Origin of the sequence: Scandinavium sp. M-37, assembly GCF_043558715.1 — a bacterium.
Classification (GTDB): Bacteria; Pseudomonadota; Gammaproteobacteria; order Enterobacterales; family Enterobacteriaceae; genus Scandinavium; species Scandinavium vulneris_A.
In genome coordinates this window covers 1-48,969 of sequence record NZ_JBIGIN010000033.1, presented here as the reverse complement: position 1 = coordinate 48,969, position 48,969 = coordinate 1, and the positions used below count along the sequence as shown (strand labels likewise).

The window sequence follows — 48,969 nt, the reverse complement described above, 5'->3', positions numbered from 1 at the left end:
GTTCCATTTAAAAAGGGTCCATGATAAGCATGAACCCTTTTTACACCAGCCACCGGATCGGTCAACCGATCCTTAAACGATCGGCATTAGGCAATGTCCGGCTCTTTTATACCCGCAGTTCCTCAATAGGCTGTGGTTTACCTATCAAATACCCCTGCAAATAATCGACGCCCATTTTGTACAGCAGCGCCCTTTGTTCCTCGGTTTCAACAAACTCTGCCACCAGGGTCAGATTTTTCACCCTTGCCAGGTCGCAGATAGATTTGACGATCATCTCATCTACCGGGTCAGTGAGTATATCCCGCACAAAACAGCCATCGATTTTAACGATATCCGCTTCCAGCCGTTTCAGGCGTTCGTAGTTCGCGTAGCCAGTACCGAAATCATCAATCGCGATTTGGCACCCGTATTCCTGAAGGCGGCGAATATTCAACACGCTGATTTCCGAACCGGAAAATGCCTGCTGCTCGGTTATCTCAATCGTCACAAGCTTCGGCGAAATGTCATATTGGCTGAACAGATCCAGAATTTTATTGGCGCTCTCTTTTTGCATCAGAGTGAACGGCATCAGATTCACCGAGAAACGCTCACCGGGTAACGTTTTCATCTCCCGGAATAATGTCTCTACCACCAGCAGGTCAAAACGCTTGCTGAGGTTGAATTGGGCGATAACCGGGATGAATTGATCAGGTGTGATAATCTCGCCATCCCAGACCATCCTGGCGAGGATCTCGTGATAACGGTCACCGGACTGGCTGACTATTGGCTGGGCATACAGCCGCACCTCTCCTTCTGTCAGCGCCTTTTTCACCCGGTTGAGCTGCATTACGCGCTCGGTCGTATTGTCAGACACCGTCGCCAGGCTGTTATCGAGCGCCAGGACGCGCCGGGCACCGCAGGCCTGCTCTGAAAGCCAGCTCAACTGCCCCAGCGTATGGTGCAGCGCCTCGCCCTCACCTTCTATCACGCCCCATGCGGCACCGAATTCCAAATCCACAGCATCGCCCTGCCAGCAGAATGGCTGACTATTAAGGTAATCAACCATATACGCCAACCGCGCCGCCGATTCCGAGCCGTGCAGCACCAGCAGCAGTTCGCTGCCCGGCAGCTGGAAAAGCTTCTCCTCCGGGCCAAGCAACGGTTGCAGGCTACGCGTGACCATCCGCTTGCAGTGAACGCGCATCATCATGCCGTAATGGCGGCTTAAAAATTCCAGATTATCCATGCGCAGACAGCACACGCTGACCTGAGGGTATTGCTCCAGATAGTTTTCGAACGCCCGCAGATTGGGTAAACCGGTCAGCGGATCCTGCCAGGCCTGATTATGCCATTTAAGCCTGATCGCATTACTCCGCGCCTGAAGGTTGCCCATGTACAGCAGACAAATAGTGATGGAAATCAGCACCGACAGCACAAATGCCAGCGCGAAGGCGTTGCTGACACCCTGTAAGAAATTGCGGTTATACGCCACGAGGAAAAAAGCGCTGACGCCCCACATCAGACTCATGAGGGGGTAGCTAAAACGATTGATAACAATAAAAAACAGAATAAAAATCAGCGGCACCAGGTAACCGGCAATGTAACTCGACTGAAACGGCGCGCAAAGCAGGATTAATAAAACCGCCACCGCCAGCAGCCAGTTCACGGTGAACAGCCATCTGCCCTTGGCAAATACGGGCACAATATGACGCAGCCAGAAACGGCGAGCATAACGAGGATTAAGCCCCATCCGGAGCAGGTAATAACATGGCAAGGTGAAAATCAGCGCCGCACAAATCAGGCTCTGGATATCCACAATGCTGTAGAGCACCGATCCTGCGTCGAAAAAGCCAGAAACTGAAACCGGGAAATGAAAACAGTGCCCGACCAGATACATCGTGCCCTTCAGCATCAGCGGGGCAAAAAAACCCGCCCAAAAAATTCTCGCGCCCATATGACGATTGGACAATCCGAAGCGCCAGCGCTTACCCAACGTCCAGCGGAGAATGCCGCATGCCAGCACCGGGGCAAACAGCTGGCAAAACAGCAGCATCGCAGACTGAAGCACCGGGAGCGGCTGCATCCACGCATTGGTCAACGTAAAGGCAATCAGCAGCGGCAGGATGGCCTGACGGCCTAACAGGAGCAACATCGCCAGGGTAACGCTCAACGGCAGCCAGGCCAGATAGATGGCATTACCATCAATCACGGTTGCAGGAGAGAGAAAACGAGCAAAAGGAATGGAGAAAAGGCTAAAGGTTAGTGCCAGCAGAAAGAGTTTGGCTGAGGCATTTATTTTCGACTTCATTATGATTGGAGGAACGTTCCGGCTGAGCACATGATGGCAACAGGGAAATATTATGTTTATTAATTGAGCGAAGCAAGTTCCCGAGAGAGAAAAGTCGCAGTGTTTATAAGGTATTTAACAAACTGTAACGCATTGGCGTAAATAAGAGGCTTATTTACAAAATTGTGGGCCTGGAAAAGCAAAAACCCCCGCCGAAGCGAGGGTCTGAATTTTGGTGGAGCTAAGCGGGATCGAACCGCTGACCTCTTGCATGCCATGCAAGCGCTCTCCCAGCTGAGCTATAGCCCCACAATGTTACATCCTGTAACGTTACTTCACGTACCAAATCTGATGGGAGCAGAATTTGGTGGAGCTAAGCGGGATCGAACCGCTGACCTCTTGCATGCCATGCAAGCGCTCTCCCAGCTGAGCTATAGCCCCGTTACGTAAAGCGTGTCGTGTTGACGGGCGGCATAATATGAATTCCCTTGCCAGGTGTCAACGGCAAAATGTTCTCCCTTCTTTCAATCGATGAAAAAGCACACAACCAAATGAGATTGCGAGCGTTCTCGCAATCAGTAGTTAAACGCATCACGTTTTCAACTAAAAGGATGCTATAACATGAACCACTAATTCCCACACTGGCACTCAGGATATAGCATGCTCAAGGAACGAATGACGCCGGAGGAGCTCGCCGATCTGACCGGATATAGCCGACAAACCATCAATAAATGGGTACGTAAAGAGGGATGGCAAACCTCACCTCGTCCAGGTGTTCAGGGCGGCAAAGCGCGCCTGGTACACGTCAACGACGAGGTTCGCGAATTTATCCGCAGCGCCCAGCGCGCGGCAGATGTTCCCGCCCACAATCCTCATTCCCTCGATGACAGTTTTGATTCACTGCTGCTGTCGCTGGCCAAAGAAATGTCCGATCACGAACAGAAGCAGCTGACCAGTCTGCTTCTGCGCGAAGGCATCACCGGTTTGCTCCACCGGTTGGGTATCCGGACGCAAGAATCCGTATGAAAATACTCCATAGCAAAATGACCACGCAGGAACTGGCGAACTGCGTTGGGATGGCTAAACAGACGATCAATCGCTGGATCCGGGAACAACACTGGATAACCGAACCGATTCCCGGCGTTAAAGGGGGGCGCGCCCGGCTGATTCATATCACGCCGGAGGTGAGAGATTTTTTATCCTCAACGCCCAAACTTCGCCATCTCTCGCTGACGTTGCAGGCAGCGGAAAACGAGTTTCCTTATCACGCTCAGGATAGCTGCCCGGTGTGGCGGCAAATTCAGGATGTGTTAGCGATGATGACGGATGAAGAGAAGCAGCGTTTGCACGTTTTGCTGGTGCGTGAAGGATTGAGTGGTTTTCTCCAGCGGCTCAAGATAGCCGACGAAAGCGCATAAAGAAACGGCAGGCATAAGCCTGCCGTTTCTTATTCGAGCCAGTTATTGCTGATTTTCACGTTCTGCAATAAATGCCAGCGCTTTGTTGATGCGCGCAACGCTGCGGCTTTTGCCAATTGCGTGGACCGTGACATCCAGGCCCGGTGACTGACCGGCGCCGGTAACGGCCACACGCAGTGGCATCCCAACTTTACCCATACCGACTTCCAGCTCATCTGCCGTCGCCTGAATGGCGTGATGGACATTTTCTGCCGTCCAGTCGGTGATGGTGTTCAGTTTGTCGCGAACCACTTCCAGCGGCTGACGCGCAACCGGACGCAGGTGTTTTTTCGCCGCGTCGGCATCGAACTCATCAAACTCTTCATAGAAGTAACGGCAGCTCGCCGCCATTTCTTTCAGGGTCTTACACCGCTCACCCAGCAGTTTCACCAGCTCAGACAGCTGCGGGCCATTGCGGGTGTCGATATTTTCCTGCTCGATGTGCCACTGCAGATGCGTCGCCACATATTCAGGTGCCAGAGTATTAATGTAATGATGGTTCAGCCACTGCAGTTTTTCAGTGTTGAACGCACTCGCGGATTTGCTCACCGCATTCAGGGAGAACAGCGAGATCATCTCTTCACGGGTGAAGATTTCCTGGTCACCGCTGGACCAACCCAGGCGCACCAGGTAGTTCAGCAATGCTTCCGGCAGGTAGCCATCATCACGATACTGCATCACGCTGACCGCACCATGACGCTTAGACAGCTTTTTACCGTCGTCACCGTTGATCATAGAAACGTGGGCATACACCGGCACCGGTGCATTCAGCGCTTTCAGGATGTTGATCTGACGCGGGGTGTTGTTGATATGGTCTTCACCACGGATAACGTGGGTGATTTCCATATCCCAGTCGTCGACGACAACGCAGAAGTTGTAGGTCGGGGAGCCATCGGTACGACGGATGATCAGGTCGTCGAGTTCCTGATTACTGAATTCAATCGGGCCACGGATCTGGTCGTCAAAAATAACGGAACCGTCCTGCGGGTTGGCGAAACGCACAACGCATGGCTCATCAGCGGCATGATGTTCATGACCATGGCGGCAACGGCCGTCATAGCGCGGCTTCTCGCCGTTCGCCATTTGCTCTTCACGTAAAGCTTCGAGACGTTCTTTTGAGCAGTAACATTTATACGCCGTACCGGCCACCAACATGTCGTCAATCACCGCGTTATAGCGATCGAAACGTTTTGTCTGGAAGTAAGGGCCTTCATCCCACTCCAGGCTCAGCCAGTTCATGCCATCCATAATTGCTTCGATGGCTTCTGGCGTTGAGCGCTCAAGATCGGTGTCTTCAATACGCAGCACGAACTCACCGCCGTGGTTGCGAGCAAACAGCCAGGAATAAAGAGCAGTACGAGCACCGCCGACGTGCAGATAGCCGGTTGGGCTAGGCGCGAAGCGAGTTTTGATTTTCATGAAATGGCCTTACGTTTAGGTAGTTGCCGACAGCCGGCAAATCCTCAATAAAAATTATCGGGATATTCTATCACTACCGCCTGAATCCTCAATGTCGATCCCTGCGAATCGCTGCGCTTAGCCGATTTTGTTTATAAATCATGCATCACGGAATGATTTGCGATCGTTTTGTTTAATTTTACGACGAACGAATAAAATCTTTAGAAAAGGCGTTGACTCATTTTCAACTCTCCCTATAATGCGACTCCACACAGCGGGGGTGATTAGCTCAGCTGGGAGAGCACCTCCCTTACAAGGAGGGGGTCGGCGGTTCGAACCCGTCATCACCCACCACTACTTAACGTAGTCTCCGCCGTGTAAAGCAGTAAAAGTAAGAAATTGAGAAGTGGGTGATTAGCTCAGCTGGGAGAGCACCTCCCTTACAAGGAGGGGGTCGGCGGTTCGATCCCGTCATCACCCACCACTTTCTCACCAGCGAAATTTCTTACAGTGAAGTACCGAAGTGGGTGATTAGCTCAGCTGGGAGAGCACCTCCCTTACAAGGAGGGGGTCGGCGGTTCGATCCCGTCATCACCCACCACTTCGGGTCGTTAGCTCAGTTGGTAGAGCAGTTGACTTTTAATCAATTGGTCGCAGGTTCGAATCCTGCACGACCCACCAATGTAGAAAGGCGCCCTAAAGGCGCCTTTTTGCTATGCGTCATTCGTCAGGATGAGAACCTGCTGCAGGTTCGAGCCGAACGAAGTGAGACCACGGAGCCGCTTGCGGCGACGACCCGAAGGGCGAGCGAAGCGAGTCATCCTGCACCTCTCTCCAGACCTCCCCTCTCATTTCTTTTTCCTCAAGCCCAACGCTATTCTGCCGATAACACTGTTTTCCGTATTGAAAGGAACGCACGATGACGGCAATTTCTTTACCCTCTTCCTCTGCCCCTGGCCTGCAAACAACGACCAGTTCTGCGACACCGCAGGGCAACGACATTTCATCGCAGATGACCCGCATTACTCAGCAAATCACCAAACTGACGCAGCAACTGAAAACCATTGCTGACGGTAGCGGCGATGCTGAAGAGAAACAGAAACAAGCGGAGATGATTCAGGAGCAAATTACGATGCTCGAAGCGCAACTGGCTCAGCTCCAGCGCCAGCAGGCCGAGAAAGAACAGGCCCAGCAGACATCTGCTCCGCCGACGACCGGGGTTAATCATCCCTCTGACGACCATCAAATTGATATTTACGTCTGATAGAGCGCGTCGTGAGCGCGGGCGGCGGTAAGCGCCTGCGCCTGCTGGCCCACCACGTCCCATAAGGCCTGAGCGGCGGTGGAAAGCGAGCGGTTTTTACGACGTGCCAGCATCAACTGACGTTCGACCACCGGCGTCAGCCGCTTCACCATCAGCTGGCTTCCCTGCGGTAACGGCAGCGCCAGCGCCGGCAAAATGCTGATCCCAATTCCGGCTTCGACCATCGGGAATAAGGTCGCCGGATGGCCTATCTCCTGCACAATCTCGGCGGTGATTGCGTGATGCATCAGCGCGGCATCAATCAACGGGCGACTCCCCGAGGCATAATCCTGCAACACCAAACGCGTGCCCTGCAATTCTTGCCAACTGACGCTCGGTAGGCTGGCAAAAAGATGATCGGTTCGGCACAACACAAAGAATGGCTCCGACAGCACTGGCTCACATTGCAGATCACCGACCGCACCAGGGTCGATAACAATACCGAAATCCACTTCCCCCTGACGAATACTCTCCAGCACCCACTGCTGCGGGCGATCGTGCAGGACAAAATCAATCTCCGGGTAGCGCTGATTACTGGCGGCGATACACTGCGGAATAAGATGCGCTGAAATGGTCTGGCTGGCGGCCACGCGCACAGTGCCGGTCAGCTGTTGGCCGACGCGCCCGGCTTCACGCAGAGTGCTGTTCAGTTCGTCAAGCAGACGCTCGAGCCGGGCTGCAAGCTGCTGCCCCGCTTCGGTCAACACAACTTCGCGGGTAGTGCGGTCCAGTAACTTCACACCGGTTTGATGCTCCAGCTCTTTCACGCTATGACTTACCGCCGACTGGCTAAGGCCAATCATCTCCCCTGCCCGACTAAAGCTTTTAGCCTGGGCGACGGTAATAAAGACTTTCAGCTGACGCAGGGAATAATTCATCTGTTAAATTCATCAATGGATGCAATAAATCAATTTTATTTCTCAAAGCAGAATAAGCACAATAGCGACATCGACTTTCAGGAGCGTTTATGAAACTTTTCCGCATTCTCGACCCCTTTACGCTGACGCTGATCTGCGTTGTGTTGCTGGCTTCGCTGTTCCCTGCCCGCGGCGGCTTTGTCCCGTTTTTTGAAGGCCTGACCACCGCCGCCATTGCGCTGCTGTTCTTTATGCACGGCGCGAAGCTTTCTCGTGAAGCCATTATCGCCGGGGGGAGCCACTGGCGATTGCACCTGTGGGTAATGTGCAGCACCTTCGTGCTGTTCCCGGTTCTGGGGGTATTGTTCGCCCGATGGGCTCCGGTTGACGTCGATCCCGCGTTGTACAATGGATTCCTGTATCTGTGCATTCTGCCCGCCACCGTGCAATCGGCCATTGCCTTCACGTCGATGGCGGGTGGGAACGTCGCGGCCGCAGTGTGCTCGGCATCGGCGTCAAGCCTGTTGGGGATCTTCGTTTCGCCGCTGCTGGTCGGTCTGCTGATGAATCTGCACGGCGCTGAAGGTAGTCTGGAACAGGTCGGTAAAATTATGCTGCAACTGTTGCTGCCATTCGTGCTGGGTCATTTATCGCGTCCGTGGACCGCAGCCTGGGTGACGCGCAATAAGAAATGGATCAGCAAAACCGACCAGACATCCATTCTGCTGGTGGTCTATTCGGCGTTCAGTGAAGCCGTGGTGAACGGTATCTGGCACAAAGTCGGCCTGGGTTCATTGCTGTTTATCGTGGTGGTGAGCATTGTGCTGCTGGCGATTGTTATCGTGGTAAACACGGTAGTCGCGCGCAAGTGCGGCTTCAATAAAGCGGATGAGATTACGATTGTCTTCTGCGGCTCGAAAAAGAGTCTCGCCAACGGTATCCCGATGGCCAACATTCTTTTCCCAACGGCCATGATTGGCATGATGGTACTGCCGCTGATGATCTTCCACCAAATCCAGCTGATGGTGTGTGCGGTGCTGGCGCGTCGCTACAAGCGCCAGACCGAACAACTTCAGGCAAAAAATGCCGTTGATGAGGCGAAAGCTTAACGACTGCGCTTCAGGGGCTGCACCAGATGGGTCAGCCCCTCCGTTTTAATCAGCAGCGTGATGGCCATCAATTCCCCGAGACGCCCGGCAGGAAATTCATCCTTACGGGCAAACCACAGTAGATACTCCTCGGGCACATCAATTAACATCCGGCCTTTGTACTTACCAAACGGCATTTCGGTATTGGCAATTTCAATCAGTTGCTCTTTTTCCACGTCAGACTCCTAACAGGCGCAGCATTTCAGCTTCGTCGATAACCTCAATGCCCAGCTCCTGCGCTTTCGCAAGCTTCGAACCCGCCGCTTCACCCGCTATTACCAGGTCGGTTTTCTTCGATACGCTGCCCGCCACTTTCGCGCCCAGCGCAATCAGCTGCGCTTTGGCGTCGTCACGTGACATTTGGCTCAGGCTGCCGGTCAGCACCACGGTTTTACCGGCAAACGGGCTGTCTATCTCTTCGGCGTTTATAATCACCGGCGCAGGCCAGTGTACGCCTTCGTTTTGCAACTGCTGAATCACATCGCGGTTGCTGTCTTCGGCAAAGAAGTTGAAGACGTGCGTCGCGACCACAATGCCGACATCCGGCACTTTTTGCAGATCGTCAACGGAGGCGGCAATCAGCGCATCCAGGGTGCCGAAATGGGCTGCCAGTCCGGCGGCTGTTGCCTCACCCACTTCGCGAATGCCAAGCGCATACAGGAAGCGGGCAAAGGTGGTTTCTTTCGCTTTTTCGAGCGCATTCACCACATTTTGTGCCGACTTTGGCCCCATCCGGTCGAGTCCGGTCAACTTGCCCGCCGTCAAGCGGAACAGATCTGCCGGGGTGTGGACGTACTCTTTCTCCACCAGCTGATCGATGATTTTGTCACCCATCCCGTCAACGTCCAGTGCCCGACGGGAAACGAAGTGTTTCAGGGCTTCTTTACGCTGTGCGCCACAAATCAGACCGCCGGTACAGCGCGTGACCACTTCACCTTCCACGCGTTCCACGTCTGACCCGCAAACTGGACACTGGGCCGGGAACTCAACGGGGCGAGTGTCAGCCGGGCGTTCAGACAGCACCACGTTCACCACCTGCGGGATAACATCCCCGGCACGGCGAATCACCACTTTGTCACCAATTCGCAGGCCAAGGCGTTCAATCTCATCGGCGTTATGCAAGGTGGCATTGCTTACCAGCACACCCGCTACCTGCACCGGCTCGAGGCGTGCGACAGGGGTGATCGCCCCGGTGCGTCCTACCTGGAACTCGACATCGCGCACAAAGGTCATTTGTTCCTGCGCGGGGAATTTAAACGCCACCGCCCAGCGCGGGGCACGCGCCACAAAGCCCAGTTGTTCCTGCAACGCCAGCGAGTCAACCTTCACTACTACCCCGTCGATATCAAACCCGAGCGTCGGGCGGTCTTCTTCCACCTTGTGATAGTAAGCGAGTACTTCCTCTGGCGAGCTGCACAGCTTCACCCGATTGCTGACTGGCAGCCCCCAGGCTTTGAACTGCTGCAGACGCCCCAAATGGCTGCCCGGCAGTTCCCCGCCTTCCAGCACACCCACCCCGTAACAGAAGAAAGTGAGCGGTCGCTTCGCGGTCACGCGCGGATCGAGCTGGCGCAGCGATCCCGCCGCCGCGTTACGCGGGTTAGCAAACAGTTTGCCACCGGTACGACGCGCCTCTTCGTTGATTTTCTCGAAGCCCGCCTGTGGGAGAAACACCTCGCCACGCACTTCCAGACGAGCCGGAATATTGTCGCCGCGCAGCTTCAGCGGGATGGCGCGAATGGTCCGCACGTTGGCGGTAATATCTTCGCCGGTGGTGCCGTCGCCACGCGTCGCGGCCTGAATCAGCACGCCGTTCTCATAGAGAATGCTGACCGCGAGACCATCGAGCTTTAGTTCACAGCAATAGGTCAGGGCATCGGTACTTTTGAGGCGATCCTGCACGCGCTTGTTGAAGGCAACAAAGCTCTCTTCATCAAACACGTTATCGAGCGACAGCATCGGCACTTCATGACGAATCTGGCTAAACGACGCCAGCGGTGCGGCACCGACACGCTGCGTAGGGGAATCCGGGGTAATCAGTTCTGGATGTTGTTGTTCAAGTTCGCGCAGTTCGCGCATCAAGCGGTCATATTCCGCGTCCGGCACTTCCGGCGCATCCATGACATGGTAGAGGTATTCGTGATGGCGAAGCGTGGTTCGCAGTTCAGTCAGTTGTTGTTCGATTGGTTCCATATCCCACCATCAATGATAAAAAACCCCCGACAGGCGGGGGTTCAGGAAGGGTGTGATACGCCGGGCGGTTACGCGTTGGCGTCTTTCACTTCGCGGATGCGGGCCTGGTACTCACGTACCTTTTGCGGGGTGATCATCCGGCGCTGGTCATCGAGCACCACGCCGCCCACTTCGTCCGCAATAAACTGCGCTGATTGCAGCATCAGTTTGAAGTTCTGCAGTTCGTCACCGTAGGACGGCACCTGCATGAAGATGGTCACGCCAGGCGTTTGCATATCGGCCATGTTTTCCGGATCGAATGTGCCAGGCTTCACCATATTGGCGAGGCTGAACAACGCCGGGCCACCACCACCAGGATTCAGATGGCGATGGTAAATATTCATATCACCGAACACAAAACCGGTTTGCTCTACGCTGTTACGCAGCAGTTCGCCGTTAATCTGCGACCCTTGATGCGCAGCAACGCTCAGAACGATCACCGTTTCTTTGCGCTCCTGCTTCACCGGCTGCGGTTCTGGCTGCGGTTCAGCCACAGGTTGCTGAGGCTGTGCAACTGGCTGCGGGGCAACAGGTTGCGGCGCTGTTGCGGCAGGCTGATGCGGCTGGGGTGCTGGTTGTGCGGCCTGAGGCTGTACCGGCTGCTGATACTGCGGCGCGACAGGTTGCTGTGGGGCCACAGGCTGCTGTTCAGGTGCCTGGTGAACCGGTGCCTGATGTGCGGGCTGCGGCTGGTGCACCGGAGGCTGTTGCGGCTGAGGCTGAGGCTGAGAATGACGCACAGGCTCCTCCTGGCGAACAGGCGGTTGCACCTGACGCTCATACGGCGGCTGGTACTGGTGCTGCGGCGCCTGACGGGCAGCATCGTGCTCCCCGACATTCACATTTTGGGCAGGGTTAGCCCGGTGAACACGAACTTCACCTACGCCTTCAACCTCGTCATCGAAGTCGTCATCCGACTCATCGTCGTTACGCGATTTCATGCGTTTCATTGGGCGATCGCGGAACATCGAAGAACGTTCTTTGCGGCTGGTCCAGAAACCGTGAACCAGCAATGCGATTATGGCGATCGCGCCAACAATGATTAATATCAGACGCAAATCCTGCATCATTATATTCTCTGTTGTTCTAACACCTTGCCACCACGGCAAACATTTACTCACTAAGAGTATTTGCCGATTACGTCAAGTGCAAGTGCGTACCAGGAAATCGGAGCATAAAGATGAACCAAATCGTGCTTTTTGCTGTTTTTTCGAACATTTCTTAACTGGATCTCGTTCAGCATGTCGATAATATACTCGCGCAACGACCTGGACTTTATTAAAAGGAGCATCACCTGACCATGGTTTCCTCATCTTCTCCCCGCAGTGGGGCTTACTACTTTTCTCAGGGCTGGAAGCTGATAAGCCTGCCGGGGATACGTCGTTATGTCTTCCTGCCGCTTCTGGTGAATATCATCCTGATGGGTGGCGCATTCTGGTGGCTGTTCAGCGAACTCGGCGGCTGGATCCCCGCGCTGATGAGTCACGTTCCCGACTGGCTGCAATGGCTGAGCTACTTGCTGTGGCCTATTGTGGTGATTTCAGTACTGCTGGTGTTCGGCTATTTCTTCTCGACCGTCACCAACTGGATTGCCGCGCCATTCAGCGGTCTGCTGGCGGAACAGCTCGAAGCCCGATTAACCGGGGCGACACCGCCCGATACCGGTATGCTGGGCGTCATGAAAGACGTGCCGCGCATAATGAAACGTGAATGGCAGAAGCTGGCGTGGTATTTACCGCGCGCCCTCGTTTTGCTGATGCTCTATTTCATTCCGGGTATCGGCCAGACCATTGCGCCGGTGCTGTGGTTCCTGTTCAGCGCGTGGATGATGGCGATTCAGTATTGTGATTATCCATTCGATAACCATAAGGTGCCGTTCAAAACCATGCGTGAAGCGCTGCGCGCCCGTAAAGCCACCAATATGCAGTTTGGCGCGTTAACCAGCCTGTTTACGATGATCCCGGTACTCAACCTGGTGATTCTGCCGGTCGCCATTTGTGGCGCAACCGCCATGTGGGTCGACTGCTATCGCGACAAGCATGCCGTCTGGAAGTGACTGTCTTCTGTATAAAAAGGTAAAAATGGGGTGGTGAATACCGCCCCTTATTCCATACTGGTAACCGTTATTTCACATCAGAATAACCATATGCGAAAACTTTACTTCCGCATCAGGACCATCCGCGTATGCTGGTGTCGTTCCCAAATTTCATACAGTTAAGGACGGGCTATGAGTAAGATTTTTGAAGATAACTCGCTGACAATCGGTCATACGCCGCTGGTTCGTCTGAACCGAATCGGTAATGGACGCATCCTCGCGAAGGTGGAATCACGCAACCCGAGCTTCAGCGTCAAATGCCGTATCGGTGCCAACATGATTTGGGATGCCGAAAAACGTGGTGTGCTGAAACCGGGTATCGAACTGGTTGAACCGACCAGTGGTAACACCGGGATAGCGCTCGCCTATGTGGCTGCCGCGCGGGGCTACAAGCTGACGCTGACCATGCCAGAAACCATGAGTATTGAACGTCGCAAACTGCTGAAAGCGCTGGGCGCGAATCTGGTGCTGACCGAAGGCGCGAAAGGCATGAAAGGTGCTATTCAGAAAGCCGAAGAAATTGTGGCGGACAACCCGGAAAAATTCCTGCTGCTGCAGCAGTTCAGCAACCCGGCCAACCCGGAAATCCACGAGAAAACCACAGGCCCGGAAATCTGGGAAGACACTGACGGTCAGGTTGACGTGTTTATCGCGGGCGTCGGCACCGGTGGGACCCTCACCGGGGTGTCTCGCTATATTAAAGGTACAAAAGGCAAAACCGACTTGATTAGCGTCGCGGTTGAACCGACCGACTCCCCGGTCATCACCCAGGCACTGGCAGGCGATGAAATCAAACCTGGCCCACATAAAATCCAGGGTATCGGCGCGGGCTTCATCCCAGGCAACCTCGACCTGAAGCTTATCGACAAAGTGGTGACTATCACCAACGAAGAAGCCATCTCCACCGCACGTCGTCTGATGGAAGAAGAAGGTATTCTGGCCGGGATTTCGTCAGGCGCAGCCGTTGCTGCCGCGCTGAAACTGCAGGAAGATGAAACCTTTACCAATAAGAATATTGTGGTTATCCTACCGTCGTCGGGTGAGCGTTACTTGAGCACTGCGTTGTTTGCCGATCTCTTCACTGAGAAAGAATTGCAACAGTAATGCCAAATGTAAAAAGTTGACCAAAAAAGCACCCGGCAGGGTGCTTTTTTGTGGCACAGGTCATACTTTTGGTCCACCTGGCATTGCTTCCCCCCGTCGGGTCTGGTATTTAACCGTCATATTTATTTTGAAGCGCGAAATTATTCATTTGAGCATTTACGCTGGCTGAATCGATTTTATGATTTGGTTCAAATCTTGCTTTCGCGGCATAATGTTTAATGACGAGCTAAACGTCATCGGCCAGAAGTGCCTGCCAGGATTGCGTCAGACCTTCTGTTTCGCTTTCGTATCCGCCGGCGCTAATCAATCCAGGCTAAAGTGTAGCCGCCAGGCTAGACTTTAGTTCCACAACACTAAACCTATAAGTTGGGGAAATATAATGTTCCAGCAAGAAGTTACCATTACCGCTCCGAACGGTCTGCATACCCGCCCTGCCGCTCAGTTTGTTAAAGAAGCTAAAGGCTTCGCTTCTGAGATCACAGTAACCTCCAACGGCAAAAGCGCCAGCGCTAAAAGCCTGTTCAAACTGCAGACTTTGGGTCTGACTCAGGGCACCGTGGTGACCATTTCTGCTGAAGGCGAAGACGAGCAGAAAGCAGTTGAACATCTGGTTAAGCTGATGGCTGAACTCGAGTAAGTTCACGAGTTCTTTTTAAAATCAGTCACAAGTAAGGTAGGGTTATGATTTCAGGCATTTTAGCATCCCCGGGTATCGCTTTCGGCAAAGCATTGCTGCTGAAAGAAGATGAAATTGTCATCGACCGGAAGAAAATTTCTGCCGACAGCGTCGACCAGGAAGTTGAACGCTTTCTGAGTGGTCGCGCGAAGGCGTCCGCACAGCTGGAAGCAATCAAAACGAAAGCTGGCGAAACGTTCGGCGAAGAAAAAGAAGCCATCTTCGAAGGCCACATCATGTTGCTGGAAGATGAGGAGCTGGAGCAGGAAATCATAGCCCTGATTAAAGATAAGCACATGACTGCTGATGCAGCAGCCAATGAGATTATCGAAGGTCAGGCGACTGCTCTGGAAGAACTGGACGACGAATACCTGAAAGAACGTGCAGCTGACGTACGTGATATCGGTAAACGCCTGATGCGCAACATTTTGGGTCTGGCTATCATCGACCTGAGCGCTATTCAGGACGAAGTTATCCTGGTTGCCAAAGACCTGACACCGTCCGAAACCGCACAGCTGAACCTGAACAAGGTGCTGGGTTTCATCACTGACATCGGTGGCCGTACCTCCCACACCTCTATCATGGCCCGTTCCCTTGAACTGCCAGCGATCGTGGGCACCGGTAGCGTGACTTCCGAAGTTAAAAACGACGACTATCTGATCCTCGATGCGGTTAACAACAAAGTTTACGTTAACCCGACTAACGAAGAGATCGACGCCCTGCGTAAGATTCAGACCCAGGTTGCGGAAGAGAAAGCCGAACTGGCAAAACTGAAAGACCTGCCAGCGATTACTCTCGACGGTCATCAGGTAGAAGTCTGTGCCAACATCGGTACCGTGCGTGATATCGACGGTGCAGAGCGCAATGGCGCTGAAGGTGTCGGCCTGTATCGTACAGAATTCCTGTTCATGGACCGTGATGCGCTGCCAACTGAAGAAGAACAGTTTGCCGCATACAAAGCCGTTGCTGAAGCCTGTGGCTCTCAGGCGGTTATTGTCCGTACCATGGACATCGGTGGCGACAAAGAGCTGCCGTACATGAACTTCCCGAAAGAAGAGAACCCGTTCCTGGGCTGGCGCGCAGTGCGTATCGCCATGGATCGCAAAGAGATCCTGCGTGACCAGGTTCGCGCCATCCTGCGTGCTTCCGCTTTCGGTAAGCTGCGCATCATGTTCCCGATGATCATCTCTGTTGAAGAAGTGCGTGCACTCAAGAAAGAGATCGAAATCTACAAGCAGGAACTGCGTGACGAAGGTAAAGCGTTTGACGAATCAATCGAAGTGGGCGTGATGGTGGAAACACCGGCTGCGGCAACGATTGCGCGTCATTTAGCCAAAGAAGTTGACTTCTTTAGTATCGGAACCAATGATTTAACGCAGTATACCCTGGCAGTTGACCGTGGTAATGATATGATCTCGCATCTCTACCAGCCGATGTCACCGTCTGTTCTCACCCTGATCAAGCAAGTTATTGATGCTTCTCATGCTGAAGGCAAGTGGACTGGCATGTGTGGTGAGCTTGCAGGCGATGAACGTGCTACACTTCTGTTGCTGGGTATGGGTCTGGACGAATTCTCTATGAGTGCCATTTCCATCCCGCGCATTAAGAAGATTATCCGTAACACGAACTTCGAAGATGCGAAGGTTTTAGCAGAGCAGGCTCTTGCTCAACCGACAACGGACGAGTTAATGACGCTGGTTAACAAGTTCATTGAAGAAAAAACAATCTGCTAATCCACGAGATGCGGCCCAAATTACTGCTTAGGAGAAGATCATGGGTTTGTTCGATAAACTGAAATCTCTGGTTTCTGATGATAAGAAAGACACCGGAACTATTGAGATTGTTGCTCCGCTCTCTGGCGAGATCGTCAACATCGAAGACGTGCCGGATGTTGTTTTTGCTGAGAAAATCGTGGGCGATGGCATTGCTATCAAACCGACCGGCAACAAAATGGTTGCGCCGGTAGACGGTACCATCGGTAAAATCTTTGAAACCAACCACGCGTTCTCAATCGAGTCCGACAGTGGCATTGAGCTGTTCGTTCACTTCGGTATCGATACCGTTGAACTGAAAGGTGAAGGTTTCAAACGTATTGCGGAAGAAGGCCAGCGCGTTAAAGTTGGCGATCCGGTGATCGAGTTCGATCTGGCCCTGCTGGAAGAGAAAGCCAAGTCTACCCTGACTCCGGTTGTTATCTCCAACATGGACGAGATCAAAGAGCTGATCAAACTGTCCGGTAGCGTGACCGTTGGTGAAACTCCGGTTATCCGCATCAAGAAGTAATTGATGCCGCTCGGATAGACAAATGGCGCCTTCGGGCGCCATTTTTGTTTCTGCGGTTCGCGGTTATCGTGGTGGCAGAATCAGCTCGTCATAGCCTTTTTCCAGCGTATAACGCATCACCTCGACTACCCGGTTTCCGGCCGCATGTACGCAATCCTGCAACGTTTTCCCCTGTACTACACCGCTAATCAGCTCAGAACAGAACAGGTCGCCAGTGCCTTTCAAATCGGTCGCCACGCGGGGCCAGCCGCTGACATCCACACTCTCTTTCGTCACCAGCACCACATGAATGTCATTGTCATCCGCCACCGGCGCACTGGTGATCGCCACCCACTTTAGGGTGTCCGAAAGCAAACTTTTCGCCGCGATAATCGCGTTATCCAGCGTGTCGCACGGCTTACCACTGAGCACGCCCAGCTCAAACACGTTCGGCGTAATGCCCTGCGCCAACGGCAGCAGATGTTCGCAATAGGCCGCCGGAATTTCCGGTTTCACGTAAACGCCGCTGTCGGTGTCGCCAATTACCGGGTCCACCAGAATCATCATCTGCGGATGTTTTTCCCGCATCGCCTTCAGCCACCGCGCCAGAATGGCAATCTGGCTGGCGCTGCCCATATAGCCAGTAGTGACCGCTTTAAGCTCACGCAGCGCATCACGCTCTTCGAGCGCGCGCAGATAGCCACTGAACCACTCGTCCGGAATCACACCCCCATAAAAGGTGTCGTAATGCGGCGTATTGCTGAACAGCACCGTCGGCACCGCCAGCACGTTGAGGTTATGCTGCTTAATGTTCGGCACCGCCACGCTGTTACCGACGCTGCCGTAAACCACCTGAGACTGCACGGCCACAATATCGGCCTGTTGCGCCCGGGTTTTATCCCGGAAAAGAATCATCTCCATGACCGTTAAATCCCCGCCCCCTGACTGTAACTCTCTTCACCAAACACGCCGGTCGACAAATACCGATCGCCGCGATCGCAGATAATCGCCACCACCACGGCCCCCGGATTGGCTCTCGCCACCCGCAGCGCACCGGCAACGGCGCCACCAGAACTCACGCCGCAGAAAATACCTTCCCGCACCGCCAGTTCACGCATGGTATTTTCCGCGTCGCGCTGATGAATATCCATGACCTCATCCACCAGAGAGGCATTAAAAATGCCCGGCATATAGGCCGCAGGCCAGCGGCGAATGCCCGGGATGCTGCTGCCCTCTTCCGGTTGCAGGCCGACGATCGACACCTTTTTCGCCTGCTCACGCAGAAAGCGCGACACGCCGGTAATCGTCCCGGTGGTGCCCATGCTGGAGACAAAATGGGTGATCCGTTGGTTCGTCTGCTGCCAGATTTCCGGCCCGGTGGTGGTGTAGTGGGCGTAAGGATTATCAGGATTGTTAAACTGATCGAGCAGTTTACCTTCCCCGCGCTCGGCCATTTCCAGCGCCAAATCACGGGCGCCTTCCATTCCCTGCTCTTTGCTGACCAGGATCAGTTCTGCGCCATACGCCCGCATCGCCGCGCGGCGTTCCTGACTCATGTTGTCGGGCATCAGCAGCTTCATGCGATAGCCTTTTAACGCGGCAATCATCGCCAGCGCGATGCCGGTGTTGCCACTGGTGGCTTCAATCAGCACATCGCCCGGTTTGATTTCGCCGCGTTTTTCCGCCTGAACAATCATCGACAGCGCGGCCCGGTCTTTCACCGACCCCGCAGGATTATTGCCTTCCAGCTTGACCCAAATTTCGCTGCCGTTATCCGGCCCCATACGCTGCAGTTTGACTAACGGTGTGTTGCCGATGGTTTGTTCTAATGTGTTCACGTTCCGGTCCAGACTTTCATAGAAAAAGCGGCCACGAGGGCCGCTTGCTCAGTGTGATAACGTTAAGCTATCAGTCTGTGTAAGTCAGGTCTACCGATTCATCAGGCAAATACTCAATCCGGTATTCCCCCGATCCGCAGCGCGCGGACCATTGCTCCCCGGCGCGAACAAAATTCAGTTCACCGCAGGCTACCACTTCTTTCGCACCCGGCAGTTTTACGGTCGCGGTTGTGTTCGCTGGAATGCTGAACGTCAGCACCACGCGTCCCTGTTGCGCCTGCCACTTCACCGCGATGTCGCCATAAATAGAGCGATAGTGAGCGTTCATCCAACTCAGGCCGCCACCGGGCAGCGGGGCAATCACTATATGTTTGAATCCTGGTGCCGTTTCATCTGCCTCAATGCCTGCCACGGTGCGATACAGCCACTCCCCCACCGCGCCGTAAGCATAGTGGTTGAAGGAGTTCATGTCCGGGCTCCACATCGAACCATCCGGCTTGATGCCGTCCCAGTGCTCCCAGATAGTGGTCGCCCCGGCCTTAACCTGATACAGCCAGGATGGGAAATCCTCTTTCAGCAGCAGAGCCCAGGCCTCCTTCGGATACTGGTTTTGACTCAAGGCATGGCAGAAATACGGCGTTCCGAGGAAACCGGTCACCAAATGCCCGCCGTGCTCGTGCAGCAATTCCACCAGCGTATCGGCGGTGCGCTCGCGCCAGACGTCAGGCACCAGATTGAAACACAGAGCAAGGATATGCGCCGTCTGGGTACGCGCCGTCATCTCGCCGTCGGCAGTAAAGAAGCGTTCGCGGAAGCGGGCCACAATCCGCGCCTGCAGCGCGCGGTAATAGTCGTAATCCTCACTCTGACCGAGCACCTGAGCGGTTTTCGCCAACAGCAGCGTCGAATGGGCGTACCAGGCGGTGCAGATCAAGTCTTCCGGCGTAGCACCAAAATAGCTGCCCTCCTGCGCATCCAGCGCGACCCAGTCACCAAACTGGAGCTTGTAGCGCCAGATGTCGTTATCCGCATGTGCCTGCATGAAATCGACCCAGCCTTTCATACTCGCATACTGGTTTTCCAGCACCCGCTTATCGCCGTACATCAGGTACATCGTCCAGGGATTAACCACAGCCGCATCCGCCCAGCCCGTTGCCGAATGCGTCCCCCCTTCCGCCAGAAACTTATCCTGACAGCAGTGACCGGTAAGGATATCGGGGATCACGTGCGGGACGCCGCCTTCCGGAGTTTGATCGTATTTCAGGTCAGCCAGCCATTTCGCAAAGAAGGTCTGGGTTTGCATCAGGTAGCTGGCGGTGCGACAGAAAATCTGTGCATCGCCGGTCCAGCCCAGGCGTTCATCACGCTGCGGGCAATCGGTCGGTACGTCAACAAAGTTGCTTTTCAGCCCCCACAAAATGTTGTGATGCAACTGATTAAGGTCGGGGTTTGAACAGGAAAACTGCCCGGTCGGTGCCATCGCGGAATGAATCACAATCGCGCTGAAGTGATTCAGACTCAGTACCCCGGGAAACGCCTCGACCTTCACATAGCGGAAACCCTGCCAGCTAAAGCGCGGGTGCCATACTTCTTCCGCCTCGCCGCTTAAGTGATACTCGATGGTCTGCTGGGCGGTGCGCAGGTTGTCGAGATAGACGTTGCCGTTGGCATCCAGCGTTTCGAAATGCCGTAACGCCACCTTGTCTCCGGCCTGGCCGCGTACCCGAAACTCGACCCAGCCACTCATGTTCTGGCCAAAATCGAGCACCTTATCGCCCTGCGGAGTGACGATCAGCGCTTTGACCGGTAGACGCTCAATTTGCTGGACGGTGCCTGCCCCCTGGGCGGTGAGGGTATGTTTATCCCAGTCGACGCGGTTAACCGCTCGCCATGAGCCCTCGTTAAAGCCTGGCCGATTCCAGCCCTGCTGCACCCGCCGGGCATCGAAGCGCTCTCCATCATAAATTTCCGCAAATGTGCAGGCAGAATCACTCCCGCGCCAGCTGTTGTCCGACGCCAGTATCTGTTGGGTGCCGTCCTCATACTGCACCACCAGCTGGCACAGCAGCGCGGTTTGTTCTCCGTAGTAGTTACGGTGGCGGGCAAAGCCCATATCGCCTTTAAACCAGCCTGCACCCAGCTCTGCGCCTATCACGTTTTCGCCCTGCGCCAGTAACCCGGTGACATCATAGGTTTGATACAGCAGATGATGGCGATAGCTGGTCCAGCCAGGGGTTAGCTCATCGTTACCCACGCGCTCGCCGTTGAGAAACAGCTGATAGATACCCAGCGCCGTGGCATGAACCCACGCTGCGGTAATCGCTTTGCGCGGCGACAGGGCAAAAGCTTTACGCAGCAGTGTCACTTTCGACTCCGCTTTATCAGCGGGGAGTTCCGCAGAGATAAACGCGCCCTGCCACGGGGTGCCGAGCATGCCGGTGACGAACTCCGCCGACGGACTCCAGGCGCTGCGTTCCCCGTAATTGTCGGTGACGCGCACCCGCAGGTAGTAACGGGTCGACGGGGAGAGCACGGCATCGCCCAACTCAATATTGTTGGACTGCTCGCTCACGACTTCGCCACTGTCAAAAATCAGTGACGAAAAGTCTGCTCTGGTACTGCACTGGAGATGCCACGCGCGCTGGAGCACATTGTGGTTATCGCTTTCGATTTTCCAGCCCACCAGGGGTAACGCATCTACCCCCATCAGGCGCGGCTCTCCATTCAACAGCATTTGACTGACTGACAGCATAATCTTTGACTCCACTTGATTTCAGGATTAATGGGGGGTGGTGGTGTGCGCAGCAACCGGCACATGCCCGGTGGCGTTATCGAGCACAATCTCCGCTTCACTACTGAACTCGCTGCGCCGCTTGCCGTGAAAGCACAGCCAGCCGATAAACATGCCTGAGGCCACCAGACCAGACAGCAACATGTAGAGCACCACCGGCCCGGCATCGAGCAGCACCGGCGTAACAAAGGCGAGGATGCCGCAGGTCAGGCGTGCCAGGCCGACAATCGCCCCCTGTGCGGTGGCGCGCAGCATGGTCGGAAAAGATTCCTGCGACCAGACTTTCATGATCCCTTCAAACGCCATCCCGCTGCCAATCGCGGTGAACAGTAAGAAACACAGCCAGGAGACAGGGGAGAAATTCAGCAGAACCGGGGTGAGGAAGCCGCCAGCAAAGAAGCAGGCCCCGATGATGAACACCAGCATACGTTTTTCGGTATCCACCATTTTCATAAACAGTAATCCGGACAGCACACCGACCGGCATCGCTATCAAGTTCCACAATGCATTTTTTTCGACCGTGATACCGACCACATTCACTGCGACATAAGACCCGAACTGCCCGCCGGTATTGGCTGCCAGATTGGTAAACATGTAAAACAGACACAGCGCGATAAAGGGCCAGAGGTATTTCCCATGCAGTAAATCCCTGACCGACGTTTTTTGCGCCCGGACGGTGGATCTCCCCGCCTTCCGTTCTTTATGCGCGGTCAGCCACATCGGGGATTCCGGCAACGACCAGCGCAGCACCAGCAGAATGAGCGCCACGCAGCCGACGTGCAGATATAAGATTTGCGCCCCGGTTCGGCCCCATCCGCCGACCAGCGCTGAAATCGCCATGGTGGTACAAATACCCGCAAACCACAGCAAATTAGACAGGCCGATAATTTTGCCGCGATTCTTATCACTCGCCGCTTCCGAAATGGTTGCCAGCGAGACGGGCAGGTCGGCCCCGGTTGCCAGCCCGACGAGGACAGTTCCCAACAGCAACAAATAAAATCCGCCGGAAAAAGCCAGCAGCAGCGTGCCGATAAATACCATTACCATGGTGATAATAAAAACGTTGCGCCTGCCGTAACAATCGCCCAGACGACCGCCGGTAAATGCGCCCAGAGCAATACATAACGTTAAAACCCCAGAAAGAATGCCAATTTCCGTTGAGGTGGTTCCGATGGCCTTTTGATAAATCACCAGCGCCGTGCCATTGGACACAATCGCCGCTGAATCAATATATGAGGCCATACCGGAAACAACGCCAACGTACCACGGATTGGGCTGTTTAATATTGAGCATAATAAATACTCCAGCTAGGTTGTAAGAATAATAAATCCACTCCTGATGAATAAACTTAATGCGTAACGGGTATATCCGGGCAATACTTAGCCGGGCGGTTATCATATGAACCGCCAAATGTGTAGAATAAATATGTCCGTAAAACGTATTACTGTTTTTGTTTAATTGAGGTGCTTAATTGTCGCTCCTGCGAAGGGGTGTGTTGAAAATACCGGCGATAGGCCTCGCTCATACGCGGCGGATTGAGAAATCCACACAGTAAGGCAATTCGGCTAACCGGAATATCAGTGGTGCGCAATAATTCCTGCGCCTTCAGTAAACGATACAGTTGCTGAAATTTTTCCGGCGTACTGCCGGTCATTTCACGGAAGAAACGGTAAAGCGTACGCAGCGCAATGCCGCCCTCCTCACACACGCTTTTCCAGTTGATATCCTGCGCGTAGTGCTGGCGAATATGGTCGAGCAAATAAATCTTACGCCGCTCGTCAACGGCGGCGTTTTTGCTGACCGGTTGGCCCTCGCACAGCAGGGTCAGGATTTGCAAAAAAGCGGATTCGGTAGCAGAAAAATAGAGCGGATCAAACGCATCATCGCGTCGACGGCTGATCCCTTCTGCCAGCGTAAGAATGCTATTAAGCGCCTGTTCCGTCAGCGGCTGATAGCGGTCATTATACGGCCGGGTCTTTTCAGCGATCGATGCAATCAGGGGTTCGATGTTTTTAATATATTGAAACGCGCGTTGGCGATGAATAAGAATATTAATCAGTGACAGTTCACTGGTGGCTTCATAATAATGAACATCATTGGCAGTCACGAAAAAGAAATCACCCGGGCGGATCATTTCGGCATGATCGTTAACAATATGAAACCCGCTGCCGCTGCGCACAACCACCAGTTCATCGAATTCATGTCCGTGCAGATCGGCCATCGCCTGATTGCTTAACATAAACACGCAAAACGCATGGTCTTCAGAGGGAAAGAAATCTTCGCATTGTTTAATATCTACCAAAATGACCTCACGTATTACGTTAATATCCTTACACATAGTAAGACTGATATTTGTCACGGCATGTCAACATTAAACAGTAAGAGCAGTGACAAGTCATTATGCGCCAATGGCATTCAGGCGTAACTCTCTGTGACGGTCACGCCATTTTTCGCCATTACTGTGCGAATATCCTCTTTGTTTAAGCGAAATAAAAAAAGGCCCATGTTTCCATGGGCCCTCTCTGGGATATGCGTGAAAACCGTCAGGCGGTTTCGGCCAGCATCAGAGGATTAATTTCCTCACGGTTTTCAATCCGCTCTTTGCCGGAGTACAGGCGAGCGTGTTGCAGGCCGACGAACAGACGTTCGCTCCGCTGCGGGGCATCGTCCCCGCGCATCACCACGGTGAGCGTTTCGTCATACCAGCCCAGCGGCTGAACCACCAACTGGGTGTAGTGGCCTTTCGGGCTGGCTTCCAGCACCTGCACCGGCAGCGGCGAATCGAGGCTGGTGCGACGGCTAACGTCGACTTCCCACGGGCGCAAGAACAAATCTACCGGCCCCTGATGTGCAGGCGTATAGCCCAGCGGCCAGCGGTGCGCACCCACGTGGAATTGCCCCCCGCGCACAATGCCTTTCAGGCGATTCACCTCACCCATAAATTCCAGCACGAAACGGGTAGCCGGTTCGCGCCACACCTGCTCTGGGGCATCGACCTGTTCGATGTTGCCCTGGCTCATCACCACCACCCGGTCCGCGACTTCCATCGCCTCTTCCTGATCGTGGGTAACGAACACGCTGGTAAATTTCAACTCTTCATGCAGCTGACGCAGCCAGCGGCGCAGTTCTTTACGCACCTGTGCATCCAGCGCGCCGAAGGGTTCGTCGAGCAGCAGGATTTGCGGCTCTACCGCCAGCGCACGCGCCAGGGCGACACGCTGTTTCTGCCCGCCAGAGAGTTGGGCCGGGTAGCGGTCCGCTAAATGCGCCAGCTGGACCATTTCCAGAAGCCGGGTCACTTTGGCTTTAATTTGCGCCGCGTTTGGACGCTCACGACGCGGCAGCACCGTCAGGCCAAAGGCGATATTCTCGAACACCGTCATGTGGCGGAACAGGGCGTAATGCTGGAACACAAAACCGACTTTACGATCGCGGGCGTGCAGACGACTGACGTCGGTGCCCTGGAAGCGGATCTGGCCGCTGGTCTGGTGCTCCAGCCCGGCGATAATCCGCAGCAGCGTGGTTTTACCGGAGCCGGACGGCCCGAGCAGCGCCACCATCTGCCCGGACGGAATGTCCAGGGAGATATCATTCAGCACCTGGGTGCGACCAAACGATTTCTTAATGCTGGCAATCTCAATGCTCATGATGCGTCTCCTGATGCGCGCGTTTTTCCTGATTTTCCAGGCGCCACTGCACCACACTCTTCAAAAACAGGGTCAAAATAGCCATTAACGTCAGCAGGGCTGCGGCGGTAAACGAACCGACGGTGTTGTAATCTTGCTGAAGTAATTCAATCTGCAACGGCAGCGACAGCGTTTCACCGCGAATCGAACCGGACACCACCGATACCGCGCCAAACTCGCCGATCGCTCGGGCGTTGGTCAGTACCACGCCATACAGCAGCGCCCAGCGAATGTTCGGCAGCGTGACGCGACGGAACATTTGCCAGCCGGATGCGCCCAGCAGGATCGCTGCCTCGTCTTCATTACTGCCCTGGCTCAGCATCACCGGTACCAGCTCGCGCACCACAAACGGACAGGTCACGAAAATAGTCGCCAGAACCATGCCCGGCCAGGCAAACATAATTTGCAGGTTATGCTCATCAAGCCAGCCACCCAGCGGGCCGTTGGAGCCGTAGAACAGCAAATAGACCAGCCCCGCCACCACCGGCGAGACCGCAAACGGAATATCCAGCAGCGTGAGCAACAGCTGGCGACCGGGGAAGGTAAAGCGCGTCACCAGCCAGGCCAGCAGTGTGCCGAATACCAGGTTCACCGGGACGGTTATCAGTGCAATCATCACCGTCAGCCAGATGGCGTGCAGCATGTCCGGATCGGCCAGATTGTGCAGCACCGGCATCAGCCCTTTGCTGAACGCCTCGACGAAGATATAAATCATCGGCACCAGCAGAATGAAGGCTGACACCAGCATCCCGGTGCCAATCAAAAACCATTTGCCCCAGTTGATGCGGGGCGCATCGTAGCGCTTCAATTGAGTGACTTCCGCCATTAGTGACCTACCACGCGTCGACCAAAGCGACTCTGCAAGGTGTTGATGGAAAAGAGCAGCAACAGCGACGCCCCAAGGATCACCGAGGCAATCGCACTCGCCGCCGGATAGTCAAACTCCTGCAAACGCACGAAAATCATCAGCGAGGTGACTTCGGTTTTCCAGGCGATGTTCCCGGCAATAAAAATAACCGCGCCGAATTCACCGAGGCTGCGGGTGAACGACAACGCCACGCCCGCCAGCAAGGCCGGGGAAAGCTCCGGCAGCACCACTTTGCGGAAGCTCTGTATCCGGGTAGCACCGAGGGTTTCCGCCGCTTCTTCGTATTCCGGGCCAAGTTCTTCGAGCACTGGCTGTACGGTACGCACCACAAACGGAATGCTGGTGAACGCCATCGCCACGGCGATCCCAAGCCAGGTGTAAGTCACTTTGATATCGAACTTCGCCAGCCATTCGCCGTAGAAACCGTTCACCGAAAACAGTGAGGCAAGGGTTAAACCCGCTACCGCGGTCGGCAGCGCGAAGGGTAAATCCATCAGCGCATCAAGGAGCGTGCGGCCCGGAAAACGATAACGGGTGAGGATCCATGCCATCAGCAGGCCGAACACGCCGTTAAAAATCGAGGCCACAAACGCCGACAACAGTGTCACCTTGTAAGCCGCCACCACCTGAGGATTAGTGATAACCTCCCAGTACTGCGCCCAGCTCATCTGCGCCAGCTGCATTACCAGCGCACTGAGCGGCAGCAATAAAATCAGGCACACGAACAGCAGACTGGTGCCGAGGCTTAAGGTAAAGCCCGGCAGCACGCGTCTGGAAGAAACAGCAAACATCACTTATGCCCCGCCGCTAACAGCTTATCCAGCTCGCCACCGCTGGCGAAATGGGTCTTCATCACGTCCGGCCATGAGCCAAACTTATCTTCCACACGGAACAGTTCAGTCTGTGGGAACTTGTCTTTCAGTTTGTCCATCACCGCCGGGTTATTCACGCGATAGTAATAATCGGTGATGATGGTTTGCGCCTGCGGGCTGTACAGCCAGGTCAGGTACGCTTTAGCTGCTTTCTCGGTGCCGTTGGCTTTGACGTTTTTGTCGACCCAGGTCACCGGGAACTCGGCCAGAATGTTGGTTTTCGGCACGATGACCTCAAAACCCTGGTCTTCGTACTGCTTGCGAATATTGTTCACTTCGGATTCAAAGCTTATCAGCACATCGCCCAGGCCACGCTCCACGTAGGTGGTGGTTGCGCCACGTCCGCCGGTATCGAATACCTGAACGTTTTTCAGGAACTGAGTCATGAACTGTTCGGTTTTGGCTTTATCGCCGCCGTCAGCTTTGTCCGCCGCACCCCAGGCTGCAAGATAGGTATAACGGGCGTTACCGGACGTTTTCGGGTTCGGGAACACCAGTTTCACATCGCTGCGTACCAGGTCGTTCCAGTCGTGGATATTCTTCGGATTACCCTTGCGCACCAGGAACGCCATAGTGGAATAGAACGGCGAGCTGTTATTAGGCAAACGACTCTGCCAGTTGGCCGGGATAAGCTTGCCCCGGTCATGCAGGATTTGCACATCCGTCACCTGGTTATAGGTCACTACATCGGCCTTCAGCCCCTGCAAAATCGCCAGTGCCTGTTTGGATGAACCGGCATGAGATTGCTTAATGGTCAGCTTATCGCCACCGTTATCCTTCGCCCACTGCTGTTCAAACGGCGGATTAAGGGCAGCAAATAGCTCGCGGGAGACATCATAGGAACTGTTCAGCAGTTCAGTCGCCTGTGCCTGAGCCGCCAGCAGCAAGGCTCCCAGCACCAGTGTTCCTTTTTTCAGTGATTTAACGGCCATTGCGCACCCTTATAAATGTGATGACTATCTACAGTCATAATATTTATAACGAGGATGAAAGCTGTAACGGTTTTATATACCGTTTGGTGATTTGGAAGTTGAAAAGAGAATAAGGGCTATCCGGCAGTTTTCACCCCGCCCGTTTGATACACTTGGCCAAAACCTAACGAGGAAGAAATGATGCGCCAAAGGACGATTGTCTGCCCGATTATTCAGAACGACGGAGCGTATTTACTGTGCAAAATGGCCGACGATCGCGGCGTGTTTCCCGGCCAGTGGGCGCTGTCCGGCGGCGGTATGGAACCCGGCGAAACCCTGGAACAGGCGCTGCGGCGCGAAATCAGCGAAGAGCTGGGCGATAAGCTGCACATTGAGAAAATTACGCCCTGGCATTTCCGCGATGACACCCGCATCAAAACCTACGCCGACGGCAGCCAGGAAGAGATTTACATGATTTATCTGATGTTCGACTGCGTGAGTGCTAATCGCGAAGTGACATTTAATGAAGAGTTTCAGGCCGTGGCGTGGGTCAGCCCTGAGCGGCTTGGCGAGTACGATTTAAACGTCGCCACCCGCCAGACGTTTATCGATAAAGGATTGTTGTCGTCATTCAGACCTGATTAACCGTGTTCCTGAGTCCAGCCAGTCATCTCACGAAGAGCGGTGGCTGACCTCAGGATATCTTCCTCAGAACGCGTTATCCCTGATACGGAAAGAACGGGTTATTCGGTCCCATATTTCCACCAGTTCAGCATCGCTGTAAGTCGGGGGTGGCAGGGCATAGTTACTCAGAGTCAGGTCAAGATTAGGATGTCTGAAATCTGCCGTTTTCTCGTTGGCTACAGCGTAAAACAATAGCTGTGCAGACGGATTATCGGGTGACTTATCTGACGGGGCGGTATTAAGCCATTCGCTGGTATCAAAGCCAGCTATCTGTGTTTTGTCTTTGCGTAATGTTCGTGCATTTATTCCCGTCAGGTAAGCCTGAATCTCATGACTGCGCTCCAGCATAGTCGTGCTCTCTTTTAAGCTGTTATTGCTCCAGACAACAAAAGAAAAGACCTGATTGTGTGAATAGACAAAGGTAATATCTTCCTTTGGCTTCCCCTTCCCGTCGCGGATAAATCCCTGCGGAATGCAGGTCCCCGGTTCCGTCGGTATTTCATCATCCTTTCTCCCGCTCAGGCGCGACATTAAATCCTGTAGCTCTGCCAGTTTTTGAGGTTTAGTGTTCGCCATCCAAGCGGGTCTTTTGGCCTCATCCCGCAAATAAAACGCGCGTTCCTTGGCATAATGTGGGTCAGAGTAATCGGTGATCTCCTGAGTGAGGATAAACGCCACTCCGTCAACATACAGATGCCCTTCCAGAATCCGTCCAAATCCAGCAACACTCTCATTTTCATTACGATCAAATATCACCGCATTCTCATTCAACCGGTACACTTGCTTGAGAAAAGGCCGATCAACCGGATCCACGGTAGCGCTGTTTTTCAGTTCCAGCTCCCGCCGCTGGATACGCTGCTCAAACGCCGGACGATAGAGTCGCTTGCTGCTGATGCGCACCTCATTAATCTGAACCCGGTCCGGCAGCGTATTTTCAAAGGAGCCCGGAACCTCAAACACATAGCGCCCCACACACTGGGCTTTGGGGGTGGCAAACAGCGTATCGACCATACGTTTTTCCTTGTCCGTTAACGCCGTCGGCGTATGCACAAATGTCACATAGTGATGAATATAATATCCTGCCGCCAGCAGCAGCAGCAGCAGTACCGGGGTGATGAGCAGGGAAAGAGGACGTTTTTTCATGGGGCCGGTACCTGCTGCACAATTTTCACCACCGAACGGACCGTGAACACCAGTGCGTCCGACAGGTCACTGTAAACCGAACGGCCACGGTCCACGGGGTCAACGGCATAGGCCCCTTCATGATCAACATTGGTCGCCAGCACACCCTGAAAGCAGGGGGATGAAGTCCGGACTGCCGTCACCGGCACCGTGCCGTCGCCAGGGCTTGCGGATGAGATAAGCTCCGAAGTTCTTAATGGAGACAACTCAATGGGTTCGCCTGCCCTCTCCCGCAGCCTCTGTGCCTCCCTCACGCTCTGAGGGACCCGCTCTTTCCATGTCAGGAATGCATCAGACTGATTGCGCGCACTCGCACCGTAAAACAACCAGGTCTGTGGGTGGTATTTGCCATTCAACCTCTCGATAAACTTTTGGACTACTTTACTTACCCTTTCTTCGTATTTATTCCACTCATCCTCGGTGTTATCCAGCAGCAAATCCTGTTCACATAACCGCCACCAGTCCGTCCTGTTCAGGTAAATTTCCTCATACGGGTCGGCCACCGGCAGGGACAACCGGGTATTGTCGCCCTCTATTCTCAGCCAGCCCGGGCCATAAGCCTTCCCCGGCAGCAGCTGTAACGGCCCGGGCGACTGAGCCAGCACCGGCATCAGCTTTTCAGCATTATCCCCGATAATCATCCCGATAATGCCTCTCTCTCCGATTTTCATGCGCCTGTACGCCGCCGGTGAGCCCAGGTCCGGCATCACGCCATGTACCATCCCCAGTATATTTTCCTGTCCGCCCATGTTTTCTGAGTAATGCCGGGCTACCAGTCCCCCCATCGAGTGCGTGACCAGGATAACCTTGTTCACCGCCAGACGACCGTGATAGTCCGCCAGCACCCTGCTGATATACTGTCCCAGCGACGCCGCTGAGTCAGCATTGGACTGTAGCCAGTTATAACCAAAAACGTGCAGCGGAAACAAAAAACGGTGGCTGTGCTCCGTTTCGTCTTCGGTCTGCACCTGCTCTGCCGGCTCGTCACCTATCCTGACACCGGTAAAACGCTGTCGCGCCGTCTGCAGTTGCGCTTCCCGGAAATAATTATCCATCAGGATGTCGTCATCACTGAGCAGATACTGCAGCCGGTCGAGCGCCTCCCCGTAGCTCTTGTAAAATGCGCTTCCCCACCCGCGCGCCCGCCGGGAGGGAAATTTTTTACCATCCGCCCCGTCGTTAAAAATGTCCCCGCGGTCATCGACCGTTGTGGTCTTCGGAGCAAGGAGAAACTTCCTTTTCTCCGGGCTCGCCAGAGGCCACTTTTTAAGCGATGCGGCGCTGAACTGCCAGACTTCACTCCCCTGGTTTTTAAGATTGGACCCCATCACGCCCGGAATAAAAATCACCGGGATCACTTTTTCTGGCGGCTTGAGACAAACGGCCACGTAATTTTTTTCTTTCAGTTGAGGAATAATGTCGTAGTGAAACTGCCCGTGGTCATCCCAGATGGGGCGGTGATAGGTATGATTTTCGTTGCCGTCCATGCGTCAAGCTCCTGGAATCCTTTGCTGTAAAAAGCATCAGGCCCATAATACGCCGAAGCAAACTTAACTCAAATCAGTTAGCTCACTCCCGGCGAGTGGTCGTGACACCCGCATCAAAACCTACGCGGACGGCAGCCAGGAAGAGATTTACATGATTTATCTGATGTTCGACTGCGTGAGTGCTAATCGCGAAGTGACATTTAATGAAGAGTTCCAGGCCGTGGCGTGGGTCAGCCCTGAGCGGCTTGGCGAGTACGATTTAAACGTCGCCACCCCACCCGCCAGACGTTTATCGATAAAGGGCTGCTGTACCGAAACGCGAAACGCCCGGCGGCGCTTCGCTGGCCAGGCCTAGAAAACACCGGGCTCGTAGGCCCGATAAGCGAAGCGCCATCGGGCATGTAAACATTACAGTGCCAGCAATTTATCCAACGACGGCGCGAAGTAATAGCCCCCGGTCACCGGCCGGGTGAAACGTAACATCGCGTCACGCTTGCCGTCGGTATCACCGAACATACTCAGCAGCTGCTGTTCGATGTTGTACAGGCGCGCGCAATAGGCGCAGAAGTACAGGCCGTGCGTACCGCTGGCGGTGCCGTACGGCAGGCTCTGGCGAACAATTTTCAGTCCTTTGCCGTTCTCTTTCAGATCGACGCGGGTCAGGTGTGAGGTTTCCGGGCGTTCGTCGCCATCGATCTCTTCGTTGGCTTCTTTGGTGCGTCCAATCATCATTTCCTGATCGGCAACGCTCATACGGTTCAGCTGCTTGAGATTGTGTTCCCAGCGCTGGACGAACACGTAGCTGCCGCCCGCATCGATGCCATCAGCAATCACCGCCACGTCGCGACGGGTCTCTTCTCCCGCCGGGTTTTCGGTGCCGTCAACGAAGCCGCTGAGGTCACGTTCTTCCACCCAGCGGAAACCGTGGATCTCTTCTTTGACGTCAACTGCTCCGGCAAACGCTTCCAGCGCGGCCTGAGCGACGGAGAAATTGACGTCATGGCGCAGGGACAGTATGTGGATTAGCACATCGTATTGCGTCGCCGGCGCCAGACCTTTGCCGTAAGGAATGAAGTCTTTCAGCTCTGACGCGCCTACCCCGCCGCTCAAACTGCGCCAGGTGTCGTGCCCGAAAGCAACCACGGCACCAAGATGCGCGTCGGGGAATTTCGCCTGAAAGGTTGCCAGCTTATCGGCAAACACTTTGCTGCACTCACGCAGGGCGTTAACGTCCCCTGTAACGTTGGCTTCAATCCAAATCGCCGCACGGCAATGTTCCGGCAAAATGCCGCTCTGAACCTGAGACATCGCTGCTTCTCCTGAAAAGCGAAAAAAAGATGCCACGACCCCGTGGCATTATTGATAGAGCGGATTATACCCGCTTTTTCATGGAGACAGCTTGCTCGTGCGCAAATTAACGGCGCCAGATAATCTTGCTGACTTTCCAGAATTTAAGGGAGTCGTCCGGCGGCATCAGTTCCTGCGGGCCGCCCCAACTGCCGCTAAACAGGTAGCTGATATGCTGGCTGTCCTTGGCCTTACACATGACGCTGGTACTGTCATCACCGCTGGCTTTCTCGCAGTTGCCGAAGGCTTTGCTGTAAACGTCACTGAACGGGGTCCCGATTTTGGTGCCATCGGCGGCGGCGATATCGTTATCCAGCACCTCAATCTGGCTGACGGTGCCCGCGTCGCCGTTCACCACCAGCGCCACCTTATCGTCTTTCAGCGCTTCAACGTATTTGACGATCTGGCCGTGGTCAGTTTTCATCCCCGTGCGCAGACGATAGTCGCCGTCCAGCGCATCGTCGATGGCCTTCTCATCCATTGGCGTTGAGGCGGTCAGTTTGCCCACGCCCAGCTCGGTGATTTCCATTGAGGAACCAAACCAGTTCCACGGATAGGCTGCCGACCAGTTTACCGAGCTGAAGCCTGAGCTAACGGTGGCACAGCCGGTTAAAGCCAGAGGCAGCGCGCAGAGCAATAAACGCAATGATTTCATTCCAGGATCCTTGTATGTAAAACAACGCCTGTTGGAGTCCAGAATGGCAGAAAAGTGCCATTAATCCTCGGGTGGGGCAAAACAGGCGCGTAAACGGCGGTTGCTGAACAGCCACCAGAGAGCAAAACCGTCAACAATCACCAGCGCCAGTCCGACGCCGGACAGCGGCTCGCCCTGCCACCATAACAGCGGCTGCCAGACCAACAGCGAGAGCTGAGCCACCATCAGTAGCCAGCGCATTCCTGCCCACAGGCGTGGAATCTGATGACGTCGCCCACTGATTAAAAAGGCGACCACCGCGGGCAAGCCCGGCAGCAGACCCAGCCAGAAATTGTCGTGATCGGGATAGAACAGATTCAGCAGCGTATCGCCCTGCTGGCGTGACGCTCCGGCCATCACAAATAGCACCCAGGTTCGCGCCTGCAATAACAACACGCCCCAGAACACAAAAGGCAGCCGAAGCCGCCCGTGACCATCGTATGCCGACGGCAAAAAATCAATATTCTTCATCTTCAATCAGGCGCTTACCGAGCACAACCACATCAGCATGTTCATAGCCGAGGCGCTCATACATGCCCTGAACCATATCATTATCTTCCCGCACCATGATCTGAAGTTTTGGACACCCGCGTGCAATCAGTTTTTTCTCAAGACGACTGAGCAACGCATTGGCGATGCCGCGACCACGGTATTCCGGATGAACGCCGAGGTAATAGGCCGAGCCGCGATGACCATCGTAGCCGCCCATCACCGTCCCGACCACTTCCCCGTTCACCTCCGCGACCAGGAAAAGGCTCACGTCGTGGTTGAGCTTACGTTCGATATCCATTTCCGGGTCGTTCCATGGGCGTAACAGCTCGCAACGCTCCCAGAGCGTAATAACCTCTTCGAAATCGGACTGGCGAAAAACGCGAATCTCCATGGTATTGCCCATCTTCTTAGGTATAAAAACAGTGATTATGGCGTGAACGTCCTAATATTCCAATATCTGCGCAATCAAGCTCAAAAAAATGGCATAATGTCGCATTGTCACGTATTGAAATGAAAAGTAAAACAATTCTCATCCCGGACTGTCGTAACGGAAAACACGATACGATATAACACATGGATTAATCATTATTACAACTCGGGCCGCATGAGCACTTTCAAACCCTTAAAAATACTCGCTTCGCGCCGCCAGGTGCTGAAAGCCGGACTGGCTGCATTGACCCTGTCCGGCATGTCAAACGCCATTGCCAAAGAAGAAACGCTGAAAACCAGCAACGGTCACAGTAAACCTGCCGCGAAAAAAAGCAGGGCCAAACGAATTGTGGTGCTCGATCCGGGTCACGGCGGCATTGATACCGGGGCCATAGGCCACGGCGGTTCTAAAGAGAAACATGTGGTACTGGCGATCGCCAAAAACGTGCGTTCGATTCTGCGCGGTCACGGCATTGATGCCCGCTTGACCCGCACCGGCGACACGTTTATTCCGCTATATGATCGGGTTGAAATCGCGCACAAGCACGGCGCCGACCTGTTTATGTCCATCCACGCCGACGGGTTTACCAACCCGAGTGCCGCTGGCGCATCGGTGTTTGCGCTCTCTAACCGTGGGGCGAGTAGCGCCATGGCGAAATACCTTTCCGATAAGGAAAACGCCGTCGATGAGCTGGCGGGTAAGAAGGCGTTGGATAAAGATCACCTGTTACAGCAGGTGCTGTTCGATCTGGTGCAAACGGACACTATCAAGAACAGCCTGACCCTCGGGTCGCATATCCTGAAACAGATTAAACCGGTGCATCGCCTGCACAGCCGTAATACTGAACAGGCGGCGTTTGTGGTGCTGAAGTCGCCGTCGATCCCGTCGGTGCTGGTGGAAACCTCGTTTATCACCAACCCGGGCGAAGAAAAGCTGCTGGGCACCGCCGCCTTCCGGCAGAAAATTGCCAACGCGATTGCCTCCGGCATCGTCAGTTATTTCAACTGGTTTGATAACCAGAAAGCGCATGTGAAGAGACGTTAATGAAACCGGATGCCGCACAGGTAAAAACCTTTCTACTGAGTCTTCAGGATCGAATCTGCCAGCAGCTCGCCGCAGTCGACGGGCATGATTTTGTCGAAGATAGCTGGCAGCGCGACGCAGGCGGTGGTGGGCGTAGCCGCGTACTGCGCGACGGCGGCGTGTTTGAACAGGCGGGCGTCAACTTCAGCCACGTTTACGGTGATGCAATGCCCGCCTCGGCTACCGCCCATCGCCCGGAACTGGCAGGCCGTCGCTTCGAAGCGATGGGCGTGTCGCTGGTAGTGCATCCGCGCAACCCGTTCGTGCCCACCAGCCATGCCAACGTGCGGTTCTTCATCGCCGAAAAAGAGGGCGCAGATCCGGTTTGGTGGTTTGGTGGCGGCTTCGATTTAACGCCCTATTACGGTTTTGAAGACGATGCGGTGCACTGGCACAGCGTTGCCCGCAGTCTCTGCCTGCCATTTGGGGAGGATGTCTATCCGCGCTACAAAAAATGGTGCGACGACTACTTCGTCCTCAAGCATCGCAACGAACAGCGCGGCATTGGCGGCCTGTTCTTTGATGATTTAAACACCCCTGATTTCGACCAGTGCTTCGCCTTTATGCAGGCGGTGGGTGACGGCTATACCGAGGCCTATCTGCCGATTGTTGAACGCCGAAAAGCGCTGGCATGGGGCGAACGCGAGCGCGACTTCCAGCTTTATCGCCGGGGCCGTTACGTGGAGTTCAATCTGGTGTGGGATCGCGGCACGCTGTTTGGTTTGCAGACCGGTGGCCGCACGGAGTCGATTCTGATGTCGATGCCGCCGCTGGTGCGCTGGGAGTATAACTATCAGCCAGAAGAAGGCAGCCCGGAGGCTGCCTTGAGTGAGTTTATTCAGGTTCGGGACTGGGTTTAAATCCCCTCACCCCGGCCCTCTCCCCAGAGGGGCGAGGGAGAAAAGAAGATCCCCTCTCCCTTTTAGGGAGAGGGTTAGGGTGAGGGTAATGGCTTTTACAGCGGTTCAGTCTGTGCTTCAACCACCGCCAGCGCGACCATATTCACGATTCGACGCACCGAGGCAATCGGGGTCAGAATATGCACCGGTTTCGCCACGCCCATCAGCACCGGCCCGACGGTCACCCCTTCTGAACTCGACACCCGCAGCAGGTTATAGCTGATTCGCGCGGCTTCCATATTTGGCATCACCAGAATATTCGCCGCCCCTTTCAGCGGGCTGTCCGGCATACGTTCGTGACGAATGCTTTCCACCAGCGCGGCATCGCCGTGCATCTCTCCGTCAATCATCAGCTCCGGATCGCGCTCGCGCACCAAATCGAGCGTGTTACGCATTTTGGTCGCGGCCGCACAGTTAGACGAACCAAAGTTAGAGTGCGACAACAGCGCCACACGCGGCTCAATCCCGAAGCGACGCACGGTTTCTGCCGCCATCAGCGTAATCTCCGCTAACTGCTCCGGGGTCGGATCGTCGTTAACGTAGGTATCCGCGATAAAGGTGTTGCCGCTCGGCAGCAGCAGCGCGTTCATCGCCCCCGCCGTATGCACGCCGTCGCGGTAGCCAAACAGCTGCTGAATGACGTTGAAATGCTCGTGATAATCACCAATCGTGCCGCAAATCAGCGCATCCGCTTCACCACGCTGAACCATGATCGCGCCGATCACCGTAGTGTTGCTGATCACATGCCGCTGCGCCTGTTCCTGGGTTATCCCCCGGCGCTTCATGATGTTGTAGTACTCCATCCAGTACTCTTTAAAGCGCGGATCGGATTCGTTATTCACGATGTCGAAATCGACGCCCGGCTTCATCTGTAGCCCCAGTTTTTGCAGGCGCATTTCGATGACATTCGGACGACCAATCAGGATAGGTTTGGCAAGGCCAAGAGTGATCAGCTCCTGGGTGGCATGCAGGACGCGGGTGTCTTCGCCTTCCGCCAGCACCACGCGCTTCGGCTCTTTGCGCGCCTGAGAGAAAATCGGTTTCATGAACAGGTTGGTTTTGTAGACGAACTCGCTCAGCTTCTCTTCGTACGCCGCAAAATCGGCAATCGGACGCGTCGCCACGCCGGAATCCATCGCCGCTTTGGCCACCGCCGGGGCGATTTTAACAATCAGACGCGGGTCAAACGGTTTCGGAATGATGTACTCCGGGCCGAAGCTCAGGTCCTGATCGCCATAGGCCGAGGCCACCACTTCGCTCTGCTCCGCGTGCGCCAGTTCTGCGATGGCATGAACCGCCGCCAGTTTCATCTCTTCGTTGATCGCGGTCGCACCTACGTCCAGCGCCCCACGGAAGATGAACGGGAAGCACAGCACGTTGTTGACCTGGTTCGGGTAGTCGGAACGTCCGGTGCAAATTATCGCGTCAGGACGCACTTCTTTCGCCAGCGGCGGCAGAATTTCCGGCTCCGGATTGGCCAGGGCGAGGATCATTGGCGCGCGCGCCATTTTCTTGACCATCTCCTGGGTGAGCACTTTCGGGCCTGAACAGCCGAGGAAGATGTCGGCCCCTTCAATCACGTCATCCAGGGTGCGTTTGCCGTCATCGACCACCGCGTAGGCGGCTTTGGTTTCCGCCATGTTCGGCTCGCGGTCTTTGTAGATAACGCCTTTGGAGTCGCAGACCACGATGTTGTGCTTCTGCATCCCGAGCACCACCAGCAGGTTCATACAGGCAATCGCTGCGGCACCCGCGCCGGAAACCACCATCCGCACATCAGACAGGTTTTTCTCAACCACGCGCAGGCCGTTGAGAATGGCTGCGGTGCTGATGATCGCCGTGCCGTGCTGATCGTCGTGGAACACCGGGATTTTCATGCGCTCGCGCAGCTTCTGCTCGATGTAGAAGCACTCCGGTGCTTTGATATCTTCCAGGTTGATGCCGCCGAACGTCGGCTCCAGGGCCGCTACCACATCAATCAGCTTATCCGGATCGAGTTCGTCAATTTCGATATCGAACACGTCAATCCCGGCAAATTTTTTGAACAGTACCCCTTTGCCTTCCATGACCGGTTTCCCGGCCAGCGCGCCGATATTGCCCAGCCCCAGCACCGCGGTGCCGTTCGACACCACCGCCACCAGATTGCCACGGGCGGTATATTTGAAGGCCGCCAGCGGATCTTTTTCGATTTCGAGGCACGGGGCAGCAACGCCCGGCGAATAGGCCAGCGCCAAGTCACGCTGCGTCGCCAGCGGTTTGGTCGGAGAGACCTGAATTTTCCCCGGCGTTGGGAATTCATGGAAATCGAGGGCGCTTTGTTTCAACTGGTCATCCATTCTATGTTCCTTTTACGTCACGTCAGAAAAGTGTTCCCGGTGTTAACTCCTGAGTATCGCCGTTCGCGGCTGCGTAAACTTTGAAGGCCGCCATACTCTCGTCATGAAAACGCGCTTTTGTTATTAATTTTTAACACTCCTGTTAAGGGGTGTCGTAAACCAAGGCGTACCCGTCTGCTATGCTTTTTAGTTATGCATGACGTAATAAGGAGTCTCTTTTCATGAACCAGCTAGACGGAATCAAGAAGTTCACCACCGTGGTCGCCGACAGCGGCGATATCGAATCCATTCGCCACTATCAACCGGAAGATGCCACCACCAACCCTTCGCTGTTGCTGAAGGCCGCCGGCCTTGAGCATTATGGCCACCTGCTCGACGACGCGGTGGCGTATGCCAAAAAACAGGGTAGCAGCCGCGAGCAGCAGGTCAGTGATGCCTGCGACAAACTGGCGGTCAGCTTCGGTGCGGAAATTCTGAAAAGCATCCCCGGCCGTGTGTCCACCGAAGTGGATGCCCGCCTGTCGTTCAACCAGGAAAAAAGCATAGCCAAAGCGCGCCATCTGGTTGAGCTGTATGCCGATCAGGGCATCGACAAATCGCGGATCCTTATCAAACTCGCCTCAACCTGGGAAGGCATTCGCGCTGCCGAAGTGCTGGAAAAAGAAGGTATTCACTGCAACCTGACGCTGCTGTTCTCCTTCGCCCAGGCCCGCGCCTGCGCCGAAGCGGGCGTGTTCCTGATCTCCCCGTTCGTCGGGCGTATTTACGACTGGTATCAGCAGCGGGAACCGATGGACCCGTACGTGGTGGAAGAAGATCCAGGCGTGAAATCGGTGCGCAATATTTATGATTACTTCAAACAGCACCGCTATGAAACCATCGTGATGGGCGCGAGCTTCCGCCGCACCGAACAAATTCTGGCCCTGGCGGGCTGTGACCGTTTGACCATCGCCCCGGCGCTGCTCAAAGAGCTGCAAGAGAAAGAAGAGCTGGTCGAACGCAAGCTTATCCCGACCGCCCAGTACTTCAATCGTCCTACCCCGCTGACCGAAGCTGAATTCCGCTGGGAGCATAATCAGGATCCCATGGCGGTCGATAAGCTGGCGGAAGGTATCCGCCTGTTCGCCGTCGACCAGCGCAAACTGGAAGACCTGCTTGCCGCCAAACTGTAACTTTTGCCACGGAGGAATTTTATGTCCCGTAGAGAGCTAGCCAACGCGATTCGCGCCCTGAGTATGGACGCCGTGCAGAAAGCCAATTCCGGCCATCCCGGTGCGCCGATGGGGATGGCAGACATTGCCGAAGTGCTGTGGAATGATTTCCTCAAGCACAACCCGACCGATCCCCACTGGTACGATCGTGACCGCTTTATTCTCTCCAACGGTCACGCCTCGATGCTGCTGTACAGCCTGCTGCATCTGACCGGCTACGATCTGCCCATGGAAGAGCTGAAAAACTTCCGTCAGCTGCATTCCAAAACCCCAGGGCACCCGGAAATCGGCTATACCCCCGGGATTGAAACCACCACCGGGCCGCTCGGTCAGGGGCTGGCGAATGCGGTGGGTCTGGCGATTGCTGAACGCACGCTGGCGGCGCAGTTTAACCAACCGGACCATGAGATTGTCGATCACTACACCTACGTTTTCATGGGCGACGGTTGCCTGATGGAAGGCATTTCGCACGAAGTCTGCTCGCTGGCGGGCACGCTGGGGCTGGGCAAACTGATTGGCTTCTATGACAGTAACGGCATCTCGATTGACGGTGAAACCGAGGGCTGGTTCACCGATGACACCGCCAAACGCTTCGAAGCCTATCACTGGCACGTGGTGCATGACGTCGACGGGCATGACCCGGAGGCGGTGAAAAAGGCGATTATTGAAGCGCAAAGCGTGACGGACAAGCCGTCGCTGATTATCTGCCGGACGGTGATTGGCTTCGGTTCGCCGAATAAAGCCGGGAAAGAGGAATCACACGGCGCGGCGCTGGGTGAAGAAGAAGTCGCCCTGGCGCGGAAACAGCTCGGCTGGAAGTACCCGCCGTTTGAGATCCCGAAAGAGATTTACACCGGCTGGGACGCCCATCAGAAAGGGGAAAAAGCCCAACAAAGCTGGAATGAGAAACTCGCCGCCTATAAAAAAGCACATCCGGAGCTGGCCGCTGAATTCCTGCGACGGATGAGCGGTGAACTGCCGGAAAGCTGGCAAAAAACCACGGTGGATTACATCCAGAAACTGCAGTCGGAACCGGCAAAAATCGCCAGTCGCAAAGCCTCACAAAATACGCTCAACGCCTATGGGCCAATCCTGCCCGAACTGCTGGGCGGTTCTGCCGATCTCGCCCCGAGTAACCTGACTATCTGGAAAGAGTCGGTCTCGCTGAAAGACTCTCTCGCCGGGAACTACATTCACTACGGGGTGCGTGAATTCGGGATGACCGCCATCGCCAACGGCATCGCCCATCACGGCGGTTTTGTGCCCTATACCGCCACCTTCCTGATGTTCGTCGAGTACGCCCGCAACGCGGCACGTATGGCGGCGCTGATGAAGGCCCGGCAAATCATGGTCTACACCCACGACTCCATCGGGCTGGGTGAAGATGGGCCGACGCACCAGGCGGTGGAACAGCTTGCCAGCCTGCGTCTGACGCCGAATTTCAGCACCTGGCGACCGTGCGATCAGGTTGAAACTGCGGTGGCGTGGAAAGCGGCCGTCGAACGTCATACCGGGCCAACCGCATTGATCCTCTCCCGCCAGAATCTGGCCCAAATGGAACGTACCCCAGACCAGGTGAAGGCCATCGCGCGTGGGGGCTACATCCTGAAGGACGCGGGCGGCAAGCCGGATATCATTCTGATTGCGACGGGGTCGGAAGTGGAGATAACCGTGCTGGCGGCGGAAAAACTGCGCGCCGACGGACACAGCGTGCGGGTGGTCTCCCTCCCGTCGACCGATGCATTTGACGCCCAGGATGAAGCGTATCGGGAATCGGTGCTGCCGTCTGACGTCTCTGCCCGCGTGGCGGTCGAAGCCGGCATTGCCGACTACTGGTACAAATACGTCGGCCTGAAAGGCGCGATTGTCGGCATGACCACCTTCGGCGAATCGGCCCCAGCCGACAAGCTGTTCCCGTTCTTCGGGTTTACGGTGGAGAATATTGTCGAGAAAGCGAAGAAAGTGCTAGGCCGGAAATAATATCATCTTGTTATCCAGAGAGTGGGCCAGGCATCTGGCCCCTGCCAGTTATCGCAGGTCGGTTGACCGGCATAACGCACCAGGCGGAAGCGCTGGCCATCATAACGCCAGCGCGTTTGCACCCCGCAGTCGCCCTGACCACGGCCTTTATCCAGCGTGGCTAACTCTCGCGTTTTTTCATCAAAGGTCAGATTAACCAATTCTATTTCGCGTTCATCGCTGTCCGCTGGCTGGAACGGCAGCCGAAGCCGCACGGCCTGCGCGACAAACGGTTTCTGTCGGGTGACCAGCCAGGCGCGATAGATGGTGTTGTACGCGCCCGACTCACAGCTTTGCATCAACAGCGCTTTATCATCGGTCAGCGGTGTGACCCACACTTCACGACGCAGTGGGTCGAGCGAACACTGACTGTTGTTCATGCGCATCGTGCCGTAATCAAGCAATGCGTTAAACTCTTCGCGGCTGAACGGCGTCGGGGTCGGATTCACCTTCACCACCGTTTTCAGCGCCGGGGCGGGCGGCACGCTCAGCGGCGGATCGTCGCCTTTGCCAATCCACGCGGTTTCACTGCCGACACGCTTTTGCCTGTCATCCACAAACAGCAGCGCCGCTTTGAGGCCCTGCAATGAGATGTTTTGCGTGCCCCGCACCAGGGTCAGCGCCTGCGCATCCTGAATGTGTTCGAGAAAAGCGTTGATAGTGGCGCTGTCAGTGCTGCTGAGATGCCATGGCGTTATCTGCCAGTGTTCACCCGGCAGCTTTAACGGCGCACCGTCGAGCAGCAAACGCGGCGCTATCGGCGCGATTTTGGGCAGCACGTTTTCCGGGCCGCCCAGTTCGATTCGTAAGGTGGAATCATTGTGTGCGCCCGCGCTGCGGGTGAGGGTCATCACCAGGCCATGATGTAGGCCGACGTTACGCGCGGTGCAGAAATTCTGATTGTTACAGGTGACCTGCCAGTCGCTGAATTCCTGTTGCACAGGCGCAGCCCACGTCAGCGTCGACGGTAACCCGACCAGCAGCAAAAGGAAAAAGAGACGGTGATACACGAGATGACCCCAGAACAGAAAGACGCTTAAAACTGCGCGTATCCTCGCCTGGCGGCCACCTCTTACTCAATCGGATTAGTCCATTAAACCGCTGGTATGCAAATATTGCAGCAGGATGACCGCTTTACCGTCGCGGATCTCACCGCGTTTGACCATCGCCAGCGCCTGCTCGAACGGCATCTCCAGCACCTCGATATCTTCATCTTCGACGCCGCCACCCGCCGTGGCGCGCAGACTTTCGTGGTATTCAGCGACAAAAAAATGCACCAGTTCGGTCACGCCACCTGGAGACATATACAGCTCGAAGACTTTGCGCACCTGGTCAACCCGATAACCGGTTTCCTCCACCGCTTCTTTGCGAATGCACGCTTCCGGCTCATCGTCATCGAGCAGCCCGGCGCAGGTTTCAATCAGCCTGCCGTCCGCATTGCCGTTAACCCAGGTCGCCACGCGGAACTGGCGCACCAGCACCACGGTTTTCTTCTGTGGGTTATACAGCAGGATGGTCGCCCCGTTACCACGATCGTAAACTTCACGCTTGTGGCGAATGACTTCCCCATCCTTGCGCGTCAAATCGTAGGTGATGTTGCGCAGGACGAAGTAATTTTCCGACAGGATTTTGTCTTTGATAATTTCGATATTGAATGACATTACGGCTCCACAGCGTCAGAATTTGCGTCTCAGTCTACTCGTCGTGGCAACGTTTGTCGTTACGCTGGTTTCAATTTGAAGCAGGAAGGGTTTGTGTATATTTATGCTTAAAAGCAGCACCATAATTTACACTATCTCCTTATTTTCTCCACGTTTCGCCCAGGCCTTGCCGCTACAGTATTCAACGCCTGTCATAACAAAAAAATACGCGTAATGAGGTCCCGATTCCAATGGCGAATTTCTTTATCGATCGCCCCATTTTTGCCTGGGTGCTGGCTATCCTGTTGTGTCTGACGGGGACGCTGGCCATTTTGTCTTTACCCGTTGAGCAATATCCCGATCTCGCACCGCCTAACGTGCGCATCACCGCCAATTATCCCGGTGCTTCCGCGCAGACCCTTGAAAATACGGTCACCCAGGTCATTGAGCAGAACATGACCGGGCTCGATAACATGATGTACATGTCGTCCCAGAGCAGCTCTGCCGGCCAGGCGACGATCACCATTACCTTTGCCGCGGGCACCGATCCGAACGAAGCGATGCAGCAGGTGCAAAACCAGCTGCAGTCGGCGTTGAAAAAACTGCCGCAGGCCGTGCAGGACCAGGGCGTCACGGTGCGTAAAACCGGGGATACCAATATTCTGACCATTGCCTTCGTCTCAACGGATGGCAGCATGGATAAGCAGGATATCGCCGACTACGTGGCCAGTAACGTGCAGGAACCGCTGAGCCGCGTGAACGGCGTGGGTAACATCAGCGCCTACGGTTCACAGTATTCGATGCGCATCTGGCTCGATCCGGCGAAGCTCAATAGCTACCAGATGACCACCCAGGACGTCACCAACGCGGTCAGCTCGCAGAACGCCCAGGTGGCGGTCGGTCAGTTGGGCGGTACACCGTCGGTCAACAAACAGGCGCTGAACGCCACGGTCAACGCCCAGTCGCTGCTGCAAACCCCGCAGCAGTTCCGCGATATCACCCTGCGGGTGAATAAAGACGGTTCAATGGTCACCCTGGGCGATGTCGCCACGGTGGAACTTGGTGCGGAAAACTACGATTACCTGAGCCGCTATAACCGTAAACCGGCCTCCGGCTTAGGGGTCCAGCTCGCCTCCGGTGCCAACGAAATGCAGACCGCTGAAGCGACGCTGGCCCGACTCGATGAACTCTCGCAGTACTTCCCCCACGGGCTCGAATACAAGATTGCCTACGAGACCACCTCGTTTGTTAAAGCCTCGATTCACGACGTGGTGAAAACGCTGCTGGAAGCGATCGCCCTGGTGTTCCTGGTGATGTATCTGTTCCTGCAAAACTTCCGCGCCACGCTTATTCCGACCATCGCCGTGCCGGTGGTATTAATGGGCACCTTCACCATTTTGTACGCGTTCGGTTATTCGATAAACACCCTGACGATGTTCGCGATGGTGCTGGCTATCGGCCTGCTGGTGGATGACGCCATCGTCGTGGTGGAAAACGTTGAGCGCATCATGACCACCGAAGGGCTTTCGCCCCGAGAAGCGACGCGCAAATCGATGGGACAAATTCAGGGCGCACTGGTCGGCATCGCGATGGTGCTATCGGCGGTCTTTATTCCGATGGCCTTCTTCGGCGGCACCACCGGGGCGATTTATCGTCAGTTCTCGGTAACGATTGTCTCGGCAATGGTACTGTCGGTGTTGGTGGCGATGATCCTGACCCCTGCCCTGTGCGCCACCATGCTCAAGCCGCTGCATAAGGGCGAACAGCACGGCCAGAAGGGCTTCTTCGGCTGGTTCAACCGGATGTTCGACAAAAGCGCTCAACGCTATGAAACGCGGGTCGGTAAAATCCTGCATCGCAGCCTGCGCTGGATCCTGATTTACGCCCTGCTGCTCGGCGGGATGGTGTTCCTGTTCCTCAAACTGCCGACCTCCTTCCTGCCACAGGAAGACCGCGGCATGTTCCTGACCTCCATCCAGCTGCCAAGCGGTGCCACCCAGCAACAGACGCTGAAAGTAGTGGAAAAGGTCGAAGACTACTTCTTTAAAAATGAGCAGGCTAACGTCGCATCGATATTTGCCACTATCGGCTCCGGCCCCGGCGGTAACGGCCAGAACGTAGCGCGGATGTTTATCCGCCTGAAAGACTGGGACGATCGCGATACCAAAACCGGCACCTCGTTTGCGATTATCGAACGCGCCACCAAAGCGTTTAATGACATTAAAGAAGCCCGCGTATTTGCCAACAGCCCAGCGGCGATCAGCGGCCTGGGTAGCTCGGCGGGGTTCGATATGGAGCTGCAGGATCACGCCGGACTGGGGCATGACGCCCTGATGGCGGCACGCGACAAACTGCTGGATCTTGCTAACGATAATCCGCAACTGACCCGCGTCCGCCATAACGGCCTCGATGACAGCCCGCAGCTGCAAATCGATATCGACCAGCGCAAGGCGCAGGCGCTCGGGGTGTCGATTGACGATATCAATGACACCATGCAAACCGCCTGGGGCTCGGATTACGTGAACGACTTTATGGACCGGGGCCGTACCAAGAAAGTGTACGTCCAGTCCGCCGCGCCGTATCGCATGTTGCCGGATGACATTAACTATTGGTATGTGCGTAACAGCGACGGTGGGATGGTGCCCTTCTCGGCCTTCGCCACCTCGCGCTGGGAAACCGGCTCCCCGCGTCTGGAGCGCTACAACGGCTATTCCGCCCTGGAAATTGTCGGAGAAGCCGCCCCGGGGGTGAGTACCGGCACCGCGATGCAAATCATGGAAAACCTGGTCACCCAGTTGCCGACCGGTTTTGGTCTGGAATGGACGGCGATGTCGTATCAGGAACGTCTCTCGGGAGCGCAGGCCCCGGCCCTGTATGCAATTTCGCTGCTGGTGGTGTTCCTGTGTCTGGCGGCGCTGTATGAGAGCTGGTCAGTACCGTTCTCGGTGATGCTGGTGGTGCCGCTTGGGGTTATCGGCGCGCTGTTCGCCACCTGGATGCGCGGGCTCGAAAATGACGTTTACTTCCAGGTGGGGCTGCTGACGGTTATCGGCCTCGCGGCGAAGAACGCCATTCTGATCGTCGAGTTTGCCAACGAGATGAATGAGAAAGGCCGTGATTTGCTGGAGGCCACGCTGTATGCCTGTCGCCAGCGTCTGCGTCCGATTCTGATGACCTCGCTGGCGTTTATCTTCGGCGTGCTGCCGATGGCCACCAGCACCGGCGCAGGCTCTGGCAGCCAGCACGCGGTCGGGACTGGCGTGATCGGCGGGATGATTTCCGCCACCGTTCTGGCTATCTTCTTCGTGCCGCTGTTCTTCGTATTAGTGCGCCGTCGCTTCCCGCTGAAAGAGAAGCCGCAATAAGCTGAACAATGAAAAGCAAAAGGCGACCTGAAGTCGCCTTTTATTATTGCTGCGGTGTTGCACAAATGTGTTTAAACAGTACGCGCATTACCCACAAAAAGATTATTTACGAAGCATATCTTCGATAAAATCTTTCCAGTTACCCAGTTCACGTTCGATCATAACAGCCTCTCTTATTATTGTGGGTAGTGTACGAAAACCGCCCGGAATTGTGAAGATGACGCAACGTAATACTGTGAGAAGTGTCACCAGACACCGTACCACGGGGTTTACAGTCACTATGGCCGATAGCCATAACTTTAATGTGATTTACTGCAATATTTTGAAACATCCATGCTTTCGCATGAATTCACATGGTTATGCGTTTTAACTGAAATTCCAGGCACTTTACGTGGGTTGATATTTTGCTGGCGGATAAGTAGGGTCAGGGGCATATTTCGCGTATGATTTCGGGCTTATTAAAATAGATGAGCGATTCACCTGCGACAGCGCATAAGGATTCATCATGATTACGATGTATGGCATTAAAAACTGCGACACCATTAAGAAGGCCCGCCGCTGGCTGGAAGACCATCAGCTGGACTACCGCTTCCACGATTACCGGGTAGACGGCCTTGACCGTGCATTACTCGACACGTTTATCGCTGAACTGGGCTGGGAAGCGCTGCTGAATACGCGCGGCACGACCTGGCGCAAACTGGATGAATCACTGCGGGCCAGCATCACTAACGCCGATGCCGCCGCCGCGCTGATGCTCGAAATGCCGGCAATCATCAAACGCCCATTGCTCTACGCGCCCGGTCAGCCTATGCTGCTGGGTTTTAGCGATTCCAGTTACCAGACGTTTAACGAGGTGTAGTGTATGTCATGCCCGGTCATTGAGCTGGCTCAGCAGCTTATTCGCCGCCCTTCTCTTAGCCCCGATGATGCGGGTTGCCAGGCGCTGATGATTGAGCGCCTGCGTGCGATTGGTTTTACCGTTGAAGCAATGGACTTCGGCGATACTCAGAACTTCTGGGCCTGGCGCGGCAAAGGGGAAACCCTCGCGTTTGCAGGCCATACCGACGTGGTGCCAGCAGGCGATGCCGACCGCTGGATTAATCCCCCGTTTGAACCGACCATCCGCGACGGGATGCTGTTCGGTCGCGGCGCGGCGGACATGAAAGGCTCACTGGCGGCAATGGTCGTCGCAGCTGAGCGCTTCGTTGCTCAGCATCCTCACCATAAAGGCCGTCTGGCGTTTTTAATTACCTCCGATGAAGAAGCCAGCGCCACACACGGCACCGTCAAAGTAGTCGAAGCGCTGATGGCCCGCCACGAACGTCTCGATTACTGCCTGGTCGGCGAACCGTCCAGCACCGAAGTGGTCGGCGACGTGGTTAAAAATGGCCGTCGCGGCTCGATGACCTGCAACCTGACCATTCATGGCGTGCAGGGCCACGTGGCGTATCCGCACCTGGCGGATAACCCGGTTCACCGCGCGGCACCAATGCTCAACGAGCTGGTACAGATCGAGTGGGATCAGGGCAACGAATTCTTCCCGCAGACCAGCATGCAAATTGCCAATATCAAGGCTGGCACCGGCAGCAACAACGTCATCCCGGGCGATCTGTTCGTGCAGTTCAACTTCCGTTTCAGCACCGAACTGACCGACGAGATGATCAAACAGAAGGTCGTGGCGCTGCTGGAGAAACATCAGCTGCGCTACAGCGTAGAGTGGTGGGTGTCAGGCCAACCGTTCCTTACCGGACGCGGCAAGCTGGTCGATGCGGTAGTGAACGCCATTGAGCACTATAATGAAATTAAACCGCAGCTGCTGACCACGGGTGGCACCTCCGACGGGCGCTTTATCGCACAGATGGGCGCCCAGGTGGTGGAGCTGGGTCCGGTGAATGCCACTATTCATAAAATCAATGAATGTGTTAACGCCGCCGACCTGCAGCTTCTGGCCCGGATGTATCAGCGGATCATGGAACAACTGGTCGCGTAAGCGGCATCACTCGAAGAGGTATCAGGCATGGACTGGCTGGCTAAATATTGGTGGATCCTGGTGCTGGTGTTTTTGTTGGGCGTTATCCTAAACGTCATCAAAGATCTCAAGCGCGTTGACCATAAAAAGTTTCTGGCAAACAAGCCGGACCTTCCCCCGCATCGTGATTTCAACGATAAATGGGATGACGACGACGAGTGGCCGAAGAAGAAGCCTTAAGCAAAACATGAAAAGCGCCCGATGGGCGCTTTTTTATGGTTCATCGCGGTTAAGCGTGAATCAATAGAAAACGGCGGTAAAAGTGGTTAGTTTTGTATTCGCCAAAACACTAACCAGCCACTCAACC

43 protein-coding genes, 6 tRNA genes, 1 other RNA gene and 1 pseudogene are annotated in these 48,969 nt (G+C 55.1%); 24 read left to right on the top strand and 27 right to left on the bottom strand.

The annotated features are described in order from the left end of the window. Positions 1-106: 106 nt before the first annotated feature. The 3 genes from ACG0Z5_RS19505 to ACG0Z5_RS19495 all read right to left on the bottom strand — a co-directional run bounded on the left by ACG0Z5_RS19505 (position 107) and on the right by ACG0Z5_RS19495 (position 2,707). Positions 107-2,287 carry an EAL domain-containing protein gene (locus ACG0Z5_RS19505; protein ID WP_394450332.1) on the bottom strand — a complete coding sequence of 727 codons (2,181 nt, stop codon included), beginning with the start codon at positions 2,285-2,287 and terminating at the stop codon, positions 107-109. A gap of 212 nt (positions 2,288-2,499) precedes the next feature. After that, positions 2,500-2,575: transfer RNA gene (locus ACG0Z5_RS19500), tRNA-Ala, on the bottom strand. 56 nt (positions 2,576-2,631) lie between these two features. After that, positions 2,632-2,707, bottom strand: a tRNA-Ala gene (locus ACG0Z5_RS19495). A 219-nt stretch (positions 2,708-2,926) separates the two neighbouring features. Between ACG0Z5_RS19495 and ACG0Z5_RS19490 the strand changes: the two genes are divergently transcribed. Both ACG0Z5_RS19490 and ACG0Z5_RS19485 read left to right on the top strand, forming a co-directional pair. Continuing rightward, positions 2,927-3,292 (top strand): YfeC-like transcriptional regulator, encoded by a 366-nt coding sequence (locus ACG0Z5_RS19490; protein WP_319626560.1) that lies wholly within the window; start codon positions 2,927-2,929, stop codon positions 3,290-3,292. Then, positions 3,289-3,684 carry a YfeC-like transcriptional regulator gene (locus tag ACG0Z5_RS19485; protein WP_394450330.1) on the top strand — a complete coding sequence of 132 codons (396 nt, stop codon included), beginning with the start codon at positions 3,289-3,291 and terminating at the stop codon, positions 3,682-3,684. The genes ACG0Z5_RS19490 and ACG0Z5_RS19485 overlap by 4 nt, the downstream gene beginning before the upstream one ends. Positions 3,685-3,726: 42 nt before the next feature. Here the strand turns inward: ACG0Z5_RS19485 and gltX are convergent, their stop codons facing one another. Next, a complete protein-coding gene (gene gltX, locus ACG0Z5_RS19480) occupies positions 3,727-5,142 on the bottom strand; it encodes a glutamate--tRNA ligase (protein WP_319785822.1) in 1,416 nt (471 codons plus the stop codon). A gap of 257 nt (positions 5,143-5,399) precedes the next feature. Here gltX and ACG0Z5_RS19475 point away from each other — a divergent pair. From ACG0Z5_RS19475 to ACG0Z5_RS19450, 6 genes are all read left to right on the top strand, one after another. Then, a tRNA-Val gene (locus ACG0Z5_RS19475) sits at positions 5,400-5,475 on the top strand. A 54-nt stretch (positions 5,476-5,529) separates the two neighbouring features. Continuing rightward, positions 5,530-5,605, top strand: a tRNA-Val gene (locus ACG0Z5_RS19470). A gap of 41 nt (positions 5,606-5,646) precedes the next feature. Next, positions 5,647-5,722 (top strand) — tRNA-Val (locus ACG0Z5_RS19465). 4 nt (positions 5,723-5,726) lie between these two features. Beyond that, a tRNA-Lys gene (locus ACG0Z5_RS19460) sits at positions 5,727-5,802 on the top strand. Between the two features lie 31 nt (positions 5,803-5,833). Continuing rightward, a non-coding RNA gene (locus ACG0Z5_RS19455) (RtT sRNA) lies at positions 5,834-5,958 on the top strand. An 82-nt stretch (positions 5,959-6,040) separates the two neighbouring features. Continuing rightward, the gene (locus ACG0Z5_RS19450) at positions 6,041-6,385 is read left to right on the top strand and encodes a FlxA-like family protein (RefSeq protein ID WP_394450329.1); all 345 of its coding nucleotides are present in this window, start codon (positions 6,041-6,043) and stop codon (positions 6,383-6,385) included. Here the strand turns inward: ACG0Z5_RS19450 and ACG0Z5_RS19445 are convergent. Beyond that, positions 6,376-7,302, bottom strand: coding sequence for a LysR family transcriptional regulator (locus ACG0Z5_RS19445; RefSeq protein ID WP_394450327.1), 927 nt, complete (start codon positions 7,300-7,302; stop codon positions 6,376-6,378). The genes ACG0Z5_RS19450 and ACG0Z5_RS19445 overlap by 10 nt on opposite strands. Before the next feature lie 89 nt (positions 7,303-7,391). On the opposite strand from ACG0Z5_RS19445, the gene ACG0Z5_RS19440 reads away from it, so the two are divergent. Continuing rightward, on the top strand, positions 7,392-8,390 hold the full coding sequence (locus ACG0Z5_RS19440; protein WP_394450326.1) for a bile acid:sodium symporter family protein: 999 nt from the start codon (positions 7,392-7,394) through the stop codon (positions 8,388-8,390). On the opposite strand, the gene ACG0Z5_RS19435 is transcribed toward ACG0Z5_RS19440, so the two are convergent. The 3 genes from ACG0Z5_RS19435 to zipA all read right to left on the bottom strand — a co-directional run bounded on the left by ACG0Z5_RS19435 (position 8,387) and on the right by zipA (position 11,731). Next, positions 8,387-8,605 (bottom strand): DUF3820 family protein, encoded by a 219-nt coding sequence (locus tag ACG0Z5_RS19435; protein WP_125353576.1) that lies wholly within the window; start codon positions 8,603-8,605, stop codon positions 8,387-8,389. The two genes, ACG0Z5_RS19440 and ACG0Z5_RS19435, sit on opposite strands and share 4 nt — an antisense overlap. Position 8,606: 1 nt before the next feature. Continuing rightward, positions 8,607-10,622, bottom strand: a complete 2,016-nt coding sequence (gene ligA, locus ACG0Z5_RS19430) for an NAD-dependent DNA ligase LigA (RefSeq protein WP_394450324.1) — start codon at positions 10,620-10,622, stop codon at positions 8,607-8,609. Positions 10,623-10,690: 68 nt separating this feature from the next. After that, a complete protein-coding gene (gene zipA / locus ACG0Z5_RS19425; RefSeq protein ID WP_394450322.1) occupies positions 10,691-11,731 on the bottom strand; it encodes a cell division protein ZipA in 1,041 nt (346 codons plus the stop codon). A 230-nt stretch (positions 11,732-11,961) separates the two neighbouring features. Between zipA and cysZ the strand changes: the two genes are divergently transcribed. The 5 genes from cysZ (at position 11,962) to crr (ending at position 16,819) form a co-directional block, all read left to right on the top strand. Beyond that, positions 11,962-12,717: a sulfate transporter CysZ gene (cysZ, locus tag ACG0Z5_RS19420; protein ID WP_394450320.1), complete on the top strand. Its 756-nt coding sequence runs from the start codon at positions 11,962-11,964 to the stop codon at positions 12,715-12,717. Positions 12,718-12,888: 171 nt separating this feature from the next. Next, positions 12,889-13,860 carry a cysteine synthase A gene (gene cysK, locus ACG0Z5_RS19415; protein ID WP_319628075.1) on the top strand — a complete coding sequence of 324 codons (972 nt, stop codon included), beginning with the start codon at positions 12,889-12,891 and terminating at the stop codon, positions 13,858-13,860. Between the two features lie 379 nt (positions 13,861-14,239). Next, complete coding sequence (gene ptsH / locus ACG0Z5_RS19410; RefSeq protein WP_004960145.1) at positions 14,240-14,497, top strand: phosphocarrier protein Hpr; 258 nt, start codon at positions 14,240-14,242, stop codon at positions 14,495-14,497. Positions 14,498-14,541: 44 nt separating this feature from the next. Beyond that, entirely contained in the window at positions 14,542-16,269 is a 1,728-nt protein-coding gene (gene ptsI, locus ACG0Z5_RS19405) for a phosphoenolpyruvate-protein phosphotransferase PtsI (protein WP_319628074.1), read from the top strand. A 40-nt stretch (positions 16,270-16,309) separates the two neighbouring features. Then, positions 16,310-16,819 carry a PTS glucose transporter subunit IIA gene (gene crr, locus ACG0Z5_RS19400; RefSeq protein ID WP_110509079.1) on the top strand — a complete coding sequence of 170 codons (510 nt, stop codon included), beginning with the start codon at positions 16,310-16,312 and terminating at the stop codon, positions 16,817-16,819. Positions 16,820-16,882: 63 nt separating this feature from the next. Here crr and pdxK read toward each other — a convergent pair whose 3' ends face one another. The 9 genes from pdxK to ACG0Z5_RS19355 form a co-directional block, all read right to left on the bottom strand. Further along, positions 16,883-17,719 (bottom strand): pyridoxine/pyridoxal/pyridoxamine kinase, encoded by an 837-nt coding sequence (gene pdxK / locus ACG0Z5_RS19395; RefSeq protein ID WP_394450316.1) that lies wholly within the window; start codon positions 17,717-17,719, stop codon positions 16,883-16,885. Between the two features lie 5 nt (positions 17,720-17,724). Continuing rightward, positions 17,725-18,636: a cysteine synthase CysM gene (cysM, locus tag ACG0Z5_RS19390; protein ID WP_394450314.1), complete on the bottom strand. Its 912-nt coding sequence runs from the start codon at positions 18,634-18,636 to the stop codon at positions 17,725-17,727. A gap of 70 nt (positions 18,637-18,706) precedes the next feature. Further along, positions 18,707-21,388, bottom strand: a complete 2,682-nt coding sequence (locus ACG0Z5_RS19385; protein ID WP_394450312.1) for a glycoside hydrolase family 78 protein — start codon at positions 21,386-21,388, stop codon at positions 18,707-18,709. A gap of 27 nt (positions 21,389-21,415) precedes the next feature. Then, positions 21,416-22,720: an MFS transporter gene (locus tag ACG0Z5_RS19380; RefSeq protein WP_394450311.1), complete on the bottom strand. Its 1,305-nt coding sequence runs from the start codon at positions 22,718-22,720 to the stop codon at positions 21,416-21,418. 148 nt (positions 22,721-22,868) lie between these two features. Beyond that, positions 22,869-23,666, bottom strand: coding sequence for a helix-turn-helix domain-containing protein (locus ACG0Z5_RS19375; RefSeq protein WP_394450333.1), 798 nt, complete (start codon positions 23,664-23,666; stop codon positions 22,869-22,871). A 304-nt stretch (positions 23,667-23,970) separates the two neighbouring features. Next, the gene (gene cysA / locus ACG0Z5_RS19370; RefSeq protein ID WP_394450309.1) at positions 23,971-25,074 is read right to left on the bottom strand and encodes a sulfate/thiosulfate ABC transporter ATP-binding protein CysA; all 1,104 of its coding nucleotides are present in this window, start codon (positions 25,072-25,074) and stop codon (positions 23,971-23,973) included. Next, on the bottom strand, positions 25,064-25,939 hold the full coding sequence (gene cysW, locus ACG0Z5_RS19365; protein WP_394450307.1) for a sulfate/thiosulfate ABC transporter permease CysW: 876 nt from the start codon (positions 25,937-25,939) through the stop codon (positions 25,064-25,066). The genes cysA and cysW overlap by 11 nt, the downstream gene beginning before the upstream one ends. Beyond that, positions 25,939-26,772: a sulfate/thiosulfate ABC transporter permease CysT gene (cysT, locus tag ACG0Z5_RS19360; protein ID WP_319628066.1), complete on the bottom strand. Its 834-nt coding sequence runs from the start codon at positions 26,770-26,772 to the stop codon at positions 25,939-25,941. Before cysT ends, cysW begins: the two co-directional genes overlap by 1 nt. Then, complete coding sequence (locus tag ACG0Z5_RS19355) at positions 26,772-27,785, bottom strand: sulfate ABC transporter substrate-binding protein (protein WP_394450305.1); 1,014 nt, start codon at positions 27,783-27,785, stop codon at positions 26,772-26,774. The genes cysT and ACG0Z5_RS19355 overlap by 1 nt, the downstream gene beginning before the upstream one ends. Before the next feature lie 180 nt (positions 27,786-27,965). Here ACG0Z5_RS19355 and nudI (ACG0Z5_RS19350) point away from each other — a divergent pair, with 180 nt between their 5' ends. Next, entirely contained in the window at positions 27,966-28,409 is a 444-nt protein-coding gene (gene nudI / locus ACG0Z5_RS19350) for a nucleoside triphosphatase NudI (protein ID WP_394450303.1), read from the top strand. 63 nt (positions 28,410-28,472) lie between these two features. Here nudI (ACG0Z5_RS19350) and ACG0Z5_RS19345 read toward each other — a convergent pair whose 3' ends face one another. Together ACG0Z5_RS19345 and ACG0Z5_RS19340 are read right to left on the bottom strand one after the other, a co-directional pair. Next, positions 28,473-29,591, bottom strand: a complete 1,119-nt coding sequence (locus ACG0Z5_RS19345; protein ID WP_394450301.1) for a T6SS immunity protein Tli4 family protein — start codon at positions 29,589-29,591, stop codon at positions 28,473-28,475. Beyond that, complete coding sequence (locus ACG0Z5_RS19340; RefSeq protein ID WP_394450299.1) at positions 29,588-31,117, bottom strand: esterase/lipase family protein; 1,530 nt, start codon at positions 31,115-31,117, stop codon at positions 29,588-29,590. Before ACG0Z5_RS19340 ends, ACG0Z5_RS19345 begins: the two co-directional genes overlap by 4 nt. 103 nt (positions 31,118-31,220) lie before the next feature. Between ACG0Z5_RS19340 and nudI (ACG0Z5_RS19335) the strand changes: the two are divergent. After that, positions 31,221-31,472, top strand: a pseudogene (nudI, locus tag ACG0Z5_RS19335) (nucleoside triphosphatase NudI); the annotation flags it as partial. A gap of 53 nt (positions 31,473-31,525) precedes the next feature. Here nudI (ACG0Z5_RS19335) and ACG0Z5_RS19330 read toward each other — a convergent pair. The 4 genes from ACG0Z5_RS19330 to ACG0Z5_RS19315 form a co-directional block, all read right to left on the bottom strand. Beyond that, a complete protein-coding gene (locus tag ACG0Z5_RS19330; RefSeq protein WP_394450298.1) occupies positions 31,526-32,425 on the bottom strand; it encodes a Dyp-type peroxidase in 900 nt (299 codons plus the stop codon). Between the two features lie 106 nt (positions 32,426-32,531). Then, positions 32,532-33,119, bottom strand: a complete 588-nt coding sequence (locus ACG0Z5_RS19325) for an RpoE-regulated lipoprotein (protein ID WP_394450296.1) — start codon at positions 33,117-33,119, stop codon at positions 32,532-32,534. A 60-nt stretch (positions 33,120-33,179) separates the two neighbouring features. Then, positions 33,180-33,629 carry a DUF2919 domain-containing protein gene (locus tag ACG0Z5_RS19320; RefSeq protein WP_394450295.1) on the bottom strand — a complete coding sequence of 150 codons (450 nt, stop codon included), beginning with the start codon at positions 33,627-33,629 and terminating at the stop codon, positions 33,180-33,182. Beyond that, positions 33,616-34,041: a GNAT family acetyltransferase gene (locus ACG0Z5_RS19315; protein ID WP_319628060.1), complete on the bottom strand. Its 426-nt coding sequence runs from the start codon at positions 34,039-34,041 to the stop codon at positions 33,616-33,618. Before ACG0Z5_RS19315 ends, ACG0Z5_RS19320 begins: the two co-directional genes overlap by 14 nt. Before the next feature lie 213 nt (positions 34,042-34,254). Between ACG0Z5_RS19315 and amiA the strand changes: the two genes are divergently transcribed. Further along, complete coding sequence (amiA, locus tag ACG0Z5_RS19310) at positions 34,255-35,124, top strand: N-acetylmuramoyl-L-alanine amidase AmiA (RefSeq protein ID WP_394450294.1); 870 nt, start codon at positions 34,255-34,257, stop codon at positions 35,122-35,124. Beyond that, positions 35,124-36,023 carry an oxygen-dependent coproporphyrinogen oxidase gene (hemF, locus tag ACG0Z5_RS19305; RefSeq protein WP_394450292.1) on the top strand — a complete coding sequence of 300 codons (900 nt, stop codon included), beginning with the start codon at positions 35,124-35,126 and terminating at the stop codon, positions 36,021-36,023. The genes amiA and hemF overlap by 1 nt, the downstream gene beginning before the upstream one ends. Before the next feature lie 95 nt (positions 36,024-36,118). On the opposite strand, the gene maeB is transcribed toward hemF, so the two are convergent. Next, positions 36,119-38,398 (bottom strand): NADP-dependent oxaloacetate-decarboxylating malate dehydrogenase, encoded by a 2,280-nt coding sequence (gene maeB / locus ACG0Z5_RS19300; RefSeq protein WP_394450291.1) that lies wholly within the window; start codon positions 38,396-38,398, stop codon positions 36,119-36,121. A 221-nt stretch (positions 38,399-38,619) separates the two neighbouring features. Between maeB and tal the strand changes: the two genes are divergently transcribed. Further along, a complete protein-coding gene (gene tal / locus ACG0Z5_RS19295) occupies positions 38,620-39,570 on the top strand; it encodes a transaldolase (RefSeq protein WP_394450289.1) in 951 nt (316 codons plus the stop codon). 21 nt (positions 39,571-39,591) lie between these two features. Beyond that, a complete protein-coding gene (gene tkt, locus ACG0Z5_RS19290; RefSeq protein ID WP_394450287.1) occupies positions 39,592-41,589 on the top strand; it encodes a transketolase in 1,998 nt (665 codons plus the stop codon). Positions 41,590-41,591: 2 nt separating this feature from the next. On the opposite strand, the gene ACG0Z5_RS19285 is transcribed toward tkt, so the two are convergent. Both ACG0Z5_RS19285 and nudK read right to left on the bottom strand, forming a co-directional pair. Continuing rightward, positions 41,592-42,638 carry a DUF1176 domain-containing protein gene (locus tag ACG0Z5_RS19285; RefSeq protein ID WP_394450285.1) on the bottom strand — a complete coding sequence of 349 codons (1,047 nt, stop codon included), beginning with the start codon at positions 42,636-42,638 and terminating at the stop codon, positions 41,592-41,594. Between the two features lie 75 nt (positions 42,639-42,713). Continuing rightward, on the bottom strand, positions 42,714-43,289 hold the full coding sequence (nudK, locus tag ACG0Z5_RS19280; RefSeq protein ID WP_319628053.1) for a GDP-mannose pyrophosphatase NudK: 576 nt from the start codon (positions 43,287-43,289) through the stop codon (positions 42,714-42,716). A 230-nt stretch (positions 43,290-43,519) separates the two neighbouring features. On the opposite strand from nudK, the gene acrD reads away from it, so the two are divergent. Further along, positions 43,520-46,633 (top strand): multidrug efflux RND transporter permease AcrD, encoded by a 3,114-nt coding sequence (gene acrD, locus ACG0Z5_RS19275; protein ID WP_394450284.1) that lies wholly within the window; start codon positions 43,520-43,522, stop codon positions 46,631-46,633. A gap of 102 nt (positions 46,634-46,735) precedes the next feature. Here the strand turns inward: acrD and ypfM are convergent, their stop codons facing one another. Then, positions 46,736-46,795 (bottom strand): protein YpfM, encoded by a 60-nt coding sequence (gene ypfM / locus ACG0Z5_RS19270; protein WP_100780840.1) that lies wholly within the window; start codon positions 46,793-46,795, stop codon positions 46,736-46,738. Positions 46,796-47,138: 343 nt separating this feature from the next. Between ypfM and ACG0Z5_RS19265 the strand changes: the two genes are divergently transcribed. From ACG0Z5_RS19265 to ACG0Z5_RS19255, 3 genes are read left to right on the top strand one after another with little or no spacing between them, the layout of a single operon-like run. Then, the gene (locus ACG0Z5_RS19265) at positions 47,139-47,492 is read left to right on the top strand and encodes an ArsC family reductase (protein WP_394450282.1); all 354 of its coding nucleotides are present in this window, start codon (positions 47,139-47,141) and stop codon (positions 47,490-47,492) included. Between the two features lie 3 nt (positions 47,493-47,495). After that, positions 47,496-48,623 (top strand): succinyl-diaminopimelate desuccinylase, encoded by a 1,128-nt coding sequence (dapE, locus tag ACG0Z5_RS19260; RefSeq protein WP_319628050.1) that lies wholly within the window; start codon positions 47,496-47,498, stop codon positions 48,621-48,623. 27 nt (positions 48,624-48,650) lie between these two features. Continuing rightward, positions 48,651-48,842: a YpfN family protein gene (locus ACG0Z5_RS19255; protein ID WP_319628049.1), complete on the top strand. Its 192-nt coding sequence runs from the start codon at positions 48,651-48,653 to the stop codon at positions 48,840-48,842. Positions 48,843-48,969 lie beyond the last annotated feature (127 nt).

Excerpts from the sequence above, each read along its gene's own strand:
- ACG0Z5_RS19505 (WP_394450332.1), bottom strand. The coding sequence starts at position 2,287 with ATGAAGTCGAAAATAAATGCCTCAGCCAAACTCTTTCTGCTGGCACTA.
- ACG0Z5_RS19490 (WP_319626560.1), top strand. The coding sequence starts at position 2,927 with ATGCTCAAGGAACGAATGACGCCGGAGGAGCTCGCCGATCTGACCGGA.
- ACG0Z5_RS19485 (WP_394450330.1), top strand. The coding sequence starts at position 3,289 with ATGAAAATACTCCATAGCAAAATGACCACGCAGGAACTGGCGAACTGC.
- gltX (WP_319785822.1), bottom strand. The coding sequence starts at position 5,142 with ATGAAAATCAAAACTCGCTTCGCGCCTAGCCCAACCGGCTATCTGCAC.
- ACG0Z5_RS19450 (WP_394450329.1), top strand. The coding sequence starts at position 6,041 with ATGACGGCAATTTCTTTACCCTCTTCCTCTGCCCCTGGCCTGCAAACA.
- ACG0Z5_RS19445 (WP_394450327.1), bottom strand. The coding sequence starts at position 7,302 with ATGAATTATTCCCTGCGTCAGCTGAAAGTCTTTATTACCGTCGCCCAG.
- ACG0Z5_RS19440 (WP_394450326.1), top strand. The coding sequence starts at position 7,392 with ATGAAACTTTTCCGCATTCTCGACCCCTTTACGCTGACGCTGATCTGC.
- ligA (WP_394450324.1), bottom strand. The coding sequence starts at position 10,622 with ATGGAACCAATCGAACAACAACTGACTGAACTGCGAACCACGCTTCGC.
- zipA (WP_394450322.1), bottom strand. The coding sequence starts at position 11,731 with ATGATGCAGGATTTGCGTCTGATATTAATCATTGTTGGCGCGATCGCC.
- cysZ (WP_394450320.1), top strand. The coding sequence starts at position 11,962 with ATGGTTTCCTCATCTTCTCCCCGCAGTGGGGCTTACTACTTTTCTCAG.
- cysK (WP_319628075.1), top strand. The coding sequence starts at position 12,889 with ATGAGTAAGATTTTTGAAGATAACTCGCTGACAATCGGTCATACGCCG.
- ptsH (WP_004960145.1), top strand. The coding sequence starts at position 14,240 with ATGTTCCAGCAAGAAGTTACCATTACCGCTCCGAACGGTCTGCATACC.
- ptsI (WP_319628074.1), top strand. The coding sequence starts at position 14,542 with ATGATTTCAGGCATTTTAGCATCCCCGGGTATCGCTTTCGGCAAAGCA.
- crr (WP_110509079.1), top strand. The coding sequence starts at position 16,310 with ATGGGTTTGTTCGATAAACTGAAATCTCTGGTTTCTGATGATAAGAAA.
- pdxK (WP_394450316.1), bottom strand. The coding sequence starts at position 17,719 with ATGGAGATGATTCTTTTCCGGGATAAAACCCGGGCGCAACAGGCCGAT.
- ACG0Z5_RS19385 (WP_394450312.1), bottom strand. The coding sequence starts at position 21,388 with ATGCTGTCAGTCAGTCAAATGCTGTTGAATGGAGAGCCGCGCCTGATG.
- ACG0Z5_RS19380 (WP_394450311.1), bottom strand. The coding sequence starts at position 22,720 with ATGCTCAATATTAAACAGCCCAATCCGTGGTACGTTGGCGTTGTTTCC.
- ACG0Z5_RS19375 (WP_394450333.1), bottom strand. The coding sequence starts at position 23,666 with ATGTTAAGCAATCAGGCGATGGCCGATCTGCACGGACATGAATTCGAT.
- cysA (WP_394450309.1), bottom strand. The coding sequence starts at position 25,074 with ATGAGCATTGAGATTGCCAGCATTAAGAAATCGTTTGGTCGCACCCAG.
- cysW (WP_394450307.1), bottom strand. The coding sequence starts at position 25,939 with ATGGCGGAAGTCACTCAATTGAAGCGCTACGATGCGCCCCGCATCAAC.
- cysT (WP_319628066.1), bottom strand. The coding sequence starts at position 26,772 with ATGTTTGCTGTTTCTTCCAGACGCGTGCTGCCGGGCTTTACCTTAAGC.
- ACG0Z5_RS19355 (WP_394450305.1), bottom strand. The coding sequence starts at position 27,785 with ATGGCCGTTAAATCACTGAAAAAAGGAACACTGGTGCTGGGAGCCTTG.
- nudI (WP_394450303.1), top strand. The coding sequence starts at position 27,966 with ATGCGCCAAAGGACGATTGTCTGCCCGATTATTCAGAACGACGGAGCG.
- ACG0Z5_RS19345 (WP_394450301.1), bottom strand. The coding sequence starts at position 29,591 with ATGAAAAAACGTCCTCTTTCCCTGCTCATCACCCCGGTACTGCTGCTG.
- ACG0Z5_RS19340 (WP_394450299.1), bottom strand. The coding sequence starts at position 31,117 with ATGGACGGCAACGAAAATCATACCTATCACCGCCCCATCTGGGATGAC.
- ACG0Z5_RS19330 (WP_394450298.1), bottom strand. The coding sequence starts at position 32,425 with ATGTCTCAGGTTCAGAGCGGCATTTTGCCGGAACATTGCCGTGCGGCG.
- ACG0Z5_RS19325 (WP_394450296.1), bottom strand. The coding sequence starts at position 33,119 with ATGAAATCATTGCGTTTATTGCTCTGCGCGCTGCCTCTGGCTTTAACC.
- ACG0Z5_RS19320 (WP_394450295.1), bottom strand. The coding sequence starts at position 33,629 with ATGAAGAATATTGATTTTTTGCCGTCGGCATACGATGGTCACGGGCGG.
- ACG0Z5_RS19315 (WP_319628060.1), bottom strand. The coding sequence starts at position 34,041 with ATGGAGATTCGCGTTTTTCGCCAGTCCGATTTCGAAGAGGTTATTACG.
- amiA (WP_394450294.1), top strand. The coding sequence starts at position 34,255 with ATGAGCACTTTCAAACCCTTAAAAATACTCGCTTCGCGCCGCCAGGTG.
- hemF (WP_394450292.1), top strand. The coding sequence starts at position 35,124 with ATGAAACCGGATGCCGCACAGGTAAAAACCTTTCTACTGAGTCTTCAG.
- maeB (WP_394450291.1), bottom strand. The coding sequence starts at position 38,398 with ATGGATGACCAGTTGAAACAAAGCGCCCTCGATTTCCATGAATTCCCA.
- tal (WP_394450289.1), top strand. The coding sequence starts at position 38,620 with ATGAACCAGCTAGACGGAATCAAGAAGTTCACCACCGTGGTCGCCGAC.
- tkt (WP_394450287.1), top strand. The coding sequence starts at position 39,592 with ATGTCCCGTAGAGAGCTAGCCAACGCGATTCGCGCCCTGAGTATGGAC.
- nudK (WP_319628053.1), bottom strand. The coding sequence starts at position 43,289 with ATGTCATTCAATATCGAAATTATCAAAGACAAAATCCTGTCGGAAAAT.
- acrD (WP_394450284.1), top strand. The coding sequence starts at position 43,520 with ATGGCGAATTTCTTTATCGATCGCCCCATTTTTGCCTGGGTGCTGGCT.
- ACG0Z5_RS19265 (WP_394450282.1), top strand. The coding sequence starts at position 47,139 with ATGATTACGATGTATGGCATTAAAAACTGCGACACCATTAAGAAGGCC.
- dapE (WP_319628050.1), top strand. The coding sequence starts at position 47,496 with ATGTCATGCCCGGTCATTGAGCTGGCTCAGCAGCTTATTCGCCGCCCT.
- ACG0Z5_RS19255 (WP_319628049.1), top strand. The coding sequence starts at position 48,651 with ATGGACTGGCTGGCTAAATATTGGTGGATCCTGGTGCTGGTGTTTTTG.